The organism is Phormidium sp. CCY1219, assembly GCF_035615515.1.
GTDB lineage: Bacteria > Cyanobacteriota > Cyanobacteriia > Cyanobacteriales > Laspinemataceae > CCY1219.
In genome coordinates, this window is sequence record NZ_JAJENT010000448.1 from 1 (window position 1) to 57,671 (window position 57,671).

The following is a 57,671-nucleotide window of genomic DNA, read 5'->3' on the forward strand; positions in this document are numbered from 1 at the left end:
TCAGCTACATTTTTAATTATATCATCCCCGGAGGGGAATTGCAAGCAAGCCGCCGGCAAGGGGCGGTGCGGGGTGTGGTTCTCTCCCGAAGACTGCGGCGAGCTACAATCCAATTGAGGATATAAATGCGAGAATCGAACTATGTTTTTAGTGACTGGAGCAACCGGCAGTTTGGGACGCAGAATCGTGCGGGTACTGCGAGAACGGGAAGCCCCCGTGCGGGCGTTTGTCCGCTTGAGTTCGCGCTATAGCGAATTAGAAAACCGAGGGGCAGAGATTTTTATCGGCGACTTAAAGCGCGATCGCGATATTGAAAAAGCCTGCCAAGGAGTAAAATACATCATCAGCGCCCACGGGTCAAACGAAGCCAGTGGCGGCGCGCAGGACATCGACTATCGGGCGAACATCAATTTAATCGATTATGGCTTCCAAGCGGGGGTGGAACAGTTTATTTTTACCTCCGTATTAGGATGCGATCGCGGCTATGAAGATTCCCCGGTATTTAAAGCCAAACGGGAAGTGGAAAAATACCTGATTTCCAGTGGAGTAACCTACACCATCTTGCGGCCCTCGGGATTTGATTCCAACCTATTATCCCTGGCGGAACGGTTCAAGCAAACGGGCATTTATTTGAGTGTGGGAGACTTAAAAAATCGGACTTCTCCCGTGAGTACCGATGACCTCGCCAAAATTGCCGCCGATTCGGCGATCGTGGAGAATGCGAAAAACCAAATTTTCTGCGTCGGCGGTCCGCAGGTGCTCTCGCGAGAAGAGATTCCGCAGATTTTTTCCCGCATTTTTAACCGCGATCCGATAATTATCAATCCCCCGTTGATGGTGTTTGATGGGTTGCGCGGTGCATTTGGAGTGGTCAATCCCGGATTGCAAAAATCCCTCGGAACCCTGCGGGTATTGTTAGCCAACGAATTTTTCTGCACCCCAGAAGAAATCGAAACCCTCGAGTCCACGTTCGATATCAAAATGGAATCGTTAGAAAGTTTCGTGCAGCGTTATTTAGGGGCGTAAAATTTCCCGGCATTGGGTTTTCTGCTGTCAGAGTATAATCTCCTAGGGTGGGTCATGCCCACCTTTACAATGTGCTAAATTGCTGCTAAAGGCGAGCGGCCATTAGCCCGCTAACGCCTGGGGAAAGCCGCAGAAAAACGCTCATTTTTGCGAAAGCTATGATAGATTAGAAAAAAAGGCTGGGGTAACACAGCCGAAAATGGTGGAAAAAAAGGGGGAAGGGTTCTTGCGAAACCAACACAAGTGGACAAAGCTCGCCGGGGAAATTGTGATATGGTTTGCCGTAGCCGCCACGTATATATTGACGGCTAAACTGGGATTGGTGCTGGCTTCGCTTCCGGGAAATGTGACGGCGGTATGGCCGCCATCGGGGTTCTCCTTAGCAGCGGTGTTGCTGCTCGGCGATCGCCTGTGGCCGGGAATTTTTCTCGGGTCGTTTCTCTCGGCCACCCTTGACCTGCGGTCGATGACGCCACCGATAGCACTTCCCGCAGCACTGGCGATCGCCCTGGTCATCAGCATCGGCAGCGCGCTTCATCCCTTGGTAGTGAGCGGATTAATCAAACGGTTCGTCCCCAGGCGATCGCTGCTCACTCAAGTGCGGGGTGTGAGTTTATTTCTCCTGTTTTTGGGCATCGGGCCGATGGTGAATGCCACCCTGGGCCTGACGGCATTATGTATGGGCGGAATCACCCCCTGGTCCGACTATGCCGTGGCCTGGTTAACCTGGTGGTGCAGCGGGATTCTCACGCCGTTACTGTTGGCCACACCGTTTCTGGCGTGGCAACACCGACAACTACACAAATTCAAAGCCTCGGCGGCCAAACTCCTGGAGGCGATCGCCTTTTCGGCACTGCTGCTGCTGTTAAGCTGGGTGTGCTTTATCCAGGGATATGCGATCGAATATGCTTTATTACCCATGCTGGTGTGGTCGGTGTTTCGGTTTGGCAAATTCACCACCACCCTGTTCGTGTTGCTGGTTTGCACGATCGCGATCGTGGCCACCGGTCAGGGATACGGACCGTTTATCAAACCTTCTACTCACGAATCCTTGGTTTTGCTCCAATCCTTTATGGGCGTCTGTGCGATTACGGCGCTGATTTTATCCGCCGCGATCGACGAACGCCAAGTCGCGGAAAGAAAGATGCACCGGGCGAACCTGCAACTCCAAGAAAGTAAAAGCCGCTTATTTCAAATTCTGGAAGCCATTCCCGTCGGGGTAGTAGTCCACGAACGCAGCGGGAACATCAGCTATCTGAATCCAACCGCACAGGAGTTACTCAACGCGCCAGCAGATTCGCAGAATGCGCCCGAACCCACCGCCGAAGCCTATAATATCTATCGCGCCGGCACCGATCGCCTCTATCCCAAGGCAGAACTGCCCTTCCTGCGCTCTCTGGGGGGCGATCGCGTCCGCACAGACGATCTCGAACTGCACCACGGCGATCGGCGCATTTCCCTGGATGTGGCCAGTACCCCGATTTTTGACGAAGGTCACGCCGTAGATGGGGCGATCGTTGCCTTTCAAGATATTACCGATCGCAAAAAAGCCCAGCAATTGCTCGCCGACTACAATCTCACCCTAGAAGAGCAAGTGGCAAAACGCACCGCCGAGTTAGAACAAACCCTCAGGGAACTGCAACGCACCCAAGCACAATTAATTCACACCGAAAAAATGTCCAGTTTGGGTCACATGGTTGGCGGCGTCGCCCACGAAATTAATAACCCGATTAGCTTTATCTATGGTAACATCACTCACGCTGGCGAATACATGCAAGATTTGCTCGAACTGATCTCCACCTATCAGCAAGAATACCCCGAACCCACTCCCACCATTCAAGATCTGACCGAAGAAATAGAACTGGAATTTATTATCGAGGATTTAGACCGCCTCTTCCATTCTATGAAAATTGGTGCCGATCGCATTCGCAAAATTGTCTTGAGCTTGCGGAATTTTTCCCGTCTCGATGAAGCGGCAATGAAAGCGGTGGATATTAACGAAGGCATCGATAGCACCTTAATGTTATTGCAATCGCGGCTGAACTCGAAGCCCAATGGTTCGGCAATTCACATCGAGAAAGCCTATGGAGAGTTACCCCAGGTCACTTGTTACGCCTCGGAAATCAATCAAGTATTTATCAATATTTTAAATAATGCCGTGGATGCGCTACAATCTCACCCGATGGATGGACAATCGCCGACCATTCGCATTAGCACTGAAGTGAACAATTGCGATCGCATCGTTATCCGCATTTCCGATAACGGGCCGGGAATTCCAGAATCCGTGCGCGGCAAAATATTCGACCCCTTTTTTACCACCAAACCCATCGGGTCCGGAACCGGATTGGGATTGTCTGTCAGCTATCAAATTGTGGTGGAAAAACACGGGGGCGAATTAACCTGTATTTCCTCCCCCGGCGTGGGCACGGAATTTACGATCTCCCTCCCGCGAGCGATCGCGGTCAAATAACAGGGGGTGCCCTCTCAGACACCCCCTCGGATTTCATATTTCGATTCTCCTGCCCTATGTCTCTGGTGGTTTTGCGGCATGGAATGCACCCAATAGACTACAATGTGGATAAACCTTTTGCTTTCCCAGTGTCCTAGTTTCCTCATGCTCGATCGCAGCGTTTCAGGGAACCATCAGAATATAGTTCAAAGGGAACCAGTTCCGTGTGCCCGTGGATATTGACTTTGGAATACACGATCTTGACAAACTGCCGAGGGTTGGGTTTATAATAATCGCGAGATAACATAGTTGGCGTCCTCCAAGACATTAGCTTTTTTCTATGCTTCTAGTATGGATCGCCAACTCCGGAATCGCCGCGATCGCGATCGCCACCCCCTGCGATCGTTTCCTGACATGCCGGCGATCGCGAGCGAGTGCGTCGGTGATTTCAGACAGAAAAATCGGTGACGGCGATCGCCCTTTTCCCCCGATGTGCCCGCGTTTCCCATCCCCCAACCGCAATTTAAAAGTCCTTGGCCCGGAAAAAACAAATTAACAATTAGCAATTGTCAAATTTCAGACATATCGAATTAACCTACCGGATTCTCCGGGGGTGCGGGATGGACTTTAAACGTGAGAACCGTTTCATCGATGCCCTTTAACTCCAGGGGACGACACTTTGCGATTTCATCATCCTCCAGATAATCTGCCACCGCCGCCGACACCAAAATCGAACCGGGGTCCGTAGCTTCTTGCAAGCGAGAGGCGATATTGACACTCGGACCGATCGCGGTATAATCAGAGCGTTCCGAGCTACCGAACATGCCCACCACAGCAGTGCCCTGATGGATGCCACAGCGGAACTGCACCGCCGGCAGGCCCTCGGCGTTCCAAGCTTCATTGAGGGCATCCAGTTCCCGGAACATTTGGCGGGCAGTCGCGATCGCGCGGCGCACTTGTTCGTTGGGCGTCAAATCTTCTGGCGCGCCAAAAATCGCCATAATGGCATCTCCCACAAACTTATCCACCGTACCCCCATTTTCAAACACCACCCGCGTCATGTGAGCCAAATACTGATTCAGCACCTCCGCCACCCGGCGAGAGCGCAAAGTATTCGCCAACTGAGTAAAGCCGACGATATCGCTAAACAGAATCGTAATCAAACGCGGTTCCGGGCGCAAATCCAACGTTAGCTCACCGGCGGCAGCCTTTTGTACCATAGAGGGAGGCAAAAACCGCTTGAGTACCGATTCAGTGAGATAGGCATTCAACTGAGCCACCCGGCGTTCCGTTTCCTTCAGCGCCAGCAAATTTCTCACTTGAGCCAGCAGTTCGCGATCGTTAAACGGTTTGGCTAGATAAGCATCCGCCCCTTTTTGCGTACCTTCGATGCGCGTATCTTCATTCACCTTCGCCGTCAGCAAAATAATCGGTATTCCCTTGAGAGTTTCCGACTCGCGAATCATCTGGATCATATCCAAACCCGAGACCAAAGGCATCATCAAATCCGCCACAATCAAATTCGGGCGATACTGACGTGTCATATCGAACCCTTCCGCGCCATTGCGCGCCAGCAAAACGCGATAGCCTTCCAAAGAGAGGATACCCGACACATAGGTTCGCAAATCCGGATTATCATCCACCACCAAAACTTTCGGTTGTCCCGGAGTATCCGCCGCCGCGCTGGGAATAGGCGAAAATTCGGCATTCTCACCTGAAGATTTGCCTCGGGTCATTGCCGGAGATTCCACCTCCACATCCGCCAATTCCACCGCCGCCCGAGAAGGCGAAACCCCCGTAGGCACCTCGATAATCCGATCCGGCGGTAAATGTGCGTTACCCACCGGAATCCAAACCGTAAACGTAGAGCCTTCCCCTTCCGCCGAGTCCACCGTAATGTTCCCGCCATGTAGTTCCACCAACTCCTTCGCCAGTGCCAACCCCAAACCACTGCCTTCATAAGAGCGGTTGGCGGATCCTTCCGCTTGACGGAAGCGTTCAAACAAATGGGGAATTTGATCCGTGCGAATGCCGATGCCGGTATCTTTAATTTGTAACAGACAATAATCTCCTGCCACCTCCAAACTGACGATAATATTACCGCCGCGCGGGGTGAATTTCATGGCATTAGAAAGTAGATTGTAGAGTACCTTATCGAATTTTTCTAAATCCAAATAAAGCTGAGGGCAAGATTGTAAATTGGTGGAGAGGGTCAAGCCTTTTTTCTGACAATAGGGGCGGAAAGTGTCCACAGTTTGGCGGACGAATGCCATTAAATCGCAGGGACGAAACATCGGTTGCATTCGACCGGCATCCAAGCGCTGCAAATCCAGCAATTGATTCACCAATCGCAACAAGCGGCGGGTATTGCGAAGGCCCATTTGAGCTTGTTCCAGGGATAATGCTTGATTGTGTTCCACGGCAGATTCCAGCGGACCCATCATCAGGGTGAGGGGGGTACGAAACTCGTGGGAAATATTTTGGAAAAATTCCGTTTTGATGCGATTGAGTTCCAGGAGGCGTTCCGCTTGTTGGCGAGTTTTTTGATAGAGACGAGACTGCTGCACCGCGATCGCCGCTTGCGCCGCCACCGCCTCCGCCAGTTCGATATCCGAAGGTTGCCAATGACGCGGCGCGGTGGTTTGTCGCAGAGAAATGCTGCCAATAATGTGACCGTCAGAAATCAGAGGAACCACCAGCAGCGCTCTCGCCGGCGATCGCAACGGTAAATCCAGGACATTAAACCCCGGTTGTTCTTCCAGATCGTCGATCGCCACTACAGCTTGAGTATGGAGGAGTTGCTGCAGCACCGGATTGCCCGCGATCGGCACCACCGATCGCGGCAATTGGGAAGGCAATTGGCTCATTGCCCCCTGCAATTCTTCTGAAGCGCAGAATATATCCTCCATCCCCCCCTCAGCGCTTTCGTCACTGGTTCTCACCGCCGAAGGCGCTTGTTGCACTTCCTCTTCCAGGGCCGCATCGTACAATCCCACACACTGGACGAACTCATCATCCTCCGTCCACAACGACAGGGCACAACCATCCACTTGCAACCCTTTGCCCAGTTGATAGGTAATCGCCGAAAAAATATCTTGCGGATTGAGACTCGAGCGAATTGCCGTAGTAATCGTATTCACCAGCGCTTCCCGCTTCGCCAGCGCCTGCACTTGCTCGTAAGCCCGGGCCTGAGACAGGGACAACGCCGCCTGATCCGCCACCATAAACACCAACTGCACCTCATCGTCTTTCCACACTCGGCGTTCCCCACATTGGTGCAGCGCCAGTACCGCCATCAAGTCCAAGCGAAACATTAGAGGTACCATCAGGGTGGAGCGAATATCCGTCGCCTTCAACGCCTGCCGACGTTCCCACAATTGCGGCGTTGTCCCTTGCAGGCGATCGTCGTTTTCCACATCGTGAATCACCTCAATATCCTGGGTTTCCCACACCGTCTGCGATAACCGCTGAGAATTCACCTCGATAGAGAGGGAATCCACCGATCTAGAGTCGCGGGTGTTTTCCCGGGCATCGCGGAGGATGCTCCCATTGGACTTGCCGCGATCGCCCTCTCGCCGTTGATAGACAAACCATTCTTCACTCAACTGCCCATGTTTGAAAGGGCGCAGAATGCAGTAACTCGCCTCGAACATCTGACCCAGGGTTTCCACGATGGTTTGCAGAATCTGCGCTTCCGTGGTGCGAGAGCGAATCGTGTTGGTAATCGCATTCAGCAGGGATTCTTGGCGCAGGGTGCGGCATAGTTCCCGGGTGCGCGCTTTCAAGACATTGTGGGTATCCAGCGCTTGCGCCACCAGCGCCTTGAGTTCCTCCGCATTCCAGGGTTTGGTGACGTATTTGAACACCTTCCCGGCGTTAATCGCATCTACCAAGTCATCCACATCCGTGTAGGCGGTCAGGATGATGCGGATCGCATCTGGGTATTGCGTGGCGGTGACGCTGAGAAACTCGGTCCCGCTCATCTGCGGCATCCGCTGATCGGAAATAATCACCGCAATGTCTCCCTCTTTGGCGAGGATTTTCAGTGCCTTGGGTGCGTTTTCTGCCGTGAGCACGTGATAGTCTCGATAGAAGGTGCGGTAAAGCAAGTCGAGGTTATCCGGTTCGTCATCGACGACCAGAATTTTCGGCTTACTGTGGTTTTCGATACTCATGCACCGCGCTCCTGCTTTGAGGGGAGAATGACGTGAACAAGGGTTGGGGTGAATGGGCATCCCGGGAAGATTGCCACTGTGAAAGCATCTCGCCCCAGGGGTGGGTTTTGCTGGGTGCCCCTTCTTTTGGTGCCAGGGAGGGGGGGTGGGCGATCGCCAACCCGGGGTCGCTCCCAATAGTGATGATGCCCCCTTTTCTGCGATGATGCAACTCACCCCCGATCGATTCTAAAATTCTGCCCAGAGATTGGCGACAGTTGCGTGATTTGCCCCCCTTCTTTCGCTGCTACGGCGGATCCCATGCCTCCTCCCATGACTGTTGTGGTGTTTCCCCCCGGTTTGCCCTGTGAATCATCGAAAAAAATCCCTCTAGATTCGCGATCGCCCCTGCAACCGCCATCGAATTGCCTGGTGGGCAAACACTCTTTTTAAAATAACCTTTCGCGATGGATATTAGTGGGAGTTAGAGAACGGTTTGGGTAATTTTATAATCTCGATGCAGGTGCATTCTGCACAATGCAACTTCAGAGAATCTGTCCCAATCAGGCACTTTCAGCGCGAGCAAGGGGAACTTTCACCGGTAATTCGATAATGAACTCGCATCCGCCGTCGGGGGGCGTCTCAAACCACAGTCGTCCCTGATGTTTTTCCACCACGATTTTATAAGCAATGGATAAGCCCAAACCCGTGCCCATGCCCACCGGTTTGGTGGTGAAAAACGGGTCGAAAATTTTGTTTTGACAAGTGCGATCGATGCCACAACCGCGATCGCGAATCCGAATCTGAACCCACTCGTCGCCGGGAGTCGTGCGGGCAAATAACGGGCGCACTCGGCTCGATTTGCACAGCGTTTGGGTGGTGACGATAATTTGGCGCGGGTTGCAATTCCTCCTCGCACCACAATTCCCAGAGGATTCCCCCGCGATCGCTGCCGTTTGTTGCAAGCGTTCTGCTTGTCGAATCGCATCGATCGCATTGCCAAACAGATTCATAAACACTTGATTGAGTTGTCCCGGATAACAAGGCAATCGCGGAATTTTTCCATACCGTTTTACCACTTCAATATCCGGCAGTCGATGAGCCAGTAAAATCGCGGTGCTATCGAGTCCTTCATGGATATTTGCTTCCTTGAGTTCCGCTTCATCCAGTCTGGAAAAGTTGCGAAGGGTCAGGACAATTTCTCGCACTCGTTCTGCACCGCATTGCATGGAATTGAGGATTTTGGTTAAATCACTATGGATAAAATCAAAATCAATTTGAGATTCAAATTCGGCAATATCTGGCGGAAGTTCGGAATAATGGGTATGATATTTTTCGACTAATTCTAGCAAATCTTGCAGGTAGTTGGTCACATGGGGAACATTGCCGTAAATAAAATTAATCGGATTGTTGATTTCATGGGCCACTCCGGCGACTAATTGACCGAGACTGGACATTTTTTCGCTTTGTACCAGTTGCGCTTGGGTAGAGTGCAACGAGGCAATTAACTGGTTTTTTTCCTCCAGGGATTTTTTCAGTTGTTCGGCTTGAGCTTGGGCGTTGAGGGCTTGTTGTTGCGTGCGGTTGTACAACTGCGCCTGAGTCATAGCGATCGCCAGTTGCAAAGCAACCGCTTCCACAGCGGCAAGTTCGTCTTTGTTCCACTGGTAGGATTGCGGTTCGATCGCCAATAGATGACCCAATAACGTATCTCGCTCCCAGATCGGGGCACTGAGCAAACTGCCGATTTGCATTTGCTGAAACATCGCCCGTTCCGATTCGCTAAATTCAGCGGATTGAGTATTGGCGATCGCGCTAACTTCTTGCCCGAGGAGTCGTTGCACCAAGGCAGAATCGCACTCCCCCAAATTGATTTCCATGCCAATTTGCAGGGGGTCTTCACTGTGCAGAGGGCAGCGATTGTCGCGACAAGCCCGGTGGGCAATCCGCAACTTGGTGGTACTCAGGGGCGTGGGAACCGAAAACACGATGAAATCCGCCTGGGTGAGTTGTAGCAGTTGTGCCAAAGCGGTGTTAATCGTGGTTTCGAGATCCAAAGAGCTGCGAATGCGAGCGGCGATCTGATAGAGGACTTGCTCCCGTTCCGCTCGCGCTGTAGCGCGGTTGTAGCGACGTGTATTCGCCAACGCGATCGCCCCTTGTTGCGCCACCATTTCGCCCAATTTCATTTCCTGGGTATTCCACAGGCGACAGGATTGATTCTGACTCACATACACTGTCCCCAAGGGGCGATCGCCATCAAAAATCGGCACCATCAAGGTAGAATGCAATCCGGCGCACAGCAGCAGCAGACGTTCCACTTCCGGCATGCGCGCGGTTTCCACATCTTCCGCCACCCACGCCCTGCGCTGGCTGACTAAGGCATCCCATTCCGTTCCCGCCCCCAATTTTAAGCTCAGTCCCAAGGGGACTTCCTCGGCGGCGGAACTCATCGGATCCCTATCCCTAGCCGAATGAGATGCCACCACAGTAAGCGTCTGCGCCACTTGGTCGTACATTATCAACCCGGCACAGTCGGCATCTAACGCAGCGCACATTTGCTGCACGATCGCCTGATAGACTTGCTTCTCATCCAAAGAGTGATGAATCTCTGCGGCGATCTGGTTCAACCTTTCTAAGGAGGCGCGCTTGCCCCGGGGGAATTCTATTCCGCTGCCCGGACCGTGGCGGGGGGGCTGAGCTTGCGCCCCGGGATCCTCCCCGGCGTTTTCACCCCTGTCCCCCGCAGATGTTGCCCCTATCGGCGGGCGATCGCGCTCCCCCTGTCGTTTTTCATTGCACAAACCACGCAATTTGTCAACCGTAGTCGAATCGATCTGACCGAGAAACGCCAAACACTCCAGCCAGCCAGCAGTCCAAGCGCTTTGTTCCGCTTCGGAACCGAACTGGCTGAGTTGAGTCTGTCGCTGTAGTAGTTCCGCGATCGCGTGGCGATATCGGTGCCGGATCGTGGAAACCACGTCTTGAGAGTTAAAGGGAAAAATATCTGCACTCATAGGCATTTTGCGGCATACTAATATGGGTAATGATTATTTAGTTTTCCTTAAAGTTTGTTTTCTTTAGATTGACTTAATCTTTTGCCTGCCTCATCTGGCTATGTTATAACCTTGCTAGGGGTAGGATTAGAGACCCGATGGCGTTTGTTTTTTCACGAGATTTCAATGTGAACTGCTCTTCCAAAACATCCCCCACCCAGGGCTACGATCGCCCCATCAAACCGATAGGCTCGCCGGTGCGGTTTGTCATCCGACCCGCCCATGCTAAGGATCTGCCCAGATTGGCCGAGATATTGGCCGATAGCTTTCATCCCCGGGACGGACTGATGACATTCGTTCATCCAGTATTGCGCTTGGGAATCTATGAAGATCTGCGAAACCGAATGCGGAACAGATCTCCACACTACATTTGCTTAGTGGCACAAATGCCGAGTGCCACCACCCCCTCGCCGTCGAATGATTATCCCGCAGGGGATCCGCAGGCGATCGCACCTTCCTCCTCAGACCCCCTCATCGGTACAGTGGAAATGAGCCTGCGCTCCATTCATCCCTGGCAAGTCGGATGCACCCAATTCCCGTACTTGTCCAATTTAGCCGTGGCCAATAGCGATCGCCGTCAAGGTGGTGCCACCCAGTTACTCTCGGCCTGCGAGCAAATTGCCCTAGAGTGGGGGTTTCGCGAAATTTATCTCCATGTCTTGGAAAATAACCCTCCCGCACAGCGGCTTTATTATAAAGCAGGGTACCGCGTGCGCTCCATTGAGTCAAGTTTTGCCAGTTGGGTCTTCCGACAACCCCGACGGATGCTCCTGCACAAACACCTCCAGCCCCCTTCTCCCCCTTAAGGCGCTCCCTCCCCCCAGACTTCATCACCGCCCTAGAGGCAATACTCACCACTCGGCAGTTTTGTCAACCCCCTCCCCTTATCCCCTGAAGCGCGGTTGGCGGTCCGAAAAACCCCGTCCATAACCGACTGAAGCGCGGGGCTAAACTTCTGTCACACTTGATATCCCCTGCCGCATTTCCCCATCCATTGCCCGGGAATCTCTCAAATGGAGGAGCAAAACCATCCGATGATGTTGTAACCTTAAATTGCATATTACAAGAGCTAGAAGAGGTACAGGTGGAAAGGCACGAGTCCGTAACTGCCTGGTGAAAGACGATCGCAAAACCTGACCGTCGCTTTTCCCCCTTTGGCGGTAGAAAAATTAAAACGCTTCTAGGAGGCAGAAATTCCCCGCCTGCAAAGACGCGAGCGATCTGGCCGCATTTCAGATAGAATATCCCGCCATCAACCCTTTTGCGTTCCCCGCTTTACCCTTTCTTTAACAAAACTGCCCCCTTCTTTAACATTACTTATTCAAAATCCTTTTAATTAAAAGACAAAATTGCGTCATCCTAGAAATAGGGGAAAAACTCCGTTCTCCATATCTCTTCCTGGCTCACCGGAGATCCCCAATAACCCTTTGTAGCTGCTTGGATATTCCGGTTTTACCCCAGGAGTTGACTGACATGTGTATGGATCGCCAGCCACCCTACAATTCAACCACTGAGGCACTTGCCTTTCCAGAAAACCATTCGATGGCAAAGCCTCAGTCGAGGTCTCATCGAGGCAAAGATGAGGACTCACATCCCTCGCGTGCGTTGGTTAAATATTTCAATCCCTCGGAAATCCTAACTCAACTCAACAGCGGACAGCTTCTCGTGGTAGATAGTCGGCGTCGCAACGGTTTGATTATCTACAAACACTTTCATGCTGAATTTGCAGGTCCGGGTGCAGCCGTAGGCGGTATTTTCGATATTGATTCCCAAAAAACGATTCCCGTGGGGGACAGCATCTTGCTTTATCCCGACACCTACGAACAACGACAAAAAGCCTTTGGGATTCGTCGCCAATGGATTCGCTTAGTAGAACAAATAACCGCGACCCCGGTGCCCCTACAGCGCACCCAAATGCTGCTGACCCAGTTTGAAAAATATTTTGATGCAGAAACGGTTGCTAGAGTGCCGGATGAGGCGATCGCCCGCTTAGTAGGGGTACTACCACAAACCGTGCGGATAGTGCGCCACTCGATAGCAAATCCTGGCATCGGCGTCTTGGTGTAAGGGCGAGTCAGTTGTCCGCTGGGAACTGACAACTGACAGACTCCGGGGAAATTTAAGCCAAAGAAGCGATCGCCCCTTTCAATCGCTGCACCGTGCGTTTATTTTCCTCTGGCGTGCCCACACTAACGCGCAAACCGCCACCGGTATGGCGAATTAAAGTCCCCTCCGCTTTCATGTGCCCCACAATCCGCGCCAGCGCCCCATTCATCAACTCGGGAGGCGTGTTTTTCAGGCGCAAATAAATAAAATTGGCCGCACTGGGCCACAGTTGCAATTCCGGGAGTTGGCCGATCGCCGCAAATAAATCATCGCGCGAGGCAAGAATTTGCGGGATAATCGCCAGTAGCTCTTGCCGATGGCTCATCGCCAAGGTTGCCGCCGCTTGAGAAAATGCCGGCAGGTTGTAGGGGAGGCGGATTTTTTCCAGGGCGGCAATCAATTCCGGATGGGCGATCGCGTATCCTACCCGCAATGCCGCTAAGCGAAACGCTTTGGAAAAGGTTCGCAAGATAACCCAATTGGGATGCTGCGGCAACAAATCCACCACGCTGGTTTGGCTGAATTCAAAATATGCCTCGTCGATCGCCACCAAGATATCCGGGGGTAACGAGCGGATCCAGTCCAGTTCCGCCTCAGTCAGCGGGTTCGCCGTAGGAGAGTTGGGGTGAACCACAAACACCACTCGCACTGGGGGATTTTGAGTGGCGGCGATCGCCTCGGTGGCGGCGGCAATATCAATTTCAAAGTTAGCCTCCTGGCGTCCTACCTCCACCACCGGAATCCCTAGGGTATGGGCGAGAATGGCATACATGGAAAAGGTGGGATTCGCCACCAGAATCGAGCCTTCTCCCTTCAAACAGGTGGCAATTAACAGCGATCGAATCAATTCGTCCGAACCATTACCCAGGGAAATGTGGGCGGCGCTGAATGCCTGACCCTCCAAATTGGCTCCCTCGCAAACATATTCGGCGATCGCTTGTTTTAACTGGGCCTGACTCCCGTCGGGATAGCGATTGGTCTCGATCTGCTGCTGGTAGATCCATGCCAGTTTTTCTTTCAGAACCGCAGGCAAATCATAGGGACTTTCGTTGGTATCCACGCGATCGCGATCGCGGGGCACCACCGGGGTCTCATCCGTGGCACTTCCCGGATGGGGGGTGTAGGCACTCAGTTGGGCTAAATCTGAGCGGATAAAACTGAGCATAAGAGTCTTGAAACCTTTCAATGCAGTTAGGGTGCAAGCACCTTTCTCATCAGTATCCGTCTCACTGTCCCCTTCCGGCAATAGCAGGCGCGCCAATCTGGGGCGGCGACACCCAGGAGAGCCTCCCTCAGACGGGGTTTTCCGGGACTTCCACAGAACCTTCGCCCTCCGGATTGAGACACTGCAGGCTCCACCTGGATTTCTGGGCACAACCCTGACCCTCGCGGTTTCCGAGAAGTTGAGGCATCGCCCCTGATTTTTCCTTCCGTAGTTGTGTTATTGTGAACGTTGACAATTTAACCTCATCATTGTAGAGAATACGGAAACTGATTGTGGACAAGATTAAACTAGCGATCGTGGGCATTGGTAACTGTGCGAGTTCGTTAATCCAGGGCATTTACTTTTATAAAGATAAAACCCCCGAAGAGGCGATCGGCTTAATGCACTGGGAAATTGGCGGTTACAAACCCAGCGATATCGAAGTGGTGGCCGCCTTTGATATCGACAAAAGAAAAGTCGGCTTAGATGTGTCTGAAGCCATGTTTGCTCCCCCCAACTGCACGACCCAATTCTGCGAGTCTATCCCAGAAATGGGCGTTAAAGTCAGCATGGGCAAAATTCTCGATGGCTTCTCCGAGCATCTGGTTAATTATGCAGATAAATATACTTTTATTCCCAGCAGTACCCCAGAACCCACCCGAGAAGAGGTCATTCAAACTTTAATCGACTCTGGCGCGGAAGTGTTGGTAAACTATCTCCCGGTGGGGTCGGAAGAAGCTGCTGCCTTCTATGCCGAATGCTGCTTAGAAGCTGGTGTGGCATTTGTAAATTGCATTCCGGTGTTTATCGCCAGCAATTCCTTGTGGGCAGATAAATTTGCAGCCAGAAACTTGCCGATTATCGGCGACGATATAAAATCCCAACTTGGCGCAACTATCGTTCACCGAATGCTCTCGGATTTATGCAAGAAAAGAGGCGTCAAGCTGGAGAAAACCTATCAGCTTAATACCGCCGGAAATACCGACTTTCTGAATATGTTAAATCGCACCCGCCTCAAGTCGAAAAAGGAATCAAAAACCGAGGCAGTGCAGTCGGTGTGCGAAACCAGATTAGACGATGAAAATATCCACGTCGGCCCGAGCGATTACGTGCCGTGGCAAAAAGACAATAAAGTGTGCTTTATTCGGATTGAAGGCAAGTTGTTTGGCGATGTGCCGATGAATCTGGAATTGCGCTTGTCCGTGGAAGATTCTCCCAATTCCGCCGGGGTGGCGATCGATGGGATTCGCTGCTGCAAATTGGCACGCGATCGCGGTTTGGGCGGCGTCCTCTATTCGCCCTCTTCCTACTTTATGAAGCATCCCCCCACACAATATCCCGATGCCGATGCTTACCGCATGACCGAGGAGTTTATCAACGGATATCGAGAGTTTTAAGGGGGTCAATTGTCATTGGTCATTGGTCAATTGTCATTGGTCATTGGTCAATTGTCATTGGTCATTGGTCAAGATGCCGGGGGGAGGATATCAAAACTCGAAGCGATTGCGATCGCCGGACCACTGCTGCAAGCTGTAACCGCTGGTGCCTTCCACCACTAACACGGGCAGTTCTGCGTCGGGTAAATCGGCGATACCAGTGACGGATTGGGCGGCGGCGGTGGTGAGTTCGCTGTAAATCAGCGCTCCTTGGTCGTTGAAAATTAAGGTGCGGGTGCGGTAAGGGGTGCCGTTGTTGGTTTGGGGGAGTCGCGATCGCACCAAGGCATCCGATCGCAGGGTGAGAACCGCCTCGGACAAACCATTCCCGGTTAAATCCAACGATTGCACCAACCACCCGCCAAGCTGTTTGAGCATTTGGTCCGGGGAAGGCACCTCTGCGGGGGGTAACTGACCCCCCGCTTGCAATTCCTGCCATAAGGCGGGCAGCATTTTGCCGATCCAGTCGGGGTCTTGGCGCTTTAACTGAGCTAAGGTCATGGTATCGGGCGATCGCCATTTCAATGCCGAATCGGTGAGGGCGAGGGCTTTAGTCCCCTCACCCGCCACCAAGGCGGGAATCCCTTCCCCACTGGCTAATAACAGCAAATCTCCTTGTTGCAGTTGCACCGCCTTTACCGTAGCGAGTACGGTACGGGTAGCTCCATTGGGCAATCCGCTGAGAATCTGAACCTGCGGGTCATTGTGCAATCCCAACTCTTTCCAAAACTGGCTTACCCGGGTGTTAGAAGAGAACTGGATTTCATTAAATGGCTTTTGTCGCCAGCGTCGCGAGTCGTGAAATCGCGAAACCCGCAATTGATACCACACCTGTCCCGGTGAGAGTTTCAGGGACTCCCCCGATCGCGGCAAGCGCCAATCCTGGGGCTTCACTTTAGTGAGGTTCCATGCCGTACCCACGATTTGACTTTGATGCTGCTTCAGGTTTTCCCGGGCGATCGCCGAGGCTTGCTTATCGAGCAAATCGTACATCCGCTCTGTGAGTTCTGGGGTATTTTGCCCTTGTTCTTCAAACCAGGCGATCGCCTCTGCATCGTCATAACGCGCCGCCAGGAGCAACACCCCCCACAGCTTCGCCTCTGCGAGGGACGGATTCACCAACACTGCAGTTTCCACCCGGTTCCACAAATCCGGTTTCTCCTCTTTCAGCGCTTCGCGCATGTCCTCTCCTTGGGACAACTGCGCCTCGAACACCTCCAGCCCTTGTTTCCAATTGCCATCGATCAGCGCCGTCCGCACTTGCTGCGCCGGGTTTTCCCACTGTCCTTTGGCCTGCTTTTGCGCCATTTGCGCGTGAAACCGCATCAAATCTAACTGTCGCTGCGCCATCTGCGGCCAATTTTCATCGGCGTTGTCTTGCTTGACCGAAGCCATTAATTCCCACGCCGCCGACCACAAGCCGCTTTTTGCCAACAGCAAGGCGTCTTTATAGGCGCGACTCGAAAGGGCCGGGGTGAGGAGGGAAATCTCTTCTAGGGCGTAGGGATTGAGAAAAAACTGCTGTTGCGTTAGGGAGAAGATTTTCACCTGCGGTTCGAGTCCCACGGTTTGGTCGATGACTAATTCCGGGTCTCCCTCCCCGGTGACTTCTTCCCAGCGAGGAGAATGACCCCCCGGACTGGACCACTCGGCCATCACACTTATGTGTGCCGTTTCCGGATTGTAGTGCAGGACTTGCCCATAAGTGAGGTGAACTTCCCCCACCTTGCGCTTCCCGCTCAGGTTGAACCAAATTCCCTTGTCTGGTGCGTTGTCAAAGCGAGCGATTTGGGTCAGGGGTTGCGGCCCGTTCAAGCCAAAGCCGAATTCTTCTACGTTACTTAAAGGAGATATCACAAACGAGCGTTCCGGGCCGACGATCGCCAGTTGGTTAATAAGCTGATAATAGGGTTCGCGATCGCGGGGATTGTCCGGGTTGAACACCGGCTGATACACCCGCAATTGCGCGAGCTGCTGGCAAGTTTTCCCCTCGGCGGACTCTCCAGATTTACCCTGACAACGCACCTCTTCCAACACCGGAAGCAGCAGTTGCGGGTCTTGTCTGGCAGAGGTCTCGGTTTTGTCCGCCGATGAAGAATCCAGAGACAAGGGCGGGGAAGGAAGCACTCCCCCGGCGCGAATCTGAGCCTGGATTTCAGCCAGAGTTTTGGGGGTTTCTTTGTTGGCGATCGGCACTTGACTCCACGCCGGGAACCAGGATTGGAGCCAGGTGACAGATTGCGGATCGGTTAACAGCTCGAAGCTCAACCACGCGCCGCCAAACAGAACCGTGGCACTGCTGGATAAGGCGGCGATCGCCCCGAGGATTCCTTTCCATTGGGGCACTCGTCCAAGAGTCGGCGGCGTTGTCTTCCGGGAGGGCGATCGCGACCGACGTTTGGCTGTGGGTCGCCCGCCGCGCGATCGACGGGGGGGACGTTTCCCGGTAGATTGGGGGAGGGCTGCTCGCTTGCGAAGGTTGTTATTCATCCGAGCCTCTATCACTAGGGATGATATTTTTCTATCATGCCGCGAGGATCTGTGTGGGGAATCCGTTGCACCTGATGGCAAAACTGCCCCCTCGGCGATCGCCACGGCTAGGGGCGAATTTACTCGGAAAGAAGGCTCTGTAGCAGCTTTTCGTAGCGCTTCCCGGCCACTTCCCAGGTAAATTCCGATTCCACCAGCGATCGCGCGTTTTTTGCCAATTTCTCTCGCAACCCTCGTTGCTCGAATAAGCGACTGATGGCACTGACATATTCGCTGACTTGATTGGCCCGCAAGGCGCGCAAGGGCACGCCTTCGCCATCCACCCTCAACCCTTCCAAACCGCGATCGCTCGCCACCACCGGGGTTCCCGCCGCCATTGCTTCTAGGGTTTTATTCTTAATCCCATATCCGGTTCGCATCGGCACCACGCAAACCGCAGATTTGTGCAGGTACTCGACCACCGAAGGTACCTGCCCGGTGACGGTAACTCCCGGTTGTTTCCCTAATTCTAAAATCTCCGATCCGGGTCTGGCTCCCACTAACATTAAGGTGGCATCGGGATAGCGCAGGCGCACTAAGGGAAATACCTCTAAGGCAAAGAAGCGCACCGCATCGATATTGGGCAAATTATCCATCGCCCCCACAAAGGCAATCTGCTTTCCTCCCGGATCTGAGGGTCGATAGGTAAATCGGCTCAAATCTACCCCGTTGGGAATCACTTTGATTTTACTCTGAGGGGTGAATTCTTGAATCTGTTGCCGATCTTCATCGGTAGTGACGGCTATGGCAGAAAATTTAGCGCAGTAGTCCCGTTCGTACTGTCGCAGGAGGGGCAATTGCAGGCGATCTCGCCACTGTTTTTCTGAGGTTCCGGTCTCCAGTTGCTGGCGACAGGTGGCATACACGGAACTGTGAATATCCACCACGCTGTTCACCTGCGCCTGCCACTCGGGACGCACGTAAATCTCGTTGGCGCTATGCTCGCAGGTGATGACGAATTCTGAAGCCACATCGGTGGTTATCAGGGTTTGCACGTAGCGATCGACCCACTGCTGCATTTCGGGCACGTAATTGTGCAGCACCGAAGGCGGCGTCCCCTCCCGCATGAAGTTACTAAACCGCTTCACTTTCCCCCAGATGCCATCATTCTTCGGGCCGCCAGGACGCGGGAAAATCGCTAACTCCTCTACCCAGGCGCGCAAGGCTTCTACTTCTTCATCGGTAACGTCCTCAGCTCGCTGAGTGACTAAGGTGACGTGATGGCGTTGGGTCAAATATTTCATTAAATTAAATGTCCTGACCTGGGTTCCTCCTCGAGTGGGGGGATAGGGAAAGGTGGAAGAGAGCATTAAAATTTTCATACAAAAAAAAAGACTCGGATAAACTACTACTATAGTAATCACAGTGGAAGTCCGACTTTCCTTTTATATGTGGCTCGCTCCCGAGCGCTCATTTGCATGGAGAGGCAGGGCTACTTCTAACTCAAGGAGCATCCTAAATGCACTCGTTTGGTATTTACACCCTGGCTAATGATGCGGTTTACGACCAGTTGGTGGCATTGCTCAATAGTATTGAGGCTAATGTCAGTTCGGAGATTCCGGTTTGCGTTATTCCTTATGACGATCGCATTGAAAAAGTAAGGCAAGAGCTCAAGGATCGCGATAATGTTACTCTTTATGCGAACCAATCGGCGATCGAACGCTGGGAAGCTTTTGCACGAGAGGTGTGGTTTCACTATCCCAAACAAGCACGAGGCCGCATTACATCCCGTTCTTGGTTGTACCAAGGTCACTCGATTCGAAAAATGTCGGCTTTTGAGGGCGATTTTCAGAAGTTTGTGTTTTATGATGCCGATACTTTGGCCATGAAGCCCCTGGATGATGTGGTTGAAAAACTCGACCGTTATGATTTTGTTTTTGATGACTGGGAACATGCAAAGTCTCGCCCGGTGGCAACTTTAAATTTAAGCGAGATTGAGGCATCGGGCAAGTATGAAGAGGCAGAGGTGCGCGCTAAAATGCACTGCTCTAGCTTTTTCGGTTCCAAGCGGGGAATTTTTGCACCTGATGAACTGGCGGCAATAAAAAAGCGGTTGCTGGAAGAAGGAGAAGTTAGCTGGATTAATTTGTGGTGGAGCGATAACTGCTTATTTAATTATCTGACGTTGGTCTGCGATCGCCCGCTTTTTAATTATACCCTCAGTCCGAAAGGGGAAGAAATTACCGGAAACTGCGCCGACTCCGATCCGTTTGTCAATATTGACAATAAACTTTACAATCAGCAGGGACTCAAGCCCATTTATCGCATTCACTATATGAACTTTTCTGCTAAAGAGTTCGCACGCTTGAGTCAGGGGGAAGCGGTGGATATTCCGCACCGAGATGTATTTTTACACTATCGATTTCTCAAAGAACCAGACCGGAAACCTCAAGAATTGAACCCCCCCGGCATGCTGGAAAAAAGTCGCAGATGGCAAGAAAAAGCCGTGCAAAAAGTTAAAAGGACTCTGCTAGCAATCCAAAGCAGTTTTTAAGCAAAACCTTCAAGCAAGAGGACAAAAGTGATGAGGAGTCTGTTCGGAGAGAGGAAAGCTAGAGTGAGCCGCCCCCTATCGTCGCTTGATTCTTTTTCAGACCTATCTCAACCGGATTGGGGAGGGCTTGCTATTTGCATCAGGAGTGCGTTTTGAGGGGGCGATCGCATACAGCACCGGCAGGAGTAATACTCAATCCGGTTTGTGAAACTCCGTTTCTGTCAGGGCGCAGATGAGAAGCTATGTTCTTGTACCCCCACCTTTCCAGGGGAGGGGACTTTTTTAGACAAGCTCCACCGGATGCCGTATCAGCAGAAAGCTATTTTTGAACCTTTCTCAAATGATTTCCTAATATTTCTAGGTGCTTGAGGCTTAAGTTAATAACATTTGGTAAATGAGCTTGAATTTGAGCTTTAATTTGGTCTCTACATCGCCAAGCTTCATCAAAAGCCTCTATCCATTTTTCTACCGAATCTGTGGTGTTAGCAACCGGGCCAGGATTGTCAAACATTTGCAACATACCATCGACTTTAAACTGATGACGAATGCACAGAAAAGGACATTCAGCTTTGGCTGCAAAGATGGTGGGATGATAGCGATGGCTGATTGCAAATTCAGCCTGTTTGTACAAATACATTTGGGCTTCGGCATTGTAGCCAGAATCCAAAACCTCAATCCAATCCGTTTTTTGCGTAAATTCTGCTATTTTTTTCGTCAGATATTCTTCCAGAGAATCCCCATAAAAATGAGGAATAATCAGCAATTTACACCCGGTTTTATCGATTGCATGCTTCAAGAGGCCACCCATTTTGGGAATATAAGATGACGGGTCGAAAGGAACGACATTGCCATCAACGTCAAAAAACGATGTTTTGTTTAAGACAACAACAATAAATGGTTTTTCTTCAAGTTTTTTCAACACTGCGTTAAATTTATCTAATTCAGTTGGAGCGAGAAATTCTCCTAAACTTGAACTCGGATGAGCAAAAACGAGGTCAGAACCCATAGATTTGTCTATTTGGATGGGCAACTCACTCAAATGCGATAAACTGACCGGTTCTCGAACGGTCCAGAACGCTGCGTTTTTTAAAATGGCCTTGCGAATTATGTTTCTGCGCTGATTCAAAAACGGTCCGGCACTGGTTGCGAGAATTCCAAACGGAACGCGGTTACTATTACAAATGGCTAGCTGTAGTAAACACAGCCACTCAGACTGAGGTTTTAGATCGCCTAAATAGGGTCCAGCCGGGGAACTGATGACAAAATCATGTGCGAAAAACTGTTGAGCTTGTGGTTGTAACGCTGGGGGAAAAAGTAAGCCGATTAATCCGCGCATTTGCCGAATTTTTTTGGGAGTTTTCGGAAAAAGTCGATCCAGCTTTAACCATGGCTTTGTTTCTACATTAGCAAATCTTTTTAGATCGACTCTGTTATTGACATAAACGGTTGTCTGAACGTTCATATCGAGGGATTTCAGATAATGCAAGAGGGAACTCAACATGGCTTCATCACCACGGTTACTACCCCAGGCATTAACAATTCCAATATTTAATGCCTTATTTGCGCCTAAACCTTGAGGTTGGTCAATCATAATACGAACCGTCTAAAAGTGACAATTTTTCTAGAGTGAAAGCTTAAGACTTGTAAATTTCAACGAGTCGGTCATTCAGCTTGGCAATATTATAATCTTCCTGCACCCGCTTCCGCCCCGCTTCACCCATTTCGGGCCACTGTTCTGGATGCTGAATTAAAAATTCTAGTTTTTCCGCTAAGCTGTCTGCATCCCGTTCGGGAACCAAAAATCCAGACCGGCCATTTTCCACCAGTTCGGGAATGCCGCTATGGTAGGTACTCACCACGGGCAACCCCATTGCCATTGCTTCCATTAACGTTCCGGGAATGCCTTCTTTATCTCCATCCTTGCTCGTCACGCTGGGGGCAAGCAGAATATGGGACTCATTCAAAATCTCGATGATTTCTGCTTGCTGTTTCCACCCCAGCAGATCGACTTGCGATTGTAACCCCAGTTGTTCGGTTAACCGCTCGAATCTATTTCTCATCCAGCCATCGCCGACGATAGTATATCGCAAATTCGGATAAGCTTTGGCGAGTTTGGCTGCGGCGCGAATCCCGTATTCAATGCCTTTTTTTTCGGTAAATCGACCAATAGTGACTAGCCGAATTTCGCCGGTTTCACTGGGTTGACGCGGTTGAAAAGAAAAGCGATCGCAGTCAATTCCCGTCCGATGAACGATAATTTTATTTTCATCGCACCCCAGTTCGATCAGCTTATTCTTCCAATGCTCGGTAACCGGAAGAAATAAATCTCCGCGCGGGAATAACCATCGAGAAAAATCATCTTTTAGGTTGGGCAGTTCTTTGGACAGGTCAAACCCGCGAAACGAAGTCACTAATTTTCCCTGTAACAAGCCGATATCTTTGAGAAGCGCACCTTTAATGCCATGCGACCCAAACTGGCAGTGGACGATATCGTAGGGTTTTTTATCGAAAAGATGTAGTGCGGCAAAAGGCAACAGCCATGAGGAGGAGTAGTCTCCATATTTCGTCACATTCAAGGCGCGACCTAACACCACGGGATTTTTATAAAAATTCAGCAGCAGCAAACCCACTCCCTTGATCCAGCGCTTGACTAAATTGGGGGAAAGTCCGGCGCGGTAGTAAGTCCGTTCCAGCAACTTATATTTTTCTACATCCGGATGAATTTTTGCCTCATTTCTCGGATTATCGGCATAAATATCTACCTCATGGCCGCGCTCTATCAAGCCGACAATTTGATTTAAAATAAACGTTTCCGATAAAGCCGGAAAATGCGTTACGATAAAAGCAATTCTCATATTCGGTATGCCCAAAAAATCTGAATAACTTGTTGCCCTAAAAAAACGATATTAGGATTAACTTTTTCCCAACACTTTTTAGTAGATGCATTGTCAATCCTGCCATAAATTGGACGAAAAATATCGCCTTCAACCACAGAAGATGCTAATTAACGGGAGGGGCAAGCGATCGGCACTCACCGCACGGATGAAGGAGTGGTGCTTTTTCAGATCCAACTCGATTCATACGCTATTCTACCACAATCCCCTAGCAAGTCAACTGTATTCGCCGAAGGGGGAGGTAAGCTTGCACAGCGATTCGTTCGGATCGTTCTGCCATTGGAATGCCAGGAGTCGGGAAGCGAAAGCAACAAATCTTTATAATTTTTCCAGCGCTTAGATCCGCGCTATACCAGAGGGTAAAGTAAATCCACCAATGCAAGGCGGCTCTATCCCCCGCAACGGATTCCCAGATTGCTGGGGGGGGTTTGCCGTCTCAGCGCGCCATTTTTCGGGGAGAGAATCGATCGCGTCAGTCCTGTTATGATAAAAACTCGGCGACCCTCGCTCAAACTGTCCAACCCAAGCCATAAGTCTGCTAACATCAGCCCAATCAAAATCAAACCGTATTCTCAATAAGTCATTGGCTGGATATCTTTCAACTAAAAATCAAATGGATTCGTTCTCGGACAAGGAGCCTGGTTAACTGCTCCGGAGCTACCCAATCCCCGAGAAACACTCATTCAATACTTCAGTAAGCCGAGCCAATAATTGGGCAGCGCTATGATGTTATGACTGAAAATAGTCAGGTGGGCAATGCCAACTTGACTACGGCGCGCTCGGCAGTCAAAAGAATTGGCCAGCTTTCTTCCCTTTGTAACGTAATACTTTCTTGCCTGATGCCGAAAATTAGCGTTTGCATTCCCACTTATAACCGCGTCGAACTGCTGCCTTTCGCCATTGAAAGCGTGCTGCAGCAAAAAATCCGCGACGTGGAAATCATTGTTTGCGATGACGGTTCCACGGATGACACTCCGGAGCTGATGGAGAAATTATCCGATCGCCGCCTCCGCTACATTCGCCACCCGCAAAATATCGGGAAAAGCAATAACATGCGATCGGGATTTGAAGCCGCAACTGGCGAGTATTTTATCAAATTTGACGATGACGATCGCCTCACCCCGGATTTCCTCTTGCGAACCAGTGCCATTTTAGACAAAGACCCCACGATTGATTTTGTCGGCACAGACCACTGGATTATCGATAGTCAAAATCAGCGCGATCCGCGCGCCACCGAACTCAATTCTCGTCAGTGGGGACGCGCGGAATTACCTGTGGGCATTGTCACCGATCTCCTCGAAACTGTCTTTATCAAGCAAAGCTTTCAAATCGGCGCAACTTTATTTCGCCGCTCGGTATTGTCAGAAGTGGGATACATGCGTCCCAACCTGCAAAACTGCGAAGATAACGATTTATTCGTTCGCCTCGCCTTAGCGGGCAAAAAAGCCTATTATCTGCCGGAATTGCTGATGGAATATCGCGTGCATTCCGGACAGCAAGGGCTGCATCGCGCTATTCCCTATCTCCAAGACAAAATCAACTATTTAGAAAGCTATCACTTTGAATCTGAATCGTTAGAAAGCGTGCGCCGATCGCGCTTAAGTGAAACCCAATTACTGTTAGGATTGCGCCTGGTAGAAAGCGGCGAAACCCAACAAGGACGGCAACTTATTGTACAGGGAAAATCTGCCTCGCCGGCGAAAGCGTCCATCGGTTTGACCCTCTCTTGGTTGCCCCTCGGATTGAGAAAACAAGCCTTTCACGCTTTACGACAGATGAAGAAAAATTAAGCGCAAGATAGACCCTGCAAACGGGTCTCCCCCCTTGTTAACCCCTCCCTGCCACCCTGAGAAATCCCCGGCATCGTTACCCTGTGGGAACCGAGGATAATCCGGGACAGGTGCCGATCGCCCCGATAGCGATCGCCTCAATTTAAACTAGGATTGAAGGCATTGTCTCCGTTGTTGTCGTTGCCAAAAATGGGTAGGGGGATCGCATGAACGTGCAAGAATTCAAGTTTTTGCTGGAGTTGTTGGGGTTTGCGGAGTATCGCGCCCCCCTGAAACAGATTAAACCCAATCCGAAAACCAAGGCGAGGGAACGCAATGCCATTTGTCGCGCCCTCGCCGATCGCGAATTGGTCGCCTATTGCGAGGAAGTGCTCGAGTTCTCCCTCGCCCCGGCGGGTAAATCCCTGCTGCAATTGGATACCGCGAAGTTGCCAATTGCAGATGAAGAACTGGCCGTGCTGCAAGCTTGTGCCGAGGGGAGGAATCCGCCACCGGAAAATTTGAACGAAGCAAAGCGACAAGAGGTGCTGCGCGCTTTGGTGGAGAAGGGATTAATCCAGGCAGAAAAAACGCAAATCCAAGAAGTTTGGCTGACGCCGCGCGGGGTGGAATACCTGCGCGACGAGTGCAATCCCCGGGGTAGCAACCCGGTGCTAAATTTTAATATGCTGCACAATTACTTGCGCTTTTTGCGTCAGGAATTCAAGCGCGAGACGATCGCCGCAGAAGCGCCAGAAACCCCCGCCGCCGCACAACCCGCCGCCGCCCCCGCGCCCGAATCTTTACCCGAGTCCTCTTTGCAAGATGAGGATATTTTGCGGACGATTGAAGCGTTGGATCGAGAATGGGGAACAGATAACTATTTGCCAATCTTTCACCTGCGGCAAAAGTTACAACCGCCCTTGTCTCGGGAGGAACTCGATCGCGCCCTTTATCGCTTGCAACGCAGCGATCGCATCGAACTGAGTTCCCTGCAAGAAGCGATCGCCTATTCTCCCGAAGAAATTGAAGCGGGAATTCCCCAAGACATCGGCGGTCCGCTATTCTTTATTATTATAACCCACCCCGCAAAATTGAGCCGATAAACTCGATACCCGCCCAACGCTTCCGCCGAAGCAGGGTATTAATTTTTACCCTCAATTTTGACGGTAATTTCGCATTAAAAATACCATCCGGAGGTAAACTCGTGGCCACGCTCGAACGACTGATTCAAAGAGAACCCAACCCATTTGATGCCGAAACCTTTTGGTCCGGTAACTTTTGGCAAGAAAAGCAAAATCCCGCCTTTACCGTAGACTCGATCCATCAAGAAGCGATCGCCGATGTGGAAGACTTGCTGGCGCAACTGTCAGAAGACCATCGGACTCGCACCCTGTTACTGGAAGGAGAAACCGGGTCGGGAAAAACCTACTTATTGGGCAGAATCAAGCGCCAACTGAATGCCAAAGCTTTTTTTGTCTATATCGAACCCTTTACCGCCAGCGAATACATTTGGCGGCATATTCTGCGCTACACCGTAGACAGTTTGCTACAAGTTCCCGAAGGAGAAGAAGAATCCCAGTTAATTCTGTGGTTAAAAGGATTGTCCGAATTCAAACATCGCAGTTTGTGGGATATGCTGCGCGGCGATCGCCAACTTTTCATTAGCAACCTGCGCGATCGCTATCCCACTGGCATTTATAACGCCCACGAATTTTTCGGCGTCCTTTATGACTTGACCAATCCCAAACTCTCCTCCCTCGCCTGCGAGTGGTTGCGTGGAGACGATTTAGATGAAGAAAGTCTCAAACTGTTGCGCGTCCAGCACTCCATCGACACCGAAGATGCCGCGCAAAAAATGCTGGCAAATTTTGGCCGAATTGCCGCAGAAACCCTGCCGATTGTCCTCTGCTTCGACCAATTAGATAACATCGCCCGCACCTCCGAGGGCGCGATCGACCTGCAAAGTTTGTTTAGCGTCAATACGGTAATTCACACCCAAAAGTTAAAAAACTTTTTGGTGATGATTAGCATTATCACCGATACCTGGCGACAAAATGCCTTCCGGGTACAAGCAACCGATAAAGACCGCATCGATGCCTTCATTCAACTGAAGCAAATTAACCTCTATCAAGGGGAAGCACTGTGGGCCAGTCGGTTGTGTTTGCTGCATCGCAAATCTGCCACCCAACCGCCCTCGAATTTGTATCCCCTGGACCGCGAAATCCTCGCCGAAAAGTTCCCCGGGGGGAAAACCCGCCCGCGCAACGTGCTGATGTTGGGCCGACAGTTATTCCAAGAGTGGAAAGTGGCGCAGATGCGCGATACCTTGGAGTATATCGATGTGGAATATCGGGAAGTGACGACCCCGGCGCAGGTGCCAGAAACGGGGAAAGAAGACGGGGTGGCAAGTCTGGAGGCGGCGGAAGTGTCGCACTTCGAGCGCACTTTGGCGGCGTTTAAGTTGGTGTGGTTACACAAGTTCAACCAAACCCAGGAGAGAGTGTCCCGGATTCGTCAGTTTTCCTCGCCGGAGTTGATGGCGATGTTGGCAGAGGTGTTGGAAGCGCTGGAAATGCAGGCGGTTCAACTGCGGTTGTTTGCGGGAAGTCCTACTTATGCCAGTTATTCGTTAACCTATCAGGTGCCCGGTGAGGGGGAAACGATTGGGGTGGCGTGGAGTGAAGATGTGAATTTGACCAAGTTTTGCAATTTTATGAAGCTTTGTCAGGAGGCGATCGCCTCCGGGCAGTGCGATATTTTGCATCTGATTCGCCAAGAAGGGGTGGGGACGCCTAACAATCTCGGGTATAAAATTTACTCGGACATCTACCGGGAGTCTCGCCACCGTCACATCAAACCGGATCTGGAGTCGGTGTGCTATTTAGCCACCTATCACGCTTTGGTGAACGATGCCTATGCGGGGGATTTAATCGTGGGCGATCGCACCCCGGATATCGCCGAATTGCAAACCGCTATCCGCGAGTCGCAAATTCTCCATAGCTGTTTCCTGTTGCAAGAATTGGGCGTGGTTCCGAGTTTGCCGATTAGTGAGGCGACGAAGGAACTGTGGGCACCGGTGGAGGATTTTCTCCTCAATCGCGCGATCGACCAACAATGTATGGCGCGCCAGCGTTTGCTGCAAGAAGCACTCTCTCAATTCTCCCACATCAACGAATCGCAAGTCAACCATTTACTCGAACATCTTTGCGAGACCAATCATCGCATGGCTATTTTAAATCCGGAGGCGGATTTGTCAGACCAATTGGTTTATGCGGTCAATTATCAGGGGAAACGGTAGGATTTCGCCCGCCGTTTTTTGGCTGCTTCATCATTAGTAGGAAAGAGGAATCCGAAATGGCATCTATCGATCGCATTATTCAAGAATCTGTCAATCCCTTCGACTCCACCACCTTTCGACCGGGTAATTTTTGGCAGGAAGAATATCATCCCGCCTTTACCATCGATTCGATACATCAATCGGTGCTTCGCGATATCGAATCTGTGGTCGATCGCGTGGCACAAGACCATCAAACTCGCACGATTTTGCTCTCTGGCGATTCCGGTTCTGGAAAAAGTTACCTGTTAGGCCGCATCAAATGCTTGCTCAATTCTAAGGCGTTTTTTGCCTATATCGAACCTTGGCCCGAAAGCGATTTTATCTGGCGACATACCCTTCGCAATACTGTGGATAGTTTAATGTATGTCCCGGAAGGACAACAAGAATCGCAATTGTTGCTGTGGTTGAAGGGATTGTCGGCATTTCAAGAAACCGGATTGATGAAGCGGGTTCTCGGGGAACGGCAATTGTTCGTTCGCAATTTTAAAACATCTTATCCGGCGGGAATTTATAATGCTAATGAGTTTTTTGGGGTATTGTACGATTTGACCAATCCGAAGTTATATAATTTGGCGGGGGAATGGTTGAAAGGGGATGATTTAGATGCAAAGAGTCTCAAGGCATTGCGGGTGAAGCGATCGATTGATTCGGAAAGTGCGGCGCAGCAGATTTTATCGAATTTTGGTAAAATTGCGGCAGCAACGCAACCGATCGTGCTGTGTTTCGATAATTTGGATAATATCGATCGCGGGTTGGATGGGTTGATTAATTTACAGGCGTTGTTTAATGTGAATTCGATGATTCACAACCAAAAGCTGAAGAATTTTTTGGTGATTGTGAGCGTAATTACCAATACTTGGCAGCAGAATTACAAGCGCATCCAACCGGCAGATTTGGCGCGGATCGATCGCAAAATTCGCTTGAGTGCGATCGGGTGGGATGAGGCGGAGGCGTTGATGGCGGCGCGCCTGTATCCGCTGCATCAACAAGCCAATCCGAAACCGCGATCGCCGATTTATCCCATCCATCGCCATGATTTAGAGGCGAAGTTTCCCGGGGGGAAAACCCTACCTCGGTTTGCGCTGATGTTGGGAAGGCAGATATTTCAGAAGGCAAAGTACGAAGGCGGAAGGCGCGCCGAAGGAGAACCGGTCCGGGAGTCGGGGCGGGAGAGGGAGTCTTCTGCAGTGGATGCGATCGCTGCCTTTCGCTTACTGTGGATGAAAGAGTTTCGCAAAACTGAAAGCAAAATCACCCGCATTCGTCAATTTTCCGCCCCCGAATTGATGCAAATGGTGCGAGAAGCCCTCGAAGCGCTGCAAGTGGGCGGGATTCAGCCAAAATTGCTCCGCAGTCCCACCTATGCCAGCTATTCCCTCAGCTATCACCTCCCCGCCCAACTGGGAAGAATTGGCGTCGTCTGGACCGAAGATCCGAATTTAGTGAGCTTTTATCATATAATGAAAGCCTGCGAAAAAGCCCTGAAAGTTCAGCTCTGTAAAACCCTCTATTTGATTCGCGGCGAACGTCTGGGAACCCGCAAAAACATGGGCAATCGCCTATATTCCCAAATCTTTACCGGTCATCCCCATCGTCACATTTTGCCCGATTTGCTTTCTCTGCATTATTTAGCCACCTATCACCAGTTGGTCAATGCTGCTTGTGCGGGAGAATTGGTGGTGGGAAATCTGACCCCGAATTTGCAGGAATTACAGGAGTTAATTCGCCAGTCGAAGATTTTGCAAGACTGTCCCCTCTTGGAAACCTTAGGCGTTTTTTCTGGCTATACTCGCATTATCGGCGTCTCTACCGGCAACCCCGCCCCGAAAAAATTGGCTAGCACCACCCAACGCAAAACCCCACTCAAAAAGGTGAAAGAGTATTTATTGGCTTTGGTGAAAACTCAGCAAATTATGGGCCGTCAAGTGCTGACTCAAAATGCCTTAGACCAGTTTTCTGATGTGGAAGAATATCAGGTGAGCGAGTTGATTTTTCAGCTTTGCATGGAAAAAAAATTGCTGATTTTAGATGAAAGCGTCCAGGAGGCGGCACAGTTGATTTGCGTGTTAGAAGCATTGGGCAAATAGTCGCTGACTAGGTGGCATTGGGACTGGGAAATTGAAACGGGAGTGCGAGTATCTCGCACTCCATGCAAGTCCGCGTCGGCGGAATTTGCTTGCCTCAGCGCGATTTTAATCCCCCGCTGCATCGCGAATTTCTATTTAAACAAAACCCGCGACCAAGTATCTACAATTGCCAACATTCTCTTGTCACTTAAACCCTTCACCCGAGCCACAACATCACTCAAGGATTCAAACGGCTTTTCATGGCGCGCTTTGACGATGTTTTTAATTATTGTTCCCCCGGTTTTTCCCTTCACGCCAGCCGTTTGCAAGCGAAACGCTAAGTCAGATTCACTTAACTGATTGAAGGCATCTAAAATAGAACCTTGGGGCGGAATCTGACGTTCCACATCTTCAATTTTATCCTCTAGTTGCTGCATAAAGGTGGCTTGTTCTTGTTTGAGGCTATTTAAAGCAGCATCCAATCGGGATTCTAGATTGGTTTGGCGCGATTCCATATTAGTAATGCGCGAATCTACCCCTGGGGTAAATCCGGTGGCGATTTCGCTGCTGGGAGTTTCCCTCAAGACTTGCTTGGGTTCCCCGGCGGCGAGTTGTCGCTGGACAATTTCCTCCTGTTCTGGTTCGATAATAAATGCCCTCACCATCTCGATATCATCGTCGATTTCGCTGGCTTTCACGGCAACATAATACTCAAAATCACCAACAATCACCTCAAAGCTGGAAATTCCCGTTCTTCGCAGAATTAAAGGCTTTAAAATTCCCCCTAATTCTACCATTGCCTTAGCCACTTCTTCCAAGTCTGACTCGGAAAATTGCGACCGGGAGGCGTTGGGTTTGATACTGACAATATCTACTAAGGATGTATTTAAGCTCATTGATTTTTCCCGATTTTGTCCATCACTTCCAAAGCTAGCTTATCAAATTCTTCAGCAGACTGAGAATCTGGCTTGTAATCAAATACCGATTTAGGGTCGGGAATGTCTAAATCTCCCAATTGCACCGTATTTTCCACCGCTCTGGCTAAATCCTCGCGCTCGAAAATTCGAGTTTGCATTAAAGGCAAGTTATAGCGCTCGGTAATCACCGCTTCTCGCCGGGGTAATGTGTATTGCACGAAGCGAGAATTGGTGGATATTTTGCTGGGCAACACTCCCAGAATTTGCACCGACGGTTTCCCCAGCATCGCGCGAAACTCGTCAATATCTTGTACGAAATCCTCGACATTTTTTAGCCCTTCATTGGCGAAGGGTTTTAAATCCGAGGGAATAATCAAGTAATCTGCGGTAATTAACGCAATTCTCGCGTAGAGATTCAGGGAGGGAGGGGTATCAATTATGACGATATCGTAATCCCCCTCAACTTGTTTTAATTTTTCATCCAGGCGAGTTTTGGTTGCTTCTACTTCAACTAACCGCCTTTCTTCCGCCATGATACTAATATGAGAGGGAATCGCATCAACCTCACTGCTGGTAAAATCCGTCCGTTGCGCTACTTCGGAAATGGGATGTTTCGCTCTCGAACTAATGACCTGCAAGATGTTTTTGTGTCTCAGATTGTCATCTTCTTCGTCTACAAATTTGACTAAACCTACAGCAAAAGTGGTATTGGCTTGACTATCCATATCGATAATCAATACTCGCTTGCCTCTTTTGCTGAGGGCGGCGGCTAAATTAATCACGGTGGTGGTTTTGCCGACGCCACCTTTGTTGTGATAAACGGCGATTTTTTTCATCGGACGAGACCTCCTCACTTTTACCGTGCGATCGCGCTTGGGTTGTGCCTGTCTGGGTGGGGCTGCTGGGCGGGCAGATACTGGCTTCGGGGGAGCATTTGCAGGCGGTTCGTCAGCGGTGGTTTGCGGTGGAGATTGCGCCACATCCCAAGCGGTTTGCTGCCGATTTTCCTGCTGACTATCTTTGCCAATTATCGCTTTTATCTGCTCGATTTTGGTTTCAATTTCGCGCCCCCGACATTGAAAAACTAACTCGATTTCTTCTCCGACTCTTTCATAAATGCGGAGTTCTTTACCGTTAGTCAATAGGCCATATTTTACATGCAATTTGGTTAGATAACAGCGAAATTTTCGCAAATGACGATTTAAGTTTTGCTGGGGATGCTTCGCCTCCATTATCACGCTCAGGGGGGAGCTTGCATCTAGAACAAAGGGAATGGCTTGGGTGGCGAAAGCTAAGAAATCTAACCGAATGCTGCTAAATGTGACCTCTTGGTGCCAGGTGTCGGGACTGTACCCTAACCGGGGCAGCAGATAGCTGACAATTAGCTTGCTTTCGACTTCGCTCTCATTGCGACAAAGTTCGGGATTGAAGAACTTCAAGGGTGTTCACCTCTGTAAGAAAGCCGGGGAATGCTTAAACGGTATTATAAACTGTTGTTGGCGATTGGGGATGCAAGTCGCGAATTTTATCTTATCCCCCAAATGAGTAGAGTCGGGTGGGCATGGGGACCGACACAGAACTTGTCATGGAGAAGTCCCGGGGTCAACCCACCCTACAGCTATCCGCGCGCCACGCCAGAGTCCTCGGAGGTCGGATGGGTGACGAGATAGACATGGATAATCCGGTGAAAGGCAGTCAGAAAGCTCACAACTGCCAGAACTGGAATTGCGATCGCGAGGCGGTTCAGAATCAACCCAGTGGCGACCACAATCACCCGAGGGGTTTTCGAGAACCATCCCACTTTGCACTCGATGCCCAACCCTTCCGCCCGGGCGCGGGTATAACTCACCATCAGCGAACCCAGCAGGGCCACCAAACAGAGCAACACCGTCAGGTCATCTTGACGCTGCAGGGATAAAGCCGCAATCCCGATTAAAATAGAAGCTTCGGAAAAGCGATCGAACACCGAATCAAAAAACGCACCAAATTGATTGCGCTGACCGAGAAATTCCGCCACCGTACCATCGATCGCATCTAACGGCATAGCAATCAATCCCATCAGCAAGCCGCCCCACAAAGGATAACCCAAAGCGATCGCTACCGCCGCCACCACATTGAGTAAAAAACTCACCACCGTGATTGCATTGGCAGAAATTCCCACATTGGCCATCACTTTAGCAATCGGATCGACAATAAATTGCGTGCGATCGCGCGCCCAACTTTCCACAATTATGTCCCCCATAACTGCACTTCAATGGTGTTATATTAACGCCGAATTGCCCGGTTTGGCATTTTCCCTTTCCGATCGCCGCGATCCAAAACCGACCCGTCCGGTTTACCCTAGAAATGCAACTAACCTTCGGTTTACCCATTTTATTGCCGATGACTGACACCGATTTAATCGTTTCCCCCCAGTGGCTTTACGAACACCGCCACGATCCCCAACTAGCGATCGCCGACTGTCGCTTTTCCCTTGCCGAACCGGAACAGGGACAAGAGCAATACCGCGACAGCCACATTCCCGGCGCTCATTACCTGCATCTGAACCGGGATCTCTCCGGTCCGGTTCAGAAACACGGGGGACGCCATCCCTTGCCCGATCCGATGGAATTCGCCAAAAAAATGGCCGCCATCGGCATTTCTTCCCCCGAAACCCTGGTAGTGGCTTACGATGACTCCCGCTTTGCCTTTGCGGCGCGCTTGTGGTGGCTGCTGCGCTACCTGGGACACGATCGCATAGTCCTGTTAGATGGCGGATTTCAAGGGTGGAAATCCGCCAGCTATCCCGTCACCGATGAAGTACCCAAACCCACCCCGGGAAGCTTCACGCCGCAGTTGCGATCCGATCGCCTGGTAGACATCGAAACCGTCAGAACCCGCAAAGACCGGCCCGAAGTGGTGTTAGTGGACTCCCGCGACAGCGATCGCTACCGAGGAGAACGCGAACCCATCGACCCGATCGCCGGCCACATTCCCGGGGCGGTAAACTATCCCTGGAAACAGGTCAGCGACGATCGCGGCATAGCAAAATCCTACACCGAACAACAACAGCGGTGGAAAGAACTGGAAAACGCCGAAGAAATTATGGTCTATTGCGGGTCCGGCGTCACCGCCTGCGTCAATCTCCTATCGATGGAAATGGCCGGTATTCCCAACGCCAAACTTTACGCGGGCAGTTGGAGTGATTGGTGTTCTTATTTAATCGAGGGTTAAATTGGTCACTTTGACCTTTCGATGTCACAATAATTTTGAAAACGGCTGGAGAGAAAACATACAAGATGACTATGCATCCTACCCTACAGCGTGACTTTGCCGAAGGGCGTGCCCTGAAAATTATCACTGGTTTAACCAACTTTGAGCGCGATCGCGTCGCCATCACCGTCAAAGCAGCCGAACGAGGCGGTGCAACCTTTGTGGATATTGCCGCCGATCCGAAGTTGGTCAAACTGGCAAAAGACTTGACAAATTTGCCCGTTTGTGTATCTGCCGTAGAACCGGAAAAATTCCTCCCCTGCGTGGAAGCCGGTGCGGATTTAATTGAAATTGGGAATTTTGACGCTTTTTACGCGATGGGCCGTCGGTTTGAAGCAGCAGAAGTGCTGCAACTGACCCGGGAAACGCGATCGCTGCTGCCCGACATCACCCTTTCCGTCACCGTTCCCCACATTCTCGAATTAGACGAACAAGTGCAACTCGCCGAGGAATTGGTGAAAGCCGGTGCGGATATCATCCAAACCGAAGGAGGCACCAGCAGCACCCCGGTTCACCCCGGAACCCTGGGCTTGATCGAAAAAGCAACCCCCACCTTAGCCGCCGCCTACGAGATTTCTCGGGCGGTAGACCTGCCGGTCCTGTGCGCCTCTGGCATTTCCAGCGTCACCGCCCCGATGGCGATCGCTGCCGGTGCTGCAGGGGTAGGTGTGGGTTCTGCCATCAACCGCCTGGATAGCGAAATTGCCGCGATCGCTGGAGTTCGCAGCTTAGTCGAAGCCCTCACCACCGTGCGTCGTTCTCCCGTTCGCACCTAGAACCAGTTTCCCTCTAGGAGACAGAAACTCGCGTTTCTGCCTCTCATTCAGGCGTTACGCACCAACCTCACCGGTAGGGTGGGCCATGAGTTGCCCACCCTACAGCCTATTGCGCCTTCGCTTCCAAACTCTCCAACCGACTGATGAGTTCTTGATTTTGCTTTTTCAGCTTTTCCAACTCATCGCGCAACTGTTTTACCGCTTTATCCGAGCCAATTTTCTTCTCAACTTTCCCCACCGCTTCTTCCGCGATGCGACGCACTCGTCCATCAGGCGTTTGGTCCGCCAGGGTTTGCAGAATCGCGATCGCATTGGGGGTTTCCATTTGTCCCAACGCGCCCACAACCGCCACTTGAGTCAAGAAAAACGTTTCTCCAGACAATTGCGATAACCGTTCCAGAATGCGTTCTAAATTCGGCTGGGTTTGACCGGTGGAAACCGCCCCGAGAGCGCGAATTGCAGCTAAGCGCAAGGCTTGCGGCGTACCCGGTGCAGTATATTCCAGGATAATTTCTAAGGCATCTTCCGAGGTTTTCAGTTGGCTCAAACCGCCGATCGCACCACTGCGGACCACCTCATTCCATCCCGCCCGTTCTTTCAGCACTTTTTTCAGCAACTTAATCGCGCTGCTTTCTTTCGGCTTTTCATCCAAAGACGCCGCCGCAATCGAGGCGATCGCCCGCGCTGCTGTCGCTTCTACCGTATAACTGGCATCCCCCTCTTCCACAAACGGTTTAATCGCCTTATAACTCTCGGCGGTTTTGATACTTCCCAACGCCTGAATCGTTGCCGCCCGAACTCGCGCATCGTCATCTTTTAACCCTTTCGCCAGGGCGGCAAAAGTTTGGTCTAATTTGATTTTGGCCAATTGTTTGGCCACTTCCACGCGCACTCCCCAGAAGGAATCTTTTTTCAGCGCTTTCCCCAGCACATTCACCGCTTCTAAACCGCCTTTTTTCGCCAACGCTTCAGCGGCATAAATCCGCGAAACCGGATCCGGGTCGTGTTTTAACTGCGCCTTCAGTTCCGCCATTCCATACTCTAATTTTACCGTTTTTAAGTGGTGATTCCCCACATCAAAACTGATAAAATCCGGTTTCTCTGGCAACGAGAAATAGAAGCTTTGTTCCCGTTCGCGCACGCGCACGGTGAAGGATTTTATCTCGGCAGTTTCTTTTTTGCTGTCCGGTTTATAGCCAAAGCCAATCGGAATTTTCAGGTCGAATAACTCTTTTTCGTTGGCATTTTCTCCCGTGGTTTTTACGTGAGATTGCGTGACCGTGACCTTCGCCAGCTTGTTCTCGCTATCCCAGGCATAGGCAACTTTGTAATCCGGATGTCCGCCGCGATATACGTACTGGTCGAACAGGAACATTAAATTGCGCCCGGTGGCTTTTTCAATCGCGCGCAGCAGGTCTACGGTTTCCACCGTTTGATGGGCGTTATCGTTCACAAAGGTATGAATGGCTTTGTAAAATAACTCGTCGCCCAATTCGGCGCGAATCATATGATAAACGCAAGCGCCTTTTTCATAAAGGTGGCGATCGTACAGTTCGATCGCTTCGCGGTAAACATGCGTCACCATCGGACGGCGATAGCGGGTTTTGTCTTCGTTGAGATAGCTGCGCGCTTCTTTGAGCAAGTAATAGGCGGCGTCATCGGCACCATATTCGCTTTCGGTCCACAGCACTTCTGAATAAGAAGCCATCCCTTCTTTAATCCAAGCGTGAGACCAATGTTTGATCACCAATAAATCGCCAAACCATTGGTGTGCCAGTTCGTGAGCCACCAAACTTTCCGTGCGTTGGTTATCGAGACTAGCCCGTTCGTCGAGCAAGCAGCGATCGGTGAGTAACGTAGTGGAAGTATTTTCCATCCCGCCAAAGATAAAATCTTCCACGCAAACTTGCGCGTATTTGGGATAGGGATAGGGATAGCCAAACGCTTTGCTGAAAAATTCGATTTTGCGCGGGGTTTTGCCCATGCTGCGACGGGCATCTTCTTCGCGACCTTTTTCTACGTAATATACCACCGGTTTGCCGTTCCATTCATCGCGAATTTCGGCAAAATCACCCACCGCTAAGGTCATCAAATAGGTGGGGTGAACTTGTTTTTGCAACCAGTGATAAATTTTGCTGTTACTTTTTTCTTCAGTGGAGATTAATTCGCCATTGGAAATAGCAACATAGGGTTTGGGAACCCGGACGCGAATTTCCGAGGTTGCCAGTTGTCCGGGATAGTCAAAGCAGGGAAACCAGAAGCGGGAGTCTTCATCTTCACCTTGGGTCCAGACTTGCACCGATTTGTGGGGATAATGTTTGTCTGGGGCGATAAAGTAAATGCCGCGTTGGGGCTTTTCTACCCTGTAGGCGATCGCCAAAGTGATGGGGCTATCGGCTTCCGTGGGGGTTTCCAGAATGATGGTGAGCGATTCCCCATCGTACTCGAATTCCTGGGCGGTGTCGCCGACTTTGACGGTTTCGATATTCAGGTTCACCGCATCCAGGGTGAGGCGATCGATACCGCTTCTAACCGGCATCAGTCGGATGCTACAGGTGCCTTGATAGCTTTGGTTGGGGATGTCCAGGTTCAGGTCGAGGAAAATATGCTCCACCTGTCCCGGGCGATCGGGGTTGTAATGGGGTCTTGCCCCGGGTAATTCAAAGGTTTTCTGTCCGTTTTCTGTATCGAAATAAGAGTATTTGTTCGACATGATGATAAGAATTGGCAATGAGACTGAACGTGCCAGCATCAGCACTGATGGCGTTATGCTTTCCAGGGTAGCGCTTCGCGAGGCAGACGACCAAGTTTAGCGTAGGGGAAAAGTTTTTGCATGAACGAGGGACAATTGGCAATGATTCACCCACCGAGTTCCACACCCGCCCGGATGAAACCCCCGGGAGTGTTGGGGATTGATGGTGGCGGGACGAAAACCGTTTGCGTGGTGATGGATGCATCCGGGGCGGTGTGGGGACGAGGGGAGGCGGGACCTTCTAATTATCAAACAATTGGGATTGAGGCCGCAACTGGGGCGATCGCGGAGGCGATCGCCCGCGCTACGGCGTCAGTTCCGGGTCTGGCGATCGCCGGGATTGGTGTGGGATTGGCGGGGGTGGGTCGCCCGCAAGATGTGGCCACCGCCCGCGCGTTGGTGGAAACTTTACCGCAACGGGAGGGGTTGTCGGTGAATTGGCAATTGCATCCCCAGGGTATTCTGGTGACTCACGACTGCGCGATCGCTTTAGTGGGGGGAACCGGGCACACTGAAGGAGTGGTGACGATCGCCGGAACCGGTTCGATCGCCTATGGGTGCAACCGCGCCGGAACTACCCAACGCGCCGGCGGATGGGGATATCTATTGGGGGACGAAGGTAGCGGGTACGATATTGCCCTGCAGGGGTTGCGCGCCGCCGTGCGATCGCATGACGGGCGATCGCCCGTCACGATGTTAACTCGCGGTTTTATGGACCGCCTGCAGTTGAATGCCCCGGAAGACCTGATCGAGGCAATCTATCGGCGTGGGTGGGGGGTAAAGCAGATTGCCAGTTTAGCCCCGGTTGTGGATGAAGCGGCGACGGCGGGAGATGCAGTGGCGAATCAAATTATGGACCATGCGGCGGCGGAGTTAGGATTAATAACGCAAACTGTGGCGCAAGGGTTATTTGCGATCGCCGATCGGTTTGAGGTGGTGACGATGGGCGGTGTCTGGCGCAGTGTGGACAACATGCGCGATCGCTTTGTCCGGGCGATCGTCTCTCGCTTTCCCCGCGCCCAGGTCATCTGGCCCCGCCACCACCCCGCCGAAGGTGCGGCGTTATTAGTCCGCCGTCAAATCGGCATCTGCTGATATTCCCACCCCAATTATTTCTACCTGAAAACCGGAGAATTCACTTCCGGGAAGGAATTTGATGATGCTGTGCTGCCATCGGGAAAGAGATAGGGCGATCGGGCACTTTTGTCAATGGCAACCGATTCGGTGGTGAGCAGATATCACAGGCGGATAGTTTCGAGAGGTTATCTTTATTAATTGCCCGTCACTCATCTCGGTTGCAATCACAATATTGCTCTTGCAGGGGAATTGGCGGCGCTGAGTTCTGTACGGCAAGAAATTGTTGCCACAGGCGAGGCATTCTACACTCATGCATCACAGGAACAACCATGTCAGAAACGGAAATTTTTACCCCACAATTGACTGGGGATGGGTCGTTTACCTTTTTTTCGGCGGAATTTGGCGAGGCGTTTCATTCCCATTTTGGCGCGCGACAGGAGGCCCGGGAAAAGTTTGCAGTTCCCACTCAATTAGCAGAAAAAGCCTCGCATCCCATCCTGCGGATAGTTGACATTTGCTATGGATTGGGATATAATACAGCGTCGGCTTTGGAAACTATTTGGGCTGTGAATCCGAAGTGCCGCGTGGAATGGGTGGGATTGGAATTTAATGCAGCAGTGCCGCAAGCTGCGATCGCTCATCATTTATTTGAAAGTTGCCGATCGCCAATTCCGCAGATTCTGGCTCAACTGGCTACCGCACAAGCGGGCGATCGGGTGGCGAACGGGGACAAATTCCAGGGAAAATTGCTCATCGGCGATGCGCGACAAACCATTCAAAAAGTGATTCAATCCAATTTTCTAGCCGATGCAATTTTTCTCGACCCGTTTTCCCCGCCCAATTGTCCGCAACTGTGGACGGTGGAATTTTTACAATTCCTAACGTGCTGTTTGAAACCGACGGGAAGATTGGCAACCTATTCTTGTTCTGCTGCTGTACGAACCGCTTTGATGGCTACAGGTTTACAAATCGGATCGACGCCGCCGGTGGGTCGGCGATCGCCCGGAACCATTGCCAGTTTTACCACGATTGATTTACCGCCACTGTCTCCGCAAGAACGAGAACACCTACACACTCGGGCGGCGATTCCCTATCGCGATCCCCAGTTGTTAGATACTGCTGAAGCAATCCGCCAACGCCGTCAAACCGAACAGGAAGCATCTACCTTGGAACCAACCTCCCGTTGGAAGAAAAGATGGGCGAGTCTGACAAAAAAACCGATCGGGGATCGACCCGAAGTCAAAGGGAGGAGTGAAGAGGGCTAAACCCATTGCGACGCAGTGCGTACGCGGCTTGCTCCAGAAAACCCCGTGGTAAAATCTTAAAAATCTCTGGAGAAAATTTACATTTTGTAACAACTCGGGGGAACCGGGAAATCTCTACCAACGGCGAAGGAAATTTGCGTAAAATAGCGGATTTTAAAACTCAAAGCTCTTGCGGTAATGTCAAAATAGAATTGGTAGCGTCCTTAAAAAACCGATTATGTGAATCGTTCACTCAATCTAGCAGTAGCTTTTACAAATACTCAATCGCAAGGTGTTTGTCCGTGAATTTTATCGATCCAGAACAGTGCAAAATCCTCGTCGTTGACGATCGCAGTGCCAGCCGGATGACGGCGGTGGCCCTTTTGTCGGTGGAAGGGTACGATATTATCGAAGCCGACAGTGGACCGGCGGCGCTTGAAAGCGTCAAGCAAAACAACCCGGATTTGATTTTGCTTGACGTGATGATGCCCGATATGGATGGGTTTGAAGTCTGTCGTCAGCTCAAACAAGCAGAACCGACGCGCCTGATCCCGATCGTTTTTGTGACCGCCTTGAACGATCGGCGATCGCGCATTCGCGGAATTGAAGTCGGCGCAGATGATTTCCTCACCAAACCCTTCGACCACTTAGAACTCACCGCTAGGGTAAAGTCCCTGGTACGGCAAAAGCGGCTCAACGAAGACCTCGACCACGCCGAACAAGCCTTGATTTCCATCGCCCGGACCGTGGAAAGTCGCGACCCGAATACCGGCGACCACTGCGAACGCTTGGTGGCCCGGGGTGAAGCCTTTGGCGAATATCTGGGACTCTCGCGCGCCCAAATTCGCGATTTAATGTGGGGCGGCTATCTGCACGATATCGGGAAAGTGGGCATCCCCGATGCGGTCCTGCTCAAACGGGGGAAACTGACTCCAGAAGAGTGGGAAATCATGCGAGAGCACGTGATTATTGGCGACAAGATTTGCCAACCCCTGCGAACCATGCGCGGGGTGCGTCCGATTATCCGCCATCACCACGAACGGTGGGATGGTAGCGGATATCCCGAGGGGTTGGTCGGGGATGAGATTCCCTTTCTCGCTCAGGTGTTTCAAGCGATTGATATTTACGACGCCCTGACCAGCGAACGTCCTTACAAACCCGCGTTTTCCCCAGAAAAGGCTCTGGAGATTATGGCGGAAGAAACGGAAAGGGGATGGCGCAACCCGAAGTTAATGGAGCGCTTTTGGGAGTTTATCCGCAAAACTGAAATGGGGGATTCTCCTCTGCCTAGGGTGGACAACCGGGTGCTGTCTGCTCGCGATCGCGGCGCGATCGCCCAGGGTTGGTCGATGGCGTCTTCGTAAACCCTTCCCATTTTCCCCTAGGAATGGATCCAATTGTCATCAGGGAGCAGAAAGCGCGATATACTTCGGTGAGAAAGATGGGCTGAGAAAACAATGGTAGCAGTAGCGATTTTAGCCGCAGGACGCGGGACACGCATGAAGTCAGACCTGCCAAAAGTCTTACATCAGTTGGCAGGCCGATCGCTCGTAGAACGGGTACTCGATAGCTTATCGCAAATTCCGCGATCGCGACGTTTGATTATCGTCGGCTATCGAGGCGAACAAGTGCAAACCGCTCTCGAACGATACGACAATCTCGAATTTGTCGAACAAAAAGATCAACTGGGTACGGGTCACGCCATCCAACAACTCCTTCCCCATTTGGAAGGGTTCGAGGGGGATCTGCTCGTCCTGAATGGGGATGTGCCCCTGTTGCGCCCGGAAACCATTCAGATGTTGCTCTCGACCCACAAGGAACAGGGCAATGCCGCAACGATTTTAACCGCCCAAGTGCCGGATCCAAAGGGCTACGGGCGGGTTTTTTGTGACAGCAAACACCAGCTCAAGCAAATCGTTGAAGACCGCGATTGTACGGCGGCACAAAAGCAAAATCGTCGGATTAATGGTGGGGTTTACTGTTTCCATTGGCCGGATTTGGCTAAGGTTTTGCCGTCTTTGAAGTCGGAAAATGACCAGGGAGAATTTTATCTGACCGATGCGGTGAATTATTTGCATCCGGTACGGGTGGTGCAGGTGGAAGATTATCAGGAAATTCTCGGCATTAACGATCGCAAGCAGTTGGCAAAAGCGTATCAAATTTTACAGATGCGGGTTAAGGATGCTTGGATGAGTGCCGGTGTCACCCTGATCGACCCGGATAGCATCACGATTGACGATACGGTGCAGTTGGAATCCGATGCGATCGTGGAACCGCAAACTCACTTGCGCGGCAATACGTTGATTAAATCTGGCAGCCATATCGGTCCGGGTACGACGATTGAAGATAGCGAAATCGGCGAAAATGTGCGGGTGATGTATTCGGTGGTTTCCCACTCTCAGGTGAAGGCGGGCAGTCGAATCGGCCCCTACGCCCACCTGCGCGGCGAGGCTCAAATCGGCGAGTCTTGTCGCATCGGGAATTTTGTAGAGGTCAAGAAAAGCAAAATCGGCGATCGCACCAATGTGGCTCATTTGTCCTACCTGGGCGATACCACCACCGGCGATCGCGTCAATGTGGGCGCGGGCACGATTACCGCCAACTACGATGGGGTACAAAAACATCAAACTCACATCGGCAGCGGTACCAAAACCGGCTCGAATAGCGTGCTGGTCGCTCCCGTCTCTATCGGGGAAAATGTCACCATTGCCGCAGGTTCGACGATAACTAACGACGTACCAGACCATTCCCTGGCGATCGCGCGATCGCGTCAAACCGTCAAACCCGATTGGCAATTGAAACCCAAAGCAGACTAGCGTTTCACCTTGGCGGCAGATCCCCCTCTGCCGCCCCTTTTATCGGTTTTTATATAAAAGCCAAATGCGGGCGATTGAAGGTCGATTGATATCTCGTCAAACGCCAGCGGGCGATTTACACAATTGTGGCCGGAAAAGAACCCCAACAGGGATATCAAATTTTGCTCAGAGAGGAAAGTTCTCCCCTGCTTTCGATGATGCGGCTGCTTCTGCGATCGCCGACTGTGGGGTTCCTGGGCAATACCACCTTGCTAGCGCTTCCGCCAGGGATTCCCCCCACCTTGCGCTCTATTTTCTGCCCGTTTGCCAACCCGATGCGATCGGATAATTTTGCCACTTCCACTGAATTATTTATTGCATTTACAATTTAAAAGTTTCCGATAAACTCTTTTAATTCAATAATTTTTAATACTCAATTACGATAGATGTACAAGATTTTCCTCCGGGGAAAAGCGAGTCTAAATTATTAAGCTTTTTATCAAGGTTGGTGATTGACGAAGGAAATGAGTTTATGATATAGCTGTAGGCGCGATCGCTCTGACTTGGGGTGCCGAAAACGCGCCAGAGCAACCAACCCCTTCCGGAAATGAAATTCCGTTAAATGGAAATTTTCTCCGGGCAGGGAATTTCTGCTATTCTAAGATTCAATCTCCTTCGCTTTGATAAAAATAACCACAGTGTGGGGGCGCTACGCCTAAAACCGGCTTGGGTTTAATCCAGACGGGAAACAGAAAAATCGGTTCTATTCCCCCTCAAACCAGTAGCGAAACTTGTAGGGAGTTCAATGAACCCGACAAACCAGAACTTTTACTGAGGATTGAGACTGAAACATGCTCGCGGACAACTTGCCAACCACTGGATCCAAACCCACCCTCGGCGCTTCGCGACCCATTGCAGACACTGCGATCGCCACAGAGATATCCGGTAGCAGCGAAACGGAAAGTCGCCAACAAGCACAACAGACAATTTGCCCCTATTTTTTCGAGTTAATGAAAACCTGGCCTTCGGAACTGGTCGTATTTGAATTTCAGCGGGTTTTTATACAAGGGGCGAACGAAACGAATATCCACGTCAAACAAGCGGTAGAGCAACTCATCCACTGCGATGACGAAAAAGGATTTCAAACCATCATGGTTCGCTGTTGCTACATTCTAGTCAACAACTGGCAAACGGCCAGAATTTACAAACCCATCAAAGAATTAGTGGAACTGTTCGATCGCCGCAGGATTATCTCTCATCCCGACGCCGAGGGTTCCCAACGTCGGCGCAGTTGGTTGATGAACTTTTGCCACAGTCAAGACTATCAAGAGCTGAAGCGATTTGCGGCGAAATACGACCCGCAAGGAGAGGAAAATTGGAGCGATCGCTATACTTCTTATTTACTGGTCGATCGCTATCTGGACAAAAAGCACTCTAAAGCCCAGCGAGAAGCGGCAAAAGCCCTATCCCACGAACTCAAAAACCGCTTTAAATTCGACCTAGCGATGTACACGGCGCGGTCTCAGTCTACTTTGACCAAAGACAGCGCGATCGCTAATCCCACCAGTTTAGGGGATGAAATTCTGCATTTGGTGAAAACCCTCGTCACCAAACGCGGAACCTTTAGCTATGCCAATTTAGCCAATATTTTTCGCCATCAAATTTCTGGACTTACTTATAAAACCTTTAAACCCGCCCTCGTCAAGTATTTAACTTACTCAATTTACGATAAAACATTTTTAGAAAAAGCGACCAACAAGCTCTCTGAAAAAATAGACCCCCTTTATTCAGACTACGAGGATGAAATTATCAGTCAAGGACTAATTGCGAGAACCTGCAATCGCGTCATAAATTTCCTCATTCTAGAAAACCATCGCGATCCGTCAGAATTATTTATTATTATGCTATCTCAGGGAAACCCACTCACCTTAGTGGTCTTGCTTTTAAAAATTATTTTGATTTCTCCCTCCAGTCAGACGCACCTAGATGCTTGTCTGGCTAAATTAATTCGCTATTACGAAAGTCAGTCGGTGGCAGAATGTCAGTGGTTGCTGAACTTTTTAGATATTTGTCAGATTACCTTTGCCATTCATGCCGACAATGTGGAATATAATCTGGTGCAGATCGAGGAAAAAAAAGGCAACCTAAAGCCAGACTCCAAACGGGGTAACTATCGGATTTTTAGCGTTGCTAAAAAACAGAAAAAATAGAAGAAAAATAGAAGGTCGTCCCTAGATGACACATCCCCCAGAATGGGGAAAACCTGGGTTAGAGTGGGGGTTAAGGGGCGCAAGTTTTGCACCCCAAGCCCAAACGGATGTGGGGAAAAGCGATCGCCGTTCACGATGCTTGTCGCCCCAAACGCCGTCGCCACGCGCGGACAAAGACCAACAGGGGAAACTGATAGTATTCCACCAGCAGCCAAATCACGATCGTGAGATGGGCGAAAAATGCGGAAACGGTCCAAAACTGAGGCAACCAACTCAAACTGCTACCGGGGACCGGGGGAAATATATAGGCAGCGAGTCCCACCACCGTGGGAGGCAATGCCACGATCGCGATCGCCGCAATCCAAATCGGCCACCCCAATTCTACACCGGCACGATGCGCCCCTTGCCATCGGCGACCATTCCAATACCAAGTCAGGGGCAGGGAACTATCGGCCAATTTCACCGAGTTATTCTCGATGTCTGCACTAAAAATGTGGTTGCAAAACTGACAGCCAAAGGCATCCATCATCGGCAGTTCGGAAATTTTGCCGTAGCGACAAACCGGGCAGTGATAAACCCCCCGATAGCTCAACGGCATCGGTTCTGGCATAGAATCGCGCGATCGCCCTGACTCTCCATTTCGGCGAAAAATCGGTTGGGTCACGTCACCCCTCCTTCTGTGATGGCAAAATTACATTCTGGCAATTTTTCGTTCTATTATGAAACACACTTGCCCGCCCTAGAGACCCGGTGGCGATCGCCCCCAAAGCGTTTCGCGAAGTAAACCAGCGGATTTTTCCCGCACAAAAGTCCTGCATTGACCCGACGAAACCCCCAAAAACAAATAGAGACGCGATAACCGCGTCTCCACTCAACATCCACCTTATCCGGATGATGACTTAGTTAAAGATTTTTTGGCCTCCAGGCTAACCCGGGTTACTTGCTGGCATGATATTCGCGAAACGACTTGTAGGCGTTATCCGCATCATACAGATGACACTTGTCCGTAATCTCCTTCATCAAAGACCAGGAAAAGCGAGTTTCCTTGAGATATTCGCCCCAGTTTTCTTGCAAACTGCGATGTGCCTGGCGCAAATTGTAAGACGGAATTGCCGTAGAAACGTGATGAGGAACGTGAACGTTAATATCGTGGCAGAGGAATTCCACCCACCAGGGATAGTCGCAGTGAACCGAACCGCTTAACTGCGCTTTCGCTTCATTCCACTCCTCGGGCATCGCAAAAGAGATATCTGTCGCCGTGTGGTGAACGATGGTAAAGGTACTCATCCAGAAATGGTACACCAACCAAGGGAGCAACCAAAACTTCACAAATCCCCAAATGCCAGTGGTGGCAATTAACACCGGGAAGGCGATCGCCGCCCCCGCGATAACCACCAACGCAGAAAACTTCACCTGTTCGCGCTGTTTCCCCGTAAAGGGTCGCCAGTCAAAGTGCAAAAACGCCCAGTGAGTGATAGATCCTATCCACCAAAACCGTCCCCGCAGTCGGCGATAAAACCACCGGATGCCGCTAGGGGTGCGATCGTAATCCTCAGTAGTCCAAGGTTCCCACGCATTGTCCTCGAACAGTTTATTCGTGTGTTTGTGGTGGTAATTGTGACCGATGCGCCATCCATGAAAGGGATAAATTAATGGCAACATCGTCAAATGTCCCACCAAATCGTTCACCCATTTGCGATGGGCGAAAGAGCGGTGACCGCAATCATGCCCGATCACAAAAAATCCCGTCAACGCCGTTCCCGCAAACACCCAAGCTACGGGTAATAAAAACCACGGAGAAATCGCGATCGCCCAGTAGCCCACCCCTACCAGCAAAACATTGACCGCTACCTTAGTCCAAGCTTTACGCCGATTTTGGATAAATACCTCTTTCGGCAGGGTTTTTATTATATCTCTCAGGCGAAAATCTGACTCGATTGCCTCGGATTTCAACGGCTGAGGTTTTAACGTTGATGCAGTCATTTATAAACCAATCTTCTCCGGTCTCTAGGTCTTGCCAATCATTCAATTTCAGCACATCCAACGCCTGCTAACCCATCAGAAGTCGCAGGCAGTGCGTACTTTCTCCGTTACAGAAATGCCGAGTTCCGGAATAGTCGGTAGCTTGTCCTATCCATCCCGAGAGTTCATACTCCTGCGGCACCTCAGAAAACTTTCATTTTTATAACACATCTCTCCTCAATCTGCCGGAATTTTTTCCATAACTTTTGCCAATCTGCTGTTTCGATCCCCTGCATGGAGGTGTGGCGCTTTGGCCCGATCGCCCCTGAAAACCCCTGCCGGTCTTCTCTCGCTTTCCCCCCGCGATCGCCGCCCCCAAAAAAAATTTTTTCTCAGAAAGTCTCCCAGCTATTTCTTAATATAAAATTTATTTTTTTACCTTGACAATCCCTTAATTCTATGCAGCGATTCTCAGCCGAAAAATTTCCCCCAGACAAACCGATAAAATTTCTCAGAATTGACCGATTTTATGCTAAAGTCTATTTCACTCAATCCTATTTAATTTTGTTATCTTTCCACTGATTCGCGCAATGGGATTCCTTCCCCGACCCCCTAAAAATCCTATTTTGGGATTTTATGCGGCATAAAAAATAACCCAGCGCGATCGCGCAGGTCCGGGTAAAGGCATGGGGCGATCGCGCCTGGTTGGGGGGGGGAGTACGGGGCGCATCCACCGGGGAATCGGCACTCAGTGCCCCATTCCCCGATATAGAGTGCCATTCTCGCGCTCGATGCGCCGCTTGTTTCCCAGAGGCAGCACTATTCTGACAGCGCCGATCCCGAGTTGGACTGGGGCAACTGCTGCTTTTGCTGTTTGAGCGTTTGCAACTGTTGCAGCAGATAGTCTGCTTCTGCCTGCAAGTGCAGGAATTTCACTTGCTGATGAACCTGATAGACAGACTTCAGCTTTTGCACGATGCGATCGCCGTCGGTACTACGGGCGCGACCTTGGGCGGAGGTTCCCGACGTCACCGCATTGGGATTACTCTGCAGGCTCTCAGACTTGGATCGGCTAGATAGAACAGTGGGCATCAGTCGTTCGTTAGTGATTTCTGCTTACTCTCAAACCAAAGTTTAATTTTATCTTAATTCTCAGAGAAAAAAGCAGCCGATATATCAATATTTCTAATAGGCAAGGAGTTCTGGGTTGATTGCCCGAGTGTCGGTCATCCTCCCCCACCGCCCGTAGGTAGGCAAGGCAGTAGATTACCTCAGTTCCCCCCGCCAGATGCACCTGCAACTTTGGCGCGATCGCCGAATCATCTTGTCCCCCAGTATGCAACGGGGACTCTCGCGCTAAACTGAGATCGGACTGATAAGTTTGTCTGAAGTGCAATTAAATTAACCAAGGTGACGCTTAGTTCTTCTACCCCTGCTTCCCCAGATTCCGGTTCACTTTCCAACAGTGACCCAATTCGACCTGCCGGCTGGCCCGGTTTGCTCGAAACGTACCGCGAGTATCTCCCCGTGAGCGATCGCACCCCCATCGTGACCCTGCAAGAAGGCAACACCCCCCTAATTCCCGTCCCGGCGATCGCCGAGATCGTGGGCAAACAGGTGGAAGTGTACGTCAAATACGATGGTCTCAACCCCACCGGCAGTTTTAAAGATCGGGGGATGACGATGGCCATTTCCAAAGCCAAAGAAGAAGGATCCGAGGCAGTGATTTGTGCCAGTACCGGCAACACCTCCGCTTCCGCCGCCGCTTATGCCAGACGCGGTGGAATGCGCGCCTTCGTCCTGATTCCCGATGGCTATGTGGCCCTCGGCAAACTCGCCCAAGCATTAGTCTACGGCGCAGAAGTATTGGCCATCAAAGGTAACTTCGATCGCGCCCTAGAAATCGTGCGCGAGATGGCCGATCGCTATCCCGTGACGTTAGTCAATTCCCTCAATCCCTATCGCCTCGAAGGACAAAAAACCGGTGCATTTGAAGTCGTGGATGTGCTCGGCAACGCCCCCGACTGGCTGTGCATTCCCGTAGGCAATGCCGGCAACATCAGCGCCTATTGGATGGGATTTTGCCAGTACAAACAAGCCGGCAAATGCGATCGCCTGCCGCAAATGATGGGCTTTCAAGCTGCCGGTTCCGCCCCCATCGTTCAGGGATCCCCCGTGTCCAATCCCGAAACCATCGCCACCGCCATCCGCATCGGCAACCCCGCCAGTTGGGAAAAAGCGATCGCCGCCGCCGAAGCCTCTCGAGGCGGTTTCACTGCCGTTACCGACGAGGAAATTCTCCACGCCTATCGCCTCCTCGCCTCCCAAGAAGGCGTATTTTGCGAACCCGCCTCCGCCGCCTCCGTCGCCGGCTTGCTAAAAGTCAAAGATCGGGTACCCACCGGTGCTAAAATCGTCTGCGTCCTCACTGGCAACGGACTCAAAGACCCAGATACCGCCATCAAACACTGCAACAACGCCTTCAAACAGGGAATTGAGCCGGAAATCGAAGCCGTGGCCAAAGTGATGGGTTTTTAAGAACTAAGAATTAAGAATGCAGAATACAGGATTAATTTGGCCATTCGCACTTCTTAATTTTTAACCCTTCTCCAGTCTCAAGTCTCAATTCCCCCCGCTTTCCTCATGGTTCGATTGCTTTTCCGGGGAAGTGGGGGGATGAATTCCTTTTAAAGATTGGAACAAGTCCAGATTCGGACCGCCCTTTCCGGACGATTGGCCTTTTTTGAGCAGTTCCACCGTATCGCCAAGGGCAGAAGTTAAACTGGCGCGAGTTTGTTCGTGGGCGACTTTTTCGGCTTCCAGGGCATCCGAGAGACGAGACACCTCTTGCCGCGCCCGATCGCGATCGCGCAGGACCTCAATCAGTTTAGCTTTTAACCCTTCATCATCCAGTTGCGAGAGTTCCGAGGCCAATTGGGACGCAGTAGAACCCGACGAGGCATCCCCGGCGGATTTGCCCTGCATGTCCTCGAGTTGCGATCGCAACTGAGCGATCGCCGTTTGATGTTGCTGAACCTCACTGCGGCGCTGCTGAGCCTCCTTATTGTACAGTTCCCGCCAGCGATCGGTACTGCCATGAGCCTTTTGCAACTCTTGTTGCAGCTCAGCTAACTGCTGTTTGAGCGATTTAATTTCTTCCAACCACTGCGAAACATCTCCAGCCATCTGTTTCCCCTCCCCTGCGATCGTCCAGATTTATCCCCCATTCCTCGGGGGATGCACTAAAGTGAATCAATTCGATGATGCGCTATGACTAATGACAGAGCGATCGTCCGGTAACTGACCCCACGTCAGGTTATTTAGAAGTCACCCCCATTATCCCCATGCGATTTGCAAGTTTTTTTCGGTTCTTGCGAGCGAGAAATTGGGCAGCCCTGCGGGAGGATATCAACCGCTTCCTCGAGCGGCGGCCTAGATTAGTGAAATTTGGCCGAAAAGCTGCCAAAATTATCTTATCGTTATTTAAGCAAATTGGGAAGCTGCTGCGCTGGCTGGGAACGCCAATCGTCAGCTTTTTTAACTTTTTTCTGTACTTAAATTTTTCCACAGTGCGCCAGATCGTCGATCGCGTGGGAAAACAGCGATTAACCGGCCTGTCGGCAGAGATAGCCTTTCATGCAATGTTATCCCTGTTTCCCGCCTTATTGGCAGTGATTGCGGCGATCGGGCTATTTGAACCGTTACAATCTACCCTGTTCAATTTGGGGCGACAACTTGCCGAAGTGATTCCGGAACAAGTGTGGGACATGATTACCAGCTTGATCCGAGAAATTTTGCAAAGTCGCAATCAAGAGGTCTTTTCCGTGGGGTTTTTGGGAACGCTGTGGGTATTTTCCGGGGCGATCGGGGCCGGAATTGCCGCCCTCGATCGCATTCATCAAATCCCCATCGAAGAAGCCAGACCTTTTTGGAAAGCCAAACTCGTCTCCATCGCCCTGGCGATCGGCACCATTATTTTGCTGATTGTCGCCTGTTTTTTGGTATTTATCAGCGATTGGGTGGTGCAGTTGCTCGCCCGTCGCACCTGCCTGCTAGAATCCGGTCAGGATTGTTTGCGCGAGTCCGGTTTGCTGTGCTTGTTGCAGCCTTTGCCCAGTTGCGAATTAGAATCGCGACTGCTAGAAGTGTGGCATTTTTGGAGTCGCCCTCTCACCTTGCTGATCGTGTCGGCGGCGTTTGCCTTTTTGTATTTCTTTGGTCCGTCTCATCGCCGTCACGATACGCCCCTGATTCCGGGAGCGGTGGTGGCGGCCCTGTTGTGGGCGCTGATTTCGAGTTTATTTCGCCTGTACGTGTCTCATTTTGGCAATTACAACCGCACCTATGGTGCAGTGGGAACTATCGTGATTTTGCAACTGTGGCTTTACCTGAGTTCTTTGGTGGTGTTATTGGGTGCTCAGTTAAACGTCAGCGTCGGGGAAGCCATGCGGCGGAAAAAAGCCCGGAGACATCGCCACTGAAATGGGCACAAATGCGGGCAATTCTCTGGCCGATTAGCGCTGTTTGAGGACGATTAACGTAATGTCATCGTCAGGTTTACGATCGCCCATGTGCTGTTGCAGGTCCGCGATCGCCGCTGCTTTAATCTGGGCCGCACTCTCTTGGCGATGGTCTCGCACCACTTGAATGAATCGCTCTAATCCATACAGGCGATCGCCACTGGCATCTAACGCTTCGGTAATCCCATCGGTGTAGAGTACCACCACATCCCCCGGATTCAATTTCACTTCCGTTTCCGCAATAAAATCGGCAATATCCGACTCTAACCCCACCGGAAAACCCAAATCCATCGTGTCGATTCGTTCCACTTCCCCACTCGATCGCACCAAGATAACTTCTTCATGCTGTCCGCTCAAGCGCAAGCAATTTTGTTCGTAATCGATTAACGACAGGGTAAGGGTTTTATCGCTATTCATCCGCAATACATTTTCGTAAAGGGTTTGATTCAGGGTTTGCAAAAATTTCACTGCATCGGTTTCCCGGTGGGTAAACAGGGAGCGAATGGCGGTTTGCGCCATCATCATTAATACCCCACTTTCTAATCCATGTCCCGTCACGTCCCCAATGCCAATTTTCACTCGCCCTTCATGTTGGAGAATGTCGTAATAATCTCCCCCCACTTCATCGGCACTTTCCATAAATGCTGCAATATCTAACCCGGCGATCGCCTCTAATTCCGCTGGTTTCGGCAAAATCATCTGCTGCAGACGCCGCGTCACGTCTAATTCCGCCGACATCCGCAAATTTTCGGCTTTCAACCGCTCGTTTAAAACGGTAATTTCTTGATTCGCCAGCTCCAGGTTCTCGTTTGCTGCAGCTAATTGCGCGGTTCGTTCGATGACTTTTTGTTCCAGGGTTTGATAAAGCAGGGCATTTTCAATCGAAATCGCTGCTTGGGCGGAGAGGATGCTTAGCACTTCTAAACGCTGTGGGGTAAAGGCATCGGCAACTAGATTGTTTTCTAAATAAATCATGCCGATGAGTTTGCCTTGATTGAGAATTGGCGCACATAAAACCGACTGGGATTGATGGGCAATAATATAAGGGTCTGCGGTAAAGTTTCCCTCGGCGCTGGCATCGCTTAGAACCACACTTTCTCCAGTGCGAGCTACATAATTGATAATCGATTGCGGGAGAATGTCAGCTTGTTGAATGGGCACGGAGTTCAGCACTTGGATTTCCCCATCGACTTCTCGCGCCGCTTCGATGGTTAATTGGCCATTTTGAGATAAAATCAAACTGCCTTTTTGTGCCCCGGCATTTTCAATCGCGATCGCCATCAGTTTGGAGAGCAAGGCGGATAAAACCACCTCGCTGGAAATCGCTTGGCTGGCTTTCATTACTGTGGCAAAATCCAGATCCGAATCCTGATGCGCCCCAGACGTTTGGGTGATAGATTTTTTGGACAATTGCCGCGAAGATTGCTTTTGACTAACGACTTGGGGATAGTTTCGTTCTAATTCTTCCAGTTTGCGCTGAGCGCCCCAGAGTTGATAGCCATAGTAAGCTTTTTTCAGATAAATTGTGGCAAAATCTTCTTTACCCCGCTGTCGCCAAAATTTAGCCGCAAGTTCGTTGGCTAAAGCTTCGTAGTGGATAAATTCATTTTCTCCGGCGGATGCAATGGCGCGATCGTACAGTTCCATCGCCTCTAAATCCCGCCCTTCTATCCGCGCAATTTCCGCCTCGACTAGCAGATATTTATGGAGGAAGTTCTCCGGGCAGTTATCCGCCCAGATTTTCATCTGCTGTTGATTGCTGGCGATGGTTTCGGGATACTCTTGTGTTTCGGTTTCGCTCGCCGTGGCATAGAGTCTCGCGAAAATGAGAGACTGATAAAAATTAATGTCGGCAACGAGAATGCCTCCCGTGATAAATTTCTGGTATTGATGGCCAATTGCAATGGATTCTTTAGCTAAAGATAGCTCGCCATCTAAATAGAGAGCAAGGGCATTGAAGGTATGATAAACGCACAGCGGCTGGAAACTGTGATGAGATTCGCAATCAAACAAAAATTGTTCTTCAGTTAGCGCAGTTTGCTCCAACTCCGACTGTTCCTGGTTTTGCCCAATCAACTTTAAACTCACAAGCTTAATTGCCAACAGTTCGTCAATCGACCATTGATTGTTAGTTCGATAAGTAAAAGGCAGAAATTCCTCGATATTTGCCAGGAGATTCAGCAGGTTATTTCCTTGACAAAAATGATGGACACTTCTACAATGGAGAAGAAACCCTGCATATTGCAACTCTCCCACAGCCAAGCCGGCTTGATAGGCTTCGTCAAAGATAGCCTCGGATTGCTTTAAGGGTTTAAACCAGTGATTGGTAACGTATCCAAAAATCAGGCCATCTTTACACTTTAAGGTCAAGTTATTAAACTTGTCGGAAAGCTGTAAGGCTAACTGGCACAGTTCGTAGGCTAATTTATAATTGCCCAGGGCCGAACCGACGATATTGCTATAATTAGAATACACCATTGAGGAGTCTCTGCAATGGCCGTAATCCAAAGAGAAATTAACCACCTTGGTAGAAACGACGGTAAACAGGTCGTAATCGGAAGCAAAAGTGCTGGTAATTAGGTTAACGAGCAATTTCAGGGCGATAATATGTTCCGGATTTTGCATGTGCGGTGCATCGAGGAGAGCGGAGACATCGCGATCGCTCAGGCGGGTTTGGATGCGGGCGAGTTCCGCCTCAAATGCCGCCTTCAAATCGGTTTCGGGCAATTCAATTCCCAACAGCTTCAGCGCGGTTTTCCCCGTTTCAATGGCGGCGGGGTAATTGGCAGTTACGGTGTACTGCAACACCAGCAGATGGTAAATTTCTGCTTTTTCCAGAGTGGTTTTGGCTTCGGCGAGCAATAGATTAATCAGTTCGCGCGATCGCTCGATATTGCCATTCAAATATTCCACCTCTGCCAGTTCTTTGTGCAGCGCAAAGGTTAACTCGTAGTGCTGCACCCACGCCTGTGCCGGTAAGCAGGCAATTCCGGCATGTAAATATTCCAGAGACGCTGCATAAGCCGTCGCATCTTTCGCTTTTTGGGCAGCAGATAAATTGAGCCTTGCTAATTCAATGCTTTCGGATTCGGTGTCGATTAAATCCGCAGCACAGTTCAGATGACCGACAATTTCAAACAGGTTCGTGCCCAATTCATTGGCGGGAGTATTTTTCAACAACAAGCCGCCAATTTTATGATGCACCGCCCGTTTCACATCCTCCGCAATCAGTTCGTAAGCCGCCTGCTGGACGCGATCGTGAACGAATTGGTAGCGAACCGCCAAGCGATCGCGATCGGTAAATTCCACAAACTTATAATCCTCACCCAGCGCTACAATCAATCCCCCTTTCACCGCACTAAAAATTCTGCGCGCAATCGTTTCTGGCTGTTCTTCCGTCACCACTGCCAAAGTTTGCAAGTCGAATTGATTCCCAATACAGGCGGCAATTTTGAGAATATCCTGGGTTTCCTCCCCTAGCTTTTGAATTTTTCCCGCCATCAATTCCACCACATTATCGGTGATTTGAGCGGTTTGAATGCTCCCTAACTCCCACTGCCAACCGCCGCCAGTTCTTCCGATATTGCCCTTATCTCCCTCAGAATATGCCCCAGAAGGATACTCAAAATATAACAATTCATCAGCATAAAGCGAGGTGAGAAATTCCTTCATAAAAAAGGGATTTCCCTGAGTTTTCTGGAACACCAGTCCCGCCAATTCCGCAGTTTCTTCTGTGGTGCAGCGCAGGGTATCTGCAATCGACTGGTTCACCGTTTCTCCCGACAGCGGTGGCAGAGAAATCTGATGGACAATTGCCCCGGATTGGCGAATGTTTTCCAGCGCCAAACTCAAGGGATGAGTGGCACTCACTTCATTATCCCGATAGGCTCCAATAAAAAATAAATAGTTCAGTTCCGATTCGCTCATCAGCAGTTGAATCAATTTCAGCGAAGCGGAATCCACCCATTGCAAATCGTCGAGAAACAGCACTAGGGGATGTTCTTTTTGGGCGAAGACTTTAACGAAATTGAGAAATACTAAATTAAAGCGGTTTTGCGCCTCCGTGGCACCCAGTTCTTCCACTGGCGGTTGAGGACCGATAATCAGTTCCACATCTGGGATGGCATCGATGATAATTTGAGCGTTGACGCCTAGGGCCGCCAGCAGGCGATCGCGCCACTGTTGGATTTGCGATTCGCTTTCGGTTAATATCTGGGCGATCGCCGCCGAAAATGCCTGCACGATACCCGTATAAGGAATATTGCGCTGCAACTGGTCGAATTTCCCCCCGATAAAATACCCGCGATAGGCAGTAATCGGTTTGTAAATTTCTTGCACTAAAGCCGATTTTCCAATTCCGGAATAGCCGGCAATCAGCATCATTTCGCTGTGCGCCGCATCTGTCCCTTCCCCGATCGCGCGCTGAAATGCTGCCAGTAAGGTCTCGATTTCTGCTTCTCTACCGTACAGTTTTTCCGGAATCTGAAAGCGATCGTAAAGCTCTTGTGTCCCCAACGGAAACTCGTCAATACGTCCCGTTTCTCGTAACTGCGATCGACAGATTTCTAAATCCGCTTGAATTCCATAAGCACTTTGATACCGTTCTTCTGCCGTTTTCGCCATCAGTTTCATCACGATATCGGACAGCGCTTTAGGAATGGTTTCATCTACCTCGCAGGGAGAAATCGGATATTTTGCCAAATGACAGTGGACTAATTCCATCACATCGCTGACCTCAAAGGGCAAGGAATGGGTCAGTAATTGGTAAAAGGTAGCCCCGAGGGAATAAAAGTCCGTTCGGTAATTCACGCAGCGATTCATTCTCCCGGTTTGTTCCGGTGACATATAGGCCAGGGTTCCCTCTAATTTTTGGGGATTTCTTAAGGTAGTATTTTCGCGGGATAACACGGTGGAAATCCCGAAGTCTATCAGTTTTAACTGGCCAGTTTCGGGGTGGTAAATGATATTTGCCGGGTTGATATCCTTGTGCAGAATATCGGCTTGATGAATTTGCCCTAAACTTTCGGCACTTTTTATCGCAATATCCAAAAACTCGGCTAGCTCGAATCGGCGCAATTCAAGCAATTTTGCCAAGGATTTTCCGCCAAAATCCTCTAGCACCATCACCAGGAAATTTTGCGATTTTTCTAAGCTATATGCCCGAACAACTCCCTCTAGGTTCTGGAGAGTGCGAGTGATTTCATATTCCCGTTTGTAGCGCTTCAGTTTGTCCGGGTCTGGATAATCTTCTGAGAGACGTTTGAGGATGACCGATTCCCCGTCGGCGTCTCGGCGCGCCCGATAGACAATGGAATTATCGCTGTTATAGATTGATTCTAGGATAGTGTAGCCAGAAATTTTCAGCATGATGTTACGTTTATTGCGATGAGTGAAAAAGTTATGCGGTGAAATTGTCGTTTTCACCCGGAACAAGGCAATCTGAAAGGTGAAACTGGCCAGGCGATCGCTCCAGTCAAATTAAATTTAGCGGTGCAAGCGATCGCCCCCTTATTATAACTGCAATTTGAAAAAAGGTTACGGCTTTTTCATCCCCGGTTCCCTAGGCATTTGGCAATCCAATTCGCTTTTTGGTTCCCGCTGCGGATAGACCCAGTTATCGAACAAGGTTTGGATGAGGGTTCG

The 57,671-nt window shown here is 50.7% G+C and carries 40 protein-coding genes (1 of these 40 running past the window's edge); 21 read left to right on the forward strand and 19 right to left on the reverse strand.

What is annotated here, in order from left to right; all coding sequences use genetic code 11:
• Positions 1-141 precede the first annotated feature (141 nt).
• Complete coding sequence (locus LKK83_RS10570) at positions 142-1,026, forward strand: SDR family oxidoreductase (RefSeq protein WP_324631059.1); 885 nt, start codon at positions 142-144, stop codon at positions 1,024-1,026.
• Positions 1,027-1,225: 199 nt separating this feature from the next.
• Positions 1,226-3,496, forward strand: coding sequence for an MASE1 domain-containing protein (locus LKK83_RS10575; protein ID WP_324631060.1), 2,271 nt, complete (start codon positions 1,226-1,228; stop codon positions 3,494-3,496).
• 142 nt (positions 3,497-3,638) lie between these two features.
• Here the strand turns inward: LKK83_RS10575 and LKK83_RS10580 are convergent, their stop codons facing one another.
• The 4 genes from LKK83_RS10580 to LKK83_RS10595 all read right to left on the reverse strand — a co-directional run bounded on the left by LKK83_RS10580 (position 3,639) and on the right by LKK83_RS10595 (position 10,646).
• The gene (locus LKK83_RS10580) at positions 3,639-3,782 is read right to left on the reverse strand and encodes a hypothetical protein (RefSeq protein WP_324631061.1); all 144 of its coding nucleotides are present in this window, start codon (positions 3,780-3,782) and stop codon (positions 3,639-3,641) included.
• Between the two features lie 20 nt (positions 3,783-3,802).
• A complete protein-coding gene (locus LKK83_RS10585; protein ID WP_324631062.1) occupies positions 3,803-3,997 on the reverse strand; it encodes a hypothetical protein in 195 nt (64 codons plus the stop codon).
• Between the two features lie 68 nt (positions 3,998-4,065).
• On the reverse strand, positions 4,066-7,650 hold the full coding sequence (locus LKK83_RS10590; protein WP_324631064.1) for a response regulator: 3,585 nt from the start codon (positions 7,648-7,650) through the stop codon (positions 4,066-4,068).
• Positions 7,651-8,192: 542 nt separating this feature from the next.
• Positions 8,193-10,646 (reverse strand): GAF domain-containing protein, encoded by a 2,454-nt coding sequence (locus LKK83_RS10595; protein ID WP_324631065.1) that lies wholly within the window; start codon positions 10,644-10,646, stop codon positions 8,193-8,195.
• 167 nt (positions 10,647-10,813) lie between these two features.
• Between LKK83_RS10595 and LKK83_RS10600 the strand changes: the two genes are divergently transcribed.
• Complete coding sequence (locus LKK83_RS10600; RefSeq protein ID WP_324631066.1) at positions 10,814-11,491, forward strand: GNAT family N-acetyltransferase; 678 nt, start codon at positions 10,814-10,816, stop codon at positions 11,489-11,491.
• Positions 11,492-12,290: 799 nt separating this feature from the next.
• On the forward strand, positions 12,291-12,752 hold the full coding sequence (locus tag LKK83_RS10605; RefSeq protein ID WP_324631067.1) for a hypothetical protein: 462 nt from the start codon (positions 12,291-12,293) through the stop codon (positions 12,750-12,752).
• A 52-nt stretch (positions 12,753-12,804) separates the two neighbouring features.
• Here the strand turns inward: LKK83_RS10605 and LKK83_RS10610 are convergent, their stop codons facing one another.
• Positions 12,805-13,956 carry a histidinol-phosphate transaminase gene (locus tag LKK83_RS10610; protein WP_324631068.1) on the reverse strand — a complete coding sequence of 384 codons (1,152 nt, stop codon included), beginning with the start codon at positions 13,954-13,956 and terminating at the stop codon, positions 12,805-12,807.
• 332 nt (positions 13,957-14,288) lie between these two features.
• Between LKK83_RS10610 and LKK83_RS10615 the strand changes: the two genes are divergently transcribed.
• Entirely contained in the window at positions 14,289-15,392 is a 1,104-nt protein-coding gene (locus LKK83_RS10615) for an inositol-3-phosphate synthase (protein WP_324631069.1), read from the forward strand.
• Between the two features lie 90 nt (positions 15,393-15,482).
• On the opposite strand, the gene LKK83_RS10620 is transcribed toward LKK83_RS10615, so the two are convergent.
• Positions 15,483-17,921 carry a hypothetical protein gene (locus tag LKK83_RS10620; RefSeq protein ID WP_324631070.1) on the reverse strand — a complete coding sequence of 813 codons (2,439 nt, stop codon included), beginning with the start codon at positions 17,919-17,921 and terminating at the stop codon, positions 15,483-15,485.
• Positions 17,922-18,040: 119 nt separating this feature from the next.
• The gene (locus LKK83_RS10625) at positions 18,041-19,282 is read right to left on the reverse strand and encodes a glycosyltransferase family 4 protein (RefSeq protein WP_324631071.1); all 1,242 of its coding nucleotides are present in this window, start codon (positions 19,280-19,282) and stop codon (positions 18,041-18,043) included.
• 137 nt (positions 19,283-19,419) lie between these two features.
• Between LKK83_RS10625 and LKK83_RS10630 the strand changes: the two genes are divergently transcribed.
• Positions 19,420-20,454 (forward strand): Npun_R2821/Npun_R2822 family protein, encoded by a 1,035-nt coding sequence (locus tag LKK83_RS10630; RefSeq protein ID WP_324631072.1) that lies wholly within the window; start codon positions 19,420-19,422, stop codon positions 20,452-20,454.
• A 319-nt stretch (positions 20,455-20,773) separates the two neighbouring features.
• Here the strand turns inward: LKK83_RS10630 and LKK83_RS10635 are convergent, their stop codons facing one another.
• Entirely contained in the window at positions 20,774-22,045 is a 1,272-nt protein-coding gene (locus LKK83_RS10635) for a polysaccharide pyruvyl transferase family protein (RefSeq protein WP_324631073.1), read from the reverse strand.
• A gap of 43 nt (positions 22,046-22,088) precedes the next feature.
• On the reverse strand, positions 22,089-23,309 hold the full coding sequence (locus LKK83_RS10640) for a glycosyltransferase (protein WP_324631074.1): 1,221 nt from the start codon (positions 23,307-23,309) through the stop codon (positions 22,089-22,091).
• Between the two features lie 878 nt (positions 23,310-24,187).
• Between LKK83_RS10640 and LKK83_RS10645 the strand changes: the two genes are divergently transcribed.
• The 4 genes from LKK83_RS10645 to LKK83_RS10660 all read left to right on the forward strand — a co-directional run bounded on the left by LKK83_RS10645 (position 24,188) and on the right by LKK83_RS10660 (position 30,544).
• Complete coding sequence (locus LKK83_RS10645; RefSeq protein ID WP_324631125.1) at positions 24,188-25,138, forward strand: glycosyltransferase family 2 protein; 951 nt, start codon at positions 24,188-24,190, stop codon at positions 25,136-25,138.
• A 206-nt stretch (positions 25,139-25,344) separates the two neighbouring features.
• Entirely contained in the window at positions 25,345-26,223 is an 879-nt protein-coding gene (locus tag LKK83_RS10650) for a hypothetical protein (RefSeq protein ID WP_324631075.1), read from the forward strand.
• Positions 26,224-26,324: 101 nt separating this feature from the next.
• Positions 26,325-28,418, forward strand: a complete 2,094-nt coding sequence (locus LKK83_RS10655) for a P-loop NTPase fold protein (RefSeq protein WP_324631076.1) — start codon at positions 26,325-26,327, stop codon at positions 28,416-28,418.
• Between the two features lie 56 nt (positions 28,419-28,474).
• Positions 28,475-30,544: an ATP-binding protein gene (locus tag LKK83_RS10660; protein ID WP_324631077.1), complete on the forward strand. Its 2,070-nt coding sequence runs from the start codon at positions 28,475-28,477 to the stop codon at positions 30,542-30,544.
• Between the two features lie 131 nt (positions 30,545-30,675).
• Here the strand turns inward: LKK83_RS10660 and LKK83_RS10665 are convergent, their stop codons facing one another.
• The 3 genes from LKK83_RS10665 to LKK83_RS10675 form a co-directional block, all read right to left on the reverse strand.
• Positions 30,676-31,419: a ParB N-terminal domain-containing protein gene (locus LKK83_RS10665; RefSeq protein WP_324631078.1), complete on the reverse strand. Its 744-nt coding sequence runs from the start codon at positions 31,417-31,419 to the stop codon at positions 30,676-30,678.
• Positions 31,416-32,879, reverse strand: a complete 1,464-nt coding sequence (locus LKK83_RS10670; protein ID WP_324631079.1) for an AAA family ATPase — start codon at positions 32,877-32,879, stop codon at positions 31,416-31,418. The genes LKK83_RS10665 and LKK83_RS10670 overlap by 4 nt, the downstream gene beginning before the upstream one ends.
• 179 nt (positions 32,880-33,058) lie before the next feature.
• Positions 33,059-33,682, reverse strand: coding sequence for a CDP-alcohol phosphatidyltransferase family protein (locus tag LKK83_RS10675; RefSeq protein WP_324631080.1), 624 nt, complete (start codon positions 33,680-33,682; stop codon positions 33,059-33,061).
• Here LKK83_RS10675 and LKK83_RS10680 point away from each other — a divergent pair.
• From LKK83_RS10680 to LKK83_RS10690, 3 genes are all read left to right on the forward strand, one after another.
• Complete coding sequence (locus LKK83_RS10680; protein ID WP_324631081.1) at positions 33,672-33,830, forward strand: hypothetical protein; 159 nt, start codon at positions 33,672-33,674, stop codon at positions 33,828-33,830. The two genes, LKK83_RS10675 and LKK83_RS10680, sit on opposite strands and share 11 nt — an antisense overlap.
• The gene (locus LKK83_RS10685; RefSeq protein WP_324631082.1) at positions 33,823-34,653 is read left to right on the forward strand and encodes a sulfurtransferase; all 831 of its coding nucleotides are present in this window, start codon (positions 33,823-33,825) and stop codon (positions 34,651-34,653) included. The genes LKK83_RS10680 and LKK83_RS10685 overlap by 8 nt, the downstream gene beginning before the upstream one ends.
• 65 nt (positions 34,654-34,718) lie before the next feature.
• Positions 34,719-35,468: a DUF561 domain-containing protein gene (locus tag LKK83_RS10690; RefSeq protein WP_324631083.1), complete on the forward strand. Its 750-nt coding sequence runs from the start codon at positions 34,719-34,721 to the stop codon at positions 35,466-35,468.
• Positions 35,469-35,574: 106 nt separating this feature from the next.
• On the opposite strand, the gene LKK83_RS10695 is transcribed toward LKK83_RS10690, so the two are convergent.
• Complete coding sequence (locus tag LKK83_RS10695; protein ID WP_324631085.1) at positions 35,575-38,181, reverse strand: M1 family metallopeptidase; 2,607 nt, start codon at positions 38,179-38,181, stop codon at positions 35,575-35,577.
• A 120-nt stretch (positions 38,182-38,301) separates the two neighbouring features.
• Between LKK83_RS10695 and LKK83_RS10700 the strand changes: the two genes are divergently transcribed.
• The 6 genes from LKK83_RS10700 (at position 38,302) to LKK83_RS10725 (ending at position 45,546) form a co-directional block, all read left to right on the forward strand.
• Complete coding sequence (locus tag LKK83_RS10700; RefSeq protein WP_324631087.1) at positions 38,302-39,315, forward strand: N-acetylglucosamine kinase; 1,014 nt, start codon at positions 38,302-38,304, stop codon at positions 39,313-39,315.
• Positions 39,316-39,626: 311 nt separating this feature from the next.
• Positions 39,627-40,562, forward strand: a complete 936-nt coding sequence (locus LKK83_RS10705; RefSeq protein ID WP_324631088.1) for a tRNA (5-methylaminomethyl-2-thiouridine)(34)-methyltransferase MnmD — start codon at positions 39,627-39,629, stop codon at positions 40,560-40,562.
• A 281-nt stretch (positions 40,563-40,843) separates the two neighbouring features.
• The gene (locus LKK83_RS10710) at positions 40,844-41,905 is read left to right on the forward strand and encodes a two-component system response regulator (RefSeq protein ID WP_324631089.1); all 1,062 of its coding nucleotides are present in this window, start codon (positions 40,844-40,846) and stop codon (positions 41,903-41,905) included.
• A 93-nt stretch (positions 41,906-41,998) separates the two neighbouring features.
• The gene (glmU, locus tag LKK83_RS10715; RefSeq protein ID WP_324631090.1) at positions 41,999-43,357 is read left to right on the forward strand and encodes a bifunctional UDP-N-acetylglucosamine diphosphorylase/glucosamine-1-phosphate N-acetyltransferase GlmU; all 1,359 of its coding nucleotides are present in this window, start codon (positions 41,999-42,001) and stop codon (positions 43,355-43,357) included.
• A 125-nt stretch (positions 43,358-43,482) separates the two neighbouring features.
• Positions 43,483-43,728 carry a hypothetical protein gene (locus LKK83_RS10720; protein ID WP_324631091.1) on the forward strand — a complete coding sequence of 82 codons (246 nt, stop codon included), beginning with the start codon at positions 43,483-43,485 and terminating at the stop codon, positions 43,726-43,728.
• 459 nt (positions 43,729-44,187) lie between these two features.
• Entirely contained in the window at positions 44,188-45,546 is a 1,359-nt protein-coding gene (locus LKK83_RS10725) for a hypothetical protein (protein WP_324631092.1), read from the forward strand.
• Positions 45,547-45,676: 130 nt separating this feature from the next.
• Here the strand turns inward: LKK83_RS10725 and LKK83_RS10730 are convergent, their stop codons facing one another.
• The 3 genes from LKK83_RS10730 to LKK83_RS10740 form a co-directional block, all read right to left on the reverse strand.
• On the reverse strand, positions 45,677-46,210 hold the full coding sequence (locus tag LKK83_RS10730; RefSeq protein ID WP_324631094.1) for a hypothetical protein: 534 nt from the start codon (positions 46,208-46,210) through the stop codon (positions 45,677-45,679).
• Positions 46,211-46,482: 272 nt separating this feature from the next.
• Positions 46,483-47,529: a fatty acid desaturase gene (locus tag LKK83_RS10735; protein WP_324631095.1), complete on the reverse strand. Its 1,047-nt coding sequence runs from the start codon at positions 47,527-47,529 to the stop codon at positions 46,483-46,485.
• A gap of 798 nt (positions 47,530-48,327) precedes the next feature.
• Complete coding sequence (locus tag LKK83_RS10740; RefSeq protein WP_324631096.1) at positions 48,328-48,600, reverse strand: hypothetical protein; 273 nt, start codon at positions 48,598-48,600, stop codon at positions 48,328-48,330.
• Between the two features lie 381 nt (positions 48,601-48,981).
• On the opposite strand from LKK83_RS10740, the gene thrC reads away from it, so the two are divergent.
• Positions 48,982-50,046, forward strand: coding sequence for a threonine synthase (thrC, locus tag LKK83_RS10745; protein WP_324631126.1), 1,065 nt, complete (start codon positions 48,982-48,984; stop codon positions 50,044-50,046).
• Between the two features lie 84 nt (positions 50,047-50,130).
• Here thrC and LKK83_RS10750 read toward each other — a convergent pair whose 3' ends face one another.
• Positions 50,131-50,694, reverse strand: a complete 564-nt coding sequence (locus tag LKK83_RS10750) for a hypothetical protein (RefSeq protein WP_324631097.1) — start codon at positions 50,692-50,694, stop codon at positions 50,131-50,133.
• A gap of 158 nt (positions 50,695-50,852) precedes the next feature.
• Between LKK83_RS10750 and LKK83_RS10755 the strand changes: the two genes are divergently transcribed.
• Positions 50,853-51,989 carry a YihY/virulence factor BrkB family protein gene (locus LKK83_RS10755; RefSeq protein WP_324631098.1) on the forward strand — a complete coding sequence of 379 codons (1,137 nt, stop codon included), beginning with the start codon at positions 50,853-50,855 and terminating at the stop codon, positions 51,987-51,989.
• A gap of 33 nt (positions 51,990-52,022) precedes the next feature.
• Here the strand turns inward: LKK83_RS10755 and LKK83_RS10760 are convergent, their stop codons facing one another.
• Both LKK83_RS10760 and LKK83_RS10765 read right to left on the reverse strand, forming a co-directional pair.
• Positions 52,023-57,395, reverse strand: coding sequence for a SpoIIE family protein phosphatase (locus LKK83_RS10760; protein WP_324631099.1), 5,373 nt, complete (start codon positions 57,393-57,395; stop codon positions 52,023-52,025).
• A gap of 168 nt (positions 57,396-57,563) precedes the next feature.
• Positions 57,564-57,671, reverse strand: partial view of a carotenoid oxygenase family protein gene (locus tag LKK83_RS10765; RefSeq protein ID WP_324631100.1) — the final stretch only. 2,214 nt of this gene lie beyond the right edge of the window; the window shows 108 of its 2,322 coding nt (coding positions 2,215-2,322); the start codon falls outside the window, past its right edge; it ends in the stop codon at positions 57,564-57,566.

Excerpts from the sequence above, each read along its gene's own strand:
- LKK83_RS10685 (WP_324631082.1), top strand. The coding sequence starts at position 33,823 with ATGACTGACACCGATTTAATCGTTTCCCCCCAGTGGCTTTACGAACAC.
- LKK83_RS10705 (WP_324631088.1), top strand. The coding sequence starts at position 39,627 with ATGTCAGAAACGGAAATTTTTACCCCACAATTGACTGGGGATGGGTCG.
- LKK83_RS10625 (WP_324631071.1), bottom strand. The coding sequence starts at position 19,282 with ATGAAAATTTTAATGCTCTCTTCCACCTTTCCCTATCCCCCCACTCGA.
- LKK83_RS10680 (WP_324631081.1), top strand. The coding sequence starts at position 33,672 with ATGTCCCCCATAACTGCACTTCAATGGTGTTATATTAACGCCGAATTG.
- LKK83_RS10595 (WP_324631065.1), bottom strand. The coding sequence starts at position 10,646 with ATGAGTGCAGATATTTTTCCCTTTAACTCTCAAGACGTGGTTTCCACG.
- LKK83_RS10575 (WP_324631060.1), top strand. The coding sequence starts at position 1,226 with ATGGTGGAAAAAAAGGGGGAAGGGTTCTTGCGAAACCAACACAAGTGG.
- LKK83_RS10590 (WP_324631064.1), bottom strand. The coding sequence starts at position 7,650 with ATGAGTATCGAAAACCACAGTAAGCCGAAAATTCTGGTCGTCGATGAC.
- LKK83_RS10740 (WP_324631096.1), bottom strand. The coding sequence starts at position 48,600 with ATGCCCACTGTTCTATCTAGCCGATCCAAGTCTGAGAGCCTGCAGAGT.
- LKK83_RS10760 (WP_324631099.1), bottom strand. The coding sequence starts at position 57,395 with ATGCTGAAAATTTCTGGCTACACTATCCTAGAATCAATCTATAACAGC.
- LKK83_RS10690 (WP_324631083.1), top strand. The coding sequence starts at position 34,719 with ATGACTATGCATCCTACCCTACAGCGTGACTTTGCCGAAGGGCGTGCC.
- LKK83_RS10610 (WP_324631068.1), bottom strand. The coding sequence starts at position 13,956 with ATGCTCAGTTTTATCCGCTCAGATTTAGCCCAACTGAGTGCCTACACC.
- LKK83_RS10695 (WP_324631085.1), bottom strand. The coding sequence starts at position 38,181 with ATGTCGAACAAATACTCTTATTTCGATACAGAAAACGGACAGAAAACC.
- LKK83_RS10570 (WP_324631059.1), top strand. The coding sequence starts at position 142 with ATGTTTTTAGTGACTGGAGCAACCGGCAGTTTGGGACGCAGAATCGTG.
- LKK83_RS10665 (WP_324631078.1), bottom strand. The coding sequence starts at position 31,419 with ATGAGCTTAAATACATCCTTAGTAGATATTGTCAGTATCAAACCCAAC.
- LKK83_RS10630 (WP_324631072.1), top strand. The coding sequence starts at position 19,420 with ATGCACTCGTTTGGTATTTACACCCTGGCTAATGATGCGGTTTACGAC.
- LKK83_RS10640 (WP_324631074.1), bottom strand. The coding sequence starts at position 23,309 with ATGAGAATTGCTTTTATCGTAACGCATTTTCCGGCTTTATCGGAAACG.
- LKK83_RS10650 (WP_324631075.1), top strand. The coding sequence starts at position 25,345 with ATGAACGTGCAAGAATTCAAGTTTTTGCTGGAGTTGTTGGGGTTTGCG.
- LKK83_RS10700 (WP_324631087.1), top strand. The coding sequence starts at position 38,302 with ATGAACGAGGGACAATTGGCAATGATTCACCCACCGAGTTCCACACCC.
- LKK83_RS10660 (WP_324631077.1), top strand. The coding sequence starts at position 28,475 with ATGGCATCTATCGATCGCATTATTCAAGAATCTGTCAATCCCTTCGAC.
- LKK83_RS10725 (WP_324631092.1), top strand. The coding sequence starts at position 44,188 with ATGCTCGCGGACAACTTGCCAACCACTGGATCCAAACCCACCCTCGGC.
- LKK83_RS10675 (WP_324631080.1), bottom strand. The coding sequence starts at position 33,682 with ATGGGGGACATAATTGTGGAAAGTTGGGCGCGCGATCGCACGCAATTT.
- LKK83_RS10635 (WP_324631073.1), bottom strand. The coding sequence starts at position 22,045 with ATGATTGACCAACCTCAAGGTTTAGGCGCAAATAAGGCATTAAATATT.
- glmU (WP_324631090.1), top strand. The coding sequence starts at position 41,999 with ATGGTAGCAGTAGCGATTTTAGCCGCAGGACGCGGGACACGCATGAAG.
- LKK83_RS10580 (WP_324631061.1), bottom strand. The coding sequence starts at position 3,782 with ATGTTATCTCGCGATTATTATAAACCCAACCCTCGGCAGTTTGTCAAG.
- LKK83_RS10645 (WP_324631125.1), top strand. The coding sequence starts at position 24,188 with ATGCCGAAAATTAGCGTTTGCATTCCCACTTATAACCGCGTCGAACTG.
- LKK83_RS10750 (WP_324631097.1), bottom strand. The coding sequence starts at position 50,694 with ATGGCTGGAGATGTTTCGCAGTGGTTGGAAGAAATTAAATCGCTCAAA.
- LKK83_RS10735 (WP_324631095.1), bottom strand. The coding sequence starts at position 47,529 with ATGACTGCATCAACGTTAAAACCTCAGCCGTTGAAATCCGAGGCAATC.
- LKK83_RS10755 (WP_324631098.1), top strand. The coding sequence starts at position 50,853 with ATGCGATTTGCAAGTTTTTTTCGGTTCTTGCGAGCGAGAAATTGGGCA.
- LKK83_RS10620 (WP_324631070.1), bottom strand. The coding sequence starts at position 17,921 with ATGAATAACAACCTTCGCAAGCGAGCAGCCCTCCCCCAATCTACCGGG.